Here is a 56,465-nt window from a genome sequence, read left to right as displayed (position 1 = left end):
TTACCGTCTTGCGACACATCTGGGGCTGGCCTTTGTTATCCTTGGGTTCATCACATGGTATGCTTTGTTGTTGGGACGTCCCGAGCGTGATCTGATGCAGGCCCGTCGCGCCAAAGAGGCCAAACCGTTTTCACTGGCCACCGGATTGATGCATTTTGCCTTTCTTCAGATCCTGCTTGGGGCTTTGGTTGCAGGGATTGATGCGGGGCGGTATTTTGTCGACTGGCCGTTGATGCAGGGCCAGTTTTTCCCACCCGATGCCTTTAATGAGACTCCGGCGTGGCGTAATTTCTTTGAAAACCCGGGGTTGGTTCAGTTTATGCATCGGATCAGCGGCTATCTTTTGGCGGTTTTTGGTGTGGTTGTGTGGCTAAAGGGGCGTAAATCATCCCATGCCAAGACACGGTTTGCCTTTAACGCGGTGATGGCGGTTTTGGCGATTCAAATCCTGTGGGGGATCATCACCGTTCTTTACGCCGCACCTGTTCATATTGCGCTTGTGCATCAGGCGCTTGCCGTGGTCCTCTGGGTTTTGATCCTGCGCGCGCGGTATCTGAGCGCCTATCCTATTGCCTCTCGTATTCAAGGAAACTGACATGACAGCTTTTGCAGATCTTATGGCGCATCAGCGCGAGACGCAGGCCCTTTCGCAAGTGATGGGACGTTTGGGATGGGATCAGGAAACCATGATGCCCCGAGGTGCGGTGCCGCAACGGGCCGAAGAAATGGCCGCTCTTGAAGGTGTGTTGCATGGCCGGCGTACCGATCCAAAGGTTGCGGAGTGGTTGGAGGCGATTGACCTTGCCACATTGGACGATGTTGGGCGTGCGCAGATTCGCCACATCCGGCGTGTTTATGACCGGACATCCAAGGTTCCGGCGGCTTTGGCGGCGCGCATTGTGCGTGTCACATCAGAGGCGCAGGGCATTTGGGCAGAGGCACGTGCGCAGGATGATTTTGCAGCGTTTGCGCCAACTCTGACCGAGGTTCTGGGGTTGAAACGTGAGGAAGGGCAGGCGCTTGCGGATAATGGCGATGTCTATGATGCAATGTTGCAGGATTACGAACCCGGCACCACTGGGGCGGAACTGGAGGCGATGTTCGGGGCGCTACGGCCCGAATTGACCAAGCTGCGGGCGGCGGTGCGCGCGGCCAAAGCCCCGCCCAAGCTGACCGGTACTTTCGATGAAGGGGCGCAGATGAAGCTGACCCGCCAATTGGCCCGCTGCTTTGGCTATGACATGAGCCATGGACGTGTGGACAAGGCGGTGCATCCGTTTTCATCCGGTTCGGGATTGGATGTGCGTATCACCACCCGCACCAGCGAAACCGATCCGTTCAACTGTTTTTATTCCACCATCCACGAGGTTGGACATGCCGCCTATGAGCAGGGCATCAGCCGCGACTATCTGCTGACGCCACTGGGCGGTGGCGTGTCGATGGGGGTGCATGAAAGCCAGAGCCGGATTTACGAAAACCAGATTGGCCGCAGCCGCGCCTTTACGGCGTTCTTGTTCACCCAGATGAAAGAAGCGTTTGGTGATTTTGGTGTGTCCGATGCCGACACCTTTTATAAGGTCGTCAACCGTGTATCTGACGGGTTTATCCGCACCGAAGCTGATGAATTGCAGTATAACTTGCATGTGTTGATGCGTTTCGATCTTGAGCGCGCTTTGGTTAGCCACGATTTGCAGGTCGCAGACCTTGAAGCGGCTTGGAATGATCGTTTCGAGGCGGATTTCGGTTATGCGGTCGATAAGGCATCCAATGGGGTGTTGCAGGATGTGCATTGGTCCGTCGGGCTGATCGGGTATTTTCCGACATATAGTTTGGGCAATGTCTATGCGGGCTGTTTGAATGAAACCATGCGGAAAGATCTGTCCGGTTTGGATGGCGATTTTGAACAAGGTGACACAAGCCGGGCCACAGGATGGTTGCGCGAGAATGTGCAGCAACATGGTGGATTGTTCGAACCGCGTGAAGTGATCGAAAAGGCCAGCGGTTTCGCCCCCAGTGAGGCACCTTTGATCCGCTATCTGACACAGAAGTTCGGCGATTTGTACGATCTTTAAAGCGTCCGGCCTTTGACCTGACGCATTTTGGAGCCCCAATGCCCTTGGGGTCTGACCGTAGAACGCGCAGCGTGGCAGGGTATTGGGAGGCCATGTTTAAGGCCGGGCGCTATAATGCCTCTGTCTGTTGCTTAGGCCGCAGCGCAGATTGATTTCAAACAGAAAAACGCGCCCTTGTGATGGGCGCGTTTCCAATTCTTTAACGCATTTCCTCAGATATTTGATCCACAAGGCATCCCTTAACCGGGGGGAACCTCTCGATCCAGGCCGCGTCAGGCCGACGCAGATTACTCTGCGTCGGAAATCGCTTCGTCTTCACTGCCCTGATCCGCGATCCAGGCGACGCTTACCACAACTTCGTTGCGCCCCGTGTCGAACACCTTGACCCCACCTGCGCTGCGTGAACGGAAGGAGATACCTTCGATCGGCACCCGGATGGATTGGCCTTTCGAGGTGGCCAGCATGATCTGGTCATCCAGTTCGACAGGGAAGCTGGCCACGATCTGGCCGCCACGCATGGCCTTGTCCATTGCGGTCACACCCAGACCACCACGGCCACGCACAGGGTAATCATGGCTTGAACTCAGCTTGCCCGAGCCTTGCGCGGTGATCGTCAGAAGCAGGTTTTCAGCCGCAGACATTTCCGCATAGCGTGCCTGATCAATGGTTGCGTTTGGATCAGATTCTTCATCGGTGCCCGTTTCGGCATCATCTGCAATCCCGGCCATTGCACGGCGCATTTTCAGATAGGCGGCGCGTTCATCGCTGGTGGCATCAAAGTGGCGGATGATCGACATGGAAACTACCTTGTCATCGCCGTTCAGTTTGATACCGCGCACTCCGACAGAGGCACGGGAGTTAAACACCCGTACATCCGTGGCCGGGAAACGAATGGCACGGCCAGAGTCGGTGACCAGCATCACATCATCATCATGCGAGGCGATGCGGGCGTTGATCAGTGTGGTTTCGGCGTGTTCGTCCTCGAACTTCATCGCGATCTTGCCGTTGCGCATGACATTGGTGAAATCCGACAGCTTGTTACGTCGGACCGTGCCCGCAGAAGTGGCAAAGACCACTTGCAGATCGTCCCATTCTTTTTCGTCGCGATCCACCGGCATGATGGCGGCAATCGACACACCGGTCGGGATGGGCAGGATGTTTACAATCGCCTTGCCCTTGGAGGTGCGACCGCCCGCTGGCAAACGCCAGGTCTTGAGCTTGTAGACCATGCCGTCGGTTGTGAAGAACAACAGCTGTGTATGAGTGTTGGCTACGAAAAGGGTGGTGACCACATCCTCTTCTTTGGTGGCCATGCCCGACACACCTTTACCGCCACGGCGCTGGCTGCGGAAATCAATCAACGGGGTGCGTTTGATGTAACCACCAGAGGTTACCGTCACGACCATGTCTTCGCGCGCGATCAGGTCTTCGTCGTCCATGTCACCGGACCAGTCGACAATCTCGGTGCGGCGTGGCACGGCGAACAGGTCTTTGCACTCTTGCAATTCGTTCGAGATGATCCCCATGATCCGCTCACGCGAGCCCAGAATTTCAAGGTATTCCTTGATCTTACGGGCCAGTTCTTCCAGCTCGTCCGTTACTTCTTTCACACCAATCTGGGTCAGGCGCTGCAAGCGCAGTTCCAGAATGGCGCGGGCCTGAATTTCGGACAGGTTATAGGTGCCGTCCTCGTTGGCTGTGTGGGTCGGATCGTCGATCAGCGCGATATAGGGCAGGATGTCCTGCGCAGGCCAGCGGCGGTCCATCAGTTTTTCACGGGCTTCGGCAGCATCTGCAGAGGCGCGGATGGTTGCGACCACCTCGTCAATATTGGTGACGGCAACAGCCAGACCGCAAAGGATGTGGCTGCGGTCGCGTGCCTTGCGCAGCAAGAAGGCGGTACGCCGTGCGACAACTTCTTCGCGGAAATCAAGGAAGCAGGTCAGGAACCGGCGCAAGGTCAGCGTTTCGGGGCGTCCACCGTTTAGCGCCAGCATGTTACAGCCGAAATAGGTTTGCATCGGCGTAAAGCGGAACAGTTGGTTCATCACCACTTCGGCGGTGGCGTCGCGTTTGAGTTCGACAACCACGCGCACGCCGTTGCGATCGGATTCATCTTGCACATGGGCAATGCCTTCGATCTTTTTGTCGCGCGCCGCCTCTGCGATGCGTTCGATCATCGTGGCCTTGTTTACCTGATAGGGAATCTCGTCGATGACGATGGCCCAGCGATCCTTACGGATTTCTTCCACTCGGGTCTTTGAACGGATGACAACTGAACCGCGCCCTTCAAGATAGGCTTTGCGTGCGCCGCCACGGCCCAGCATGATACCGCCTGTGGGGAAATCGGGTCCGGGAATATACTCGATCAGCTGTTCAGAAGTCAGATCGGGTTCGTCGATCAGCGCCAGACAGGCGTCGATCACTTCGCCAAGGTTATGCGGCGGGATGTTCGTGGCCATCCCAACCGCAATACCGCCCGCACCATTGACCAGCATATTGGGAAAGCGGGCGGGCAGGACGGTTGGTTCTTGCTGTTTGCCGTCATAGTTGTCCTGAAAATCGACGGTTTCCTTGTCGATATCGGCCAAAAGATAGGCGGCGGGTTTGTCCATGCGCACTTCGGTATAGCGCATTGCGGCGGCATTATCGCCGTCCATCGAGCCAAAGTTGCCCTGACCATCCAGCAACGGCAGTGACATCGAGAAATCCTGCGCCATGCGCACCAGAGCGTCATAAATCGCGCTGTCACCATGCGGATGATACTGACCCATCACGTCGCCAACCGGACGGGCAGACTTGCGATAGGATTTGTCGTGGGTGTTGCCGGTTTCGTGCATCGCAAAAAGGATACGCCGGTGAACCGGTTTCAGCCCATCACGCAGATCGGGAATCGCACGCGAAACGATGACTGACATGGCATAATCCAGATAGGATGTGCGCATCTCGTGCTCGATGGTAACTGACGGGCCGTCATAGACGTACTTTGCCGGCAGATTTTCATCATTGTTATCAGGCGTTTCTGGCGTGTCGTTCACGTTGGCTGCTCGGCTTTTTGTCAGGTCTATATATAGCGTCCAGATATAGCAGAGAGCGCAGATAAGGTGCAATCCCTGTGGCACCCCTGCACCGGTTTATCCTGTGGTGTGCCTCCAAGGTTTTGTTTTCATTGAAAAGTAAATGTTTTGTGCAAGGCTGGAGGTGCAGCAGCAAGAAAGGGAGGTCAAAATGACCCCATCAGAGACCGAGTTGATGCTTAAGGGCTATGGGCTGACCACGGCGGAATTCTTTTACCACTTGCCCGATTACACCCATGTCCTGAACAGCTATATATGGCAGGACTACGATCTGGCACCGGATCATCCGAAACTGTTCGAGTTTGTGGAGTTCTGGCAGAAGGAAATTGACGGGCCGTTGCATTCGGTACGTTTCAGCCATCGCAAAATGATCAGTGCCGGTGAGTGGCAAAATCAAGTTGGTGAATTCACCTTGCATTAGCGGGCATTCAAGTGCCGCAACGTCGGAGTGTTTTGTGCAAGCCTGATCCGAGCCGCTCGGGTTAGGCTATCCCAAATCCATGGGAGGGCAAAACATGCAGCGTATTCTGGTAGACCAGCAAAAGATCACCAAAGTGGCGAAAGACGAGGTCGCGGCGGCCGAACTTGAGCCAAACGAGGTGCGCTTGGCACTGGAAAGTTTCGCATTAACCGCCAACAACGTAACCTATGCCGCCTCAGGCTTTGCGATCGGGTACTGGCAGTTCTTTCCAAGTGATGTGGCAGGGCAGGGTATCGTGCCGGTCTGGGGCGTGGGCAAGGTTGTCGAAAGCCGCAGTGAGTCCCTTGCCGTGGGGACGCGGCTTTATGGGTTTTACCCGATGGCAGAGACCCTTGTGATCACGCCGGAAATGTCGGCGCGCGGCAATGTGGTGGATGTCACCGGCCATCGTGCGCAACTGCCTGCGGTCTACAACAGCTATGTGCCACTAGGCGAGACCACGCCCGCGCAGGATCATATCCGCGCAGTCTTGCAGCCGCTATTGGCAACCTCCTATTTGCTGTCCGACTGGCTAGAGGATAACGGCTATTTTGGTGCGAAACAGGTGATCATCGGCAGCGCCTCGTCCAAGACCGGTTTGGGGCTGTGCAAGTATCTGGCCGAGGCCAAAGATCGGAGTTTTCGCATTATCGGGCTAACCTCAGAGCGCAACCGCGCGTTTGTCGAGGGGCTGGGCGCTTGCGATCAGGTGCTGAGCTACGATGAAATTGCCGACCTAGATCACGTGCCATCGGTCTATGTGGACATGTCCGGCAATGCGGCGGTGAAAGTGCGTTTGCACAGACATCTGGCGGATGATCTGAAACATTCCGCGGCGGTCGGGATCAGCCATTGGGACGCATTCAATCCGTCGGTGGAGCTGGAAAGTGTAAAGCCGGAGTTCTTTTTCGCCCCAGCCCAGATTGCAAAACGGCGCAAGGAATGGGGCCCGGGAGAGATCGACCGGCGGATCACCGAAGCCTTCTTGCGGCTGGCGAATGAGGCATCAGACTGGCTGAGCCTAAAGATGCATGAGGGGATTGACGCCGCGCCCGAGGTTTACGCCGCTTTGGCACAGGGCACAGCAGACCCGCGTGAGGGTCATGTGATCCGTTTAATCAAGTAACTTCAGGCAGAACAGCTGGCCCCGCCCAACACACAGAATTTGGCGCAATGGGGATGATTGAGGGCGACGTCTTGCTCGGCCTCTTCCAAAGTCGTGCCCAGCTCAAAATCCGCGGAATAGGGCAGCAGGGTACAGGCCAGTACCGCGGGTTTTGCCGCCCCTTTGCGTTTCACAACCATCCGCGAAGAGGCACACATCACCGCATCGGGAGATTTGTCCAGAATTCCCCAGCAGGCCGTGGTGATCTCGGGCACTTCGACCGTCTCGTCCATCTCGGGGAAAAGCACGGTCATGGCGGGGTTCTGTGCGTCAATGTCCAACCTGTGTTCGGCGAAAAACGCTGCATAGCCTGCGCGGCTTTCGGTCTCGCTGTCGCCAAAGACAGACCGTCCGGCCACAGCCATCGTAAACCCGTTGTCGCGCAGCCACTTCATGCCGGTCAGGGTTTTTTCAAAGGCACCGGTGCCACGCTCTGCATCATGCAGTTCGGCGCGGTGGTGGTCTACGGAAATGCGCAGGGTCAACTTGCCGGGATAGGCCGCATTCAGCCGCAACAGCCCCGCCTGTACCGATTTACGCATCATCGGGCGCATGGCGTTGGTCAGGATCAAGACATTATAGCCACGCGCCAGCGACGCCTCGGTAATGTCGATCATATCGGGGTTCATAAACGGCTCGCCGCCGGTGAAGGCGATTTCGGACACTGGCCAGTTGCGGGCTGTGATCTGATCAAGGTAATCGCGCACCTCATCGGTGCGGATATAGACCAACGCGTCATTGCTGGGGCTTGATGCGATGTAACAATTTACACATTCGATGTTGCACAGGGTGCCGGTGTTGAACCAAAGCGTTTGTGGATTGCGCAATGCCACTGTGGCCCGGGTCTCGCCCTTGGCGGTCAGGGCAGGGTCTTGAAACTTACCGATATTGGCGGTCTCGGCTTTTACGTCCAGATCTTTCATGGCTGCTCCTCGTTGCGCAACTTTTCGTGTGAAATCACTTGTTTCACAGCTGTGCATGTTATCCACTGTGCTACGGTATCGGGGATGTGTTGAAAAGACCTGCGCCACAGGTACGCACGGCCTTGTGAACAGTGAAAATTTGAGTATGTTACCGCTAACAGTGGATTGTATGCATGAAAGACGGGGACAGAATGACCAAGCTTCACGACGGTGTGCCACATATGGTCTCACGGGTTATTCCGGTGGAGCCTTTTGATCTGGTGATCTTCGGCGGCACAGGTGATCTGGCGCGGCGCAAGATTTTGCCCGGGCTGTTCCGCCGGTTCATTGCTGGTCAGATGCCACCGGACGCGCGGATTATCGGGGCGGCCCGGACCGATATGGACAGCGACGGTTATCGCAAGGTGGTGTCGGATGCGATTGACGAGTTTGGCGGGATCGACACGCCACCAGCAGACAAGTTGCAGGCGTTTCTGGCGCGGCTTGACTATGTGACTATCGACGCCAAAGGCGAGGCGGGGTGGCCCGAGCTGCAAGAGCTGATGAAGGGCACGGGGCGCGTCGAAGCCTATTATTTCTCTGTCGCACCTTCGTTGTTCGGTGATCTGGCCGAACGGCTGCAACACTGGGGCATGGCAGATGAAGAGGCCCGTATCGTTGTCGAGAAACCTTTTGGCCGTGATCTGGCGACGGCGAAGGCGTTGAATGCCACGCTGGCACGTTATTTCAACGAAGATCAGATTTACCGCATTGATCACTATCTGGGCAAAGAGACGGTGCAGAACCTGATGGCGGTGCGGTTTGGCAATATGTTGTTCGAACCTCTGTGGAATGCGCAATACGTCGACCACATCCAGATTACTGTGGCTGAAACTGTTGGGGTCGGGGGCAGGGGCGAATACTATGACAAAGCCGGAGCCATGCGGGATATGGTTCAGAACCACCTGATGCAGCTCTTGTGCCTTATCGCGATGGAGCCGCCGGCGCGGTTTGATCCAGATGCGGTGCGCGACGAAAAGCTCAAGGTGATCCGCGCCCTTGACCCGGTCTTGCCTCATCACATCATGCGGGGGCAATATGTGGCGCAGCACGGCCATGAGGATGAACACCCCGATTACCGTGTGGCAGTCGGCGATCCGCGTTCAAAAACCGAGAGCTTTATTGCGTTGAAAACTCAGATCAGCAATTGGCGCTGGTCTGGCACACCTTTCTATCTGCGGACCGGCAAGCGCATGGCGGCGCGATCATCGGAAATTACCGTGGTATTCAAGGAAACGCCGCATTCGATCTTCGGGCCTGATGCCGGACAACACCGCAATGTGCTTTCGATCCGTTTGCAGCCCAATGAGGGCATCACATTGGGTGTAACGATCAAGGAACCCGGCCCCGGCGGGATGCGGTTGATCGACGTGCCGCTTGATATGACCTTTAGCGAGGCGCTGGATGATGATGCAGAACATGTTGACGCCTACGAGCGGCTGGTTATGGACGTGATCCGGGGCAATCAGACGCTTTTCATGCGGGGGGACGAGGTCGAGGCGGCATGGGCCTGGACCGACCCGATCATCCACGGTTGGGAAGCGCGCGGCGAAGTGCCTAAACCCTATGACAGCGGGTCTGACGGCACCACGGATTCACATGAATTGATGCGGCGCGATGGCCGCGAGTGGCGAAAGGTATCTCCATGAATTTTATCGAATATCCTGATCGTGAAATGTTGGCGATGTCGGTGGCAAATGTGCTGGCGGGCGAATTGCGCAAATCCCTTGCCGTGCAGGAAACGGTTTCATTCGCATTGCCGGGGGGCACCACACCGGGCCCGATTTTTGAGATGATGAGTGCGGTAGAGCTTGAGTGGGCGCGGGTCCATGTCATGCTGACAGATGAGCGCTGGGTGGAGGAGGGGAATTCGCATTCAAACGCCCGGCTGGTCAAAAACACATTGCTGACAGGGGGGGCATCTGCCGCCCGGTTCATCCCGTATTACCGTGACGGGCTTGCTGCGGCGGAGGGGGCCGCCGAGGTTGCCCCGACGCTGGCCGAAGAGTTGCCCCTGTCCTTGCTGCTGCTTGGCATGGGCACCGACATGCATACCGCATCCCTGTTTCCCGGTGCGCCGGGACTGCGCGACGCCATGGCAGGCGACGCGCCGCTGCTTTGTGCCATCGAACCGGCGGATCAGGACATGGTGCGGGTGACCTTGCCGTTGCATGTTCTGAAAGGGGCGCTGTCGACCCATCTGGTGATCTTTGGCGAAGACAAACGCGCCGCCGTTGAGCGCGCCCAAAGCCTGCCGCCCGAAGAGGCCCCGATTGGAGCGGTGTTGGCCAATGCCACCGTGCATTGGGCCGCCTGATGCAGATTTGGGATAAACTTCACACCCGCTTTGACTCGATTGGCACACGGCCCATTCTGGCCCTTTTCGAAGATGCCCAGCGCGCGCAGGCCTTTACGATCCGCACGCAGGACATGGCGTTTGACTATGCCAAGACCAACATTGATGCCGACACCCGTGCCGATTTGATCGGGTTGGCCGAAGCCTCTGAAGTGGCACAGAAACGGGACGCCATGTTTCGTGGCGAACGGATCAACCAGACCGAAGGGCGCGCGGTTCTGCATACGGCGCTGCGCAATCGGGATGACGGGCCGGTTGTTGTGGACGGTCAGGATGTGATGCCTGCAATTCGCGAAACCTTGGACAAAATGACTCGTTTCGCAGAGCAAATTCGCGACAGTGAAATTACGGATGTGGTGAACATCGGCATTGGCGGTTCCGATCTTGGTCCGGCCATGGCAGTGGCCGCTTTGGCCCCGTATCACGACGGGCCGCGCTGTCACTTTGTGTCTAATGTGGACGGGGCCCATATTGGCGATACCCTGCGGGGGCTTGATGCAAAAACCACCTTGGTGATTGTTGCCTCCAAGACCTTCACCACCATTGAAACCATGACCAATGCCCGCACCGCGCGGGCGTGGATGCTGGATCACGGTGGTGATCCCGCTACACAGTTCGCAGCCCTGAGTACGGCGCAAGACAAAACCGATGCCTTTGGCATCGACCCCGCACAGGTCTTCGGGTTCGAGGAATGGGTTGGCGGGCGCTATTCCGTCTGGGGGCCGATTGGCCTGTCGTTGATGATCGCCATCGGGCCAAGAGGGTTCAACGCCTTTCTGGACGGGGGCCATGCGATGGATGTGCATTTCCGTGCGGCCGAGCTGATTGACAACATGCCGGTGATGCTGGCGCTGGTGGGGATTTGGCACAATCAGATTTGTGGATATACCACCCGCGCGGTGCTGCCCTATGATGAGCGCCTGTCACTATTGCCCGATTACCTGCAACAGCTTGAGATGGAATCAAACGGCAAACGGGTCTTGATGGACGGGACAGATTCGCCCCGACACACTGGCCCTGTGGTCTGGGGCGCGGCAGGTACCAATGGGCAACATGCGTTTTACCAGTTGATCCATCAGGGTACTCGCGTGATCCCCTGTGATTTCATGGTTGCCGCCAATGGGCACGAGCCGGAACTGGCGCATCACCATCGCCTGCTGATTGCCAATTGTCTGGCCCAGTCCAAGGCGTTGATGCAGGGGCGTTCGCTGGCGCAAGCCCGCAAGGCGATGCAAGAGAAAGGTCTGCGGGGAGCGGAACTGGAACGGCAGGCGCAGCACCGTGTGTTTCCGGGCAACCGCCCGTCAACCACTTTGGTTTATGACCGGCTTGACCCTTACATATTGGGGCAGATCATCGCCCTTTATGAACATCGGGTGTTTGTCGAAGGGGTGATTTTGGGGATCAATTCCTTTGATCAATGGGGAGTTGAGCTGGGCAAGGAGCTTGCCACGTCGTTGCAGCCTTTGGTCGAAGGGGTAGAAAATCCCGAAAGCACAGATGGATCCACCGCGGCATTGGTGGATTACCTGATCAATCTGCGCGACAGATAATTACTGGCCGACGTGGTCTGATCAGACCTTGTGATCGTAGGTGACCCACATGGTGCGGGTGGCCAGTTTGTCATAAACACCGCGCCCGCGGTAATTGTCATCCGCGGTGATCCAGCGCACCACCGGCCAGCCGTTTTCGCGCGCCACATCTGCCACCGCTTTGATCAGCGCGTCAGCCGCCCCAGAGCCGCGGGCGTCCGGATCGACGAATAGATCATCCAGAAAGCAGTTTGTGCGTGCGCCCAGGCAACTGACGAAAGGCCGGTAATGGGTCAGACCCACGAGTTTTCCAGTCGCGTTCTCGGCGACAATTCCATTGCTGGTGTGATCTGCATCCATCAGCCAACCGAATACACGGTCGCGCATCTCTGCTGTCTGCTCAACTTTGTAAAATGTCGCGTAGCCTTGGTAGAGTTCATCCCATTGCGCGCGGTCTTTTAGGGCAAGGGCGCGGGTGGTGATCATGTCTTTATCTGTCGACATAGGTTATCCTTCCGGTGTGGCACCATCAACGGCGACAAAACGCGCGCGGATGGTTTCTGGGATTGCGAACCTTCCGGACCCGTCCGGCTGTAACAGGACAAGCACACATTCAAAGGTCGCCCTAAGCGTGCCACCTGACCAGATCTGCTGTGACAGCGTATAGGAGTTGGTACGAAATGCAGTGCAGCGGCAGGTCGCGACATAGTCTTCATCCATGCGCATTTCCTGCCGGTAGTGGATGTTGCCCGACCGGATTACGATACGGGGATTAACACCGCCCGCACCATAATTAGAAATGCCCCATTCTTGCGAATATCGCACCCGTAGGCGTTCGAACCACTCCAGATAAACCGTGTTGTTCACGTGGTTCAGAACATCTAGTTCGGAAAACCGGACGCGATCTGCCACAGCCAATGGCTGTACCGGGTCGATGCCGACAGCGGCCTGCTGGGCGGCGGTAAGCGGTGTTAGATAAAGTGACGTCATGTCACATGCTTAAAGTGGTTCAGCCTTGGCTTGCAAGAGGCGGACGCATTGTTCAAGTTGTCGCAAATTAATTCCTAGGGAGGAGACCCCAATGCTTGGCCAAATGATGACGCAGCCGTTGCTGATATCCAGCCTGATCGCCCATACCGAGCGCTACCATGCCCAAGCCGAAATCTACTCGGTCAATACCGGTGGTGGTGTCGAGGAAACCTCATGGGGACAAGTGGCCGAAAACGCGCGCAAACTGGCGTCGGCTCTGACCGGTTTGGGATTGGAGCCACAGGCACGGTGTGGCACCATCGCATGGAATAACCGGCGCCACCTAGAAGTCTATTACGGGGCATCCGGCGGCGGCTTTGTCTGTCACACGATCAACCCGCGTCTGTTCCCTGAACAGCTGGTTTATATCCTGAACCATGCCGAAGATAAGGTCTTGTTCATCGACAAAACCTTTGTGCCGCTGGTTGCCGCGATCCGCGACAAGCTTGAGCATCTGGAGCATATCGTCTTGTTGGAAGGGGCGGATGAAGAAGCCGCAGCTGCCCTGCCGGGGCTGAAGTTCTATGACGATCTGGTTGCGACTGGGGAAGCTGATTACACGTGGCCGGATCTGGATGAGAATACGGCCTCCAGCCTGTGTTACACATCTGGGACCACCGGCAATCCCAAGGGTGTGCTGTATTCACATCGTTCGACCGTTTTGCACTCCTTTGGGGTGAATGTGGCGGACAGTCTCGGCATTCGGGCAATGGATGTTGTCCTGCCCGTTGTGCCGATGTTCCACGTCAATGCATGGGGTATGCCCTATGCCTGCGCCATGAGCGGTGCGCGCATGGTGATGCCGGGGCCGGGGCTGGATGGTCCGTCGCTGGTGTCATTGATTGATACCTACAAGGTCAGTATCGCCCTTGGGGTGCCGACAATCTGGCAGGGTCTTCTGGGCGCGGCGAAAAGCTCTGGCAGCACGCTCGACAGTCTGACAAGCACGGTTGTAGGCGGGTCCGCCTGTCCGCCGTCGATGATCACATCTTTCCGCGAGGATTTTAACGTAGACACTGTACATGCCTGGGGCATGACAGAAATGTCGCCGCTGGGCACCGTGAACCGCCCCTTGTCCAAACACCTTGATCTGCCGCTGGAAGAACAGCATCTTCTGCGTGAAAATCAGGGGCGTCCGGTCTTTGGGGTTGAGCTGGAAATTCTCGATGACGAGGGCAAGCCGCTGCCGCATGATGGCAAGGCGCAGGGTGATCTGGTCACCCGGGGGCATTGGATCCTTGATGCCTATTTCCGCTCTACCACCGAAGAGACCCTGACCAACGGATGGTTTGACACCGGCGACGTGGCGACGATGGACCCTGACGGCTATGTCACGATCAAAGACCGTTCGAAAGATATCATCAAATCGGGGGGCGAATGGATCAGCTCGGTTGAGCTTGAAAACATTGCGATTTCCCACCCCATGCTGGCGGACGCCGCGGTGATCGGGGCGCGGCATGAGAAATGGGACGAACGGCCCATTCTGGTCGCAGTCAAGGCTGAAGGGCAGGACCCGTCAGAGGCGGAGGTGCTGAAAGTCTTCGAAGGCAAGATCGCAAGCTGGCAGGTGCCTGACCGGGCTGTTTTTGTTGACGCACTGCCGCGAAATGCCACGGGCAAGGTTTTGAAACGGAACCTGCGCGAAGAGTTCGGCGGGATTTTGATCAGCTGATGCTTGGGGTGGGGCGTTGCGCCCCGTTCCTTTGGCCGGTTGGTTGCTCGAAAGACACCCGCGTGCGTGAGGGGGATAAAGGCCGCTGTTGATGTCAGCGGCCTTTCTTTGTCAGGTACCTGGCCCGTGATATTGCGTGGAACGTTAATTGTATCGGTAGGCCCCTTAGGATCGGGTCGGTTGCGGGCTGATCAACAGCAGTAAACCGAACAAAACCATAGTTGTGCCTGATACCCGTTGAAACACGGGCAGCTTGTTCGCGGCGAAAGACGAGGCCAATTTGCCGAAAGTCGCATAGGCAAAGATCGCAACCGATTCCATCAGCAAAAATGCCAAGCTCAGCTGGGCGTAGCTCTGCCAATAGGCATCGACAAGGATGAACTGGGGAAAGAAGGCCGCAAAGATCAGGATGGCTTTGGGGTTGCTGACCGCGACAAGGGCTTCGGATGTGAATGCGCGCGTCAATGTGACACGAGTGGCGGGAAGCCGCGCGGTTTCCATGCGCTTTGCGCTGCGCCAGATCGAAACACCTAGCCAGATCAGATAGGCCGCGCCTGCCCACTTCACGATGCTGAACACGAAGGCCGAAGTCGTCAGGATGACGCCCAACCCCAAGGCGCTGAGACCAATCATCGGTATAAAGACGATCAACCTGCCCAGCGCCGCCGTCTGGGCAAACCCGATGCCAGATTTCGCACCATGGGTCATGGCAAGCAGGTTGTTCGGCCCGAATGCGAGGTTCAGGGCAAAGCAGGCAGGAATGAAGAAAAGCCAGTCGATCATTTTGTATTTCTCGGCATTCTGTTGCGGTCGTAAGTTGTAGAACAGAGTGTTGTGGTGATGGCGCGGAGTTTCAAGCCGGTCAGTGCAGAACAGGTGTGTAATTTATCCGATGCCTTCAGGTTGATCTTTTGCAATAGGCGGCAGCGGACGCAGCAGGGATGTGGCCGGAGCAGGGCGCGGGCACCTTACTGTGGCGAGAACAAGGAATCACCAGATCCGACTTGGGCGGAAACAGGAGGTTCGGCTCAATCTCTCGCCCAACCGGCTCGGAGAAGCAGCGGTTTGGCAAGAATCACAAGGGTTATATTGGTGGATATCGGCCATTAGTTTGGTGAAGTTTTCGGGCAATATCTGACCGCCATACTTTGGCCATTTTACGGCCAGCTTGGGAACACGAACCGGTCTGACTGGCATCATCCTTTGGTATGAAAGACCTACTCCGGTGGTCTGATAGGCGATCATTCCCACCCAAGTCGGATATCGGAACCCTGTGATGGCTGCCATTCGTTGAGGCACCCCGGGTCAATAGCGACCCTCCACAGGTCACTACCGACCACACACACGAAAAGAGAACGAACATGAAATTTGCACGTAAAACACTGACATCCGCACTGCGCAGCTTTTCTAAAGACGAAGACGGTGCCACCGCAATTGAATACGCCCTGATGGTTGCCCTTGTAGGGGCGGTGATCGTTGTCGGCGTTACCTCGCTTGGTACCTCGACGAATACCAAATTCAGCGATGTTGCGACCGTGATTGACGAAGCCGGCGACAGCTGATGTCAACTTGGTGCTTGCGCGCCCAAACGTGCAAGCACCCGCTTCCCTTTCATCAACCCTCCGCAAGACAGGCTTCCTGACATGACAGCTTTAAACCCATCCCAAAGTGCCCCCAATCCGGTGGCCGCCTATGTCTGCACCGATCAAGGAGCCGACATTGCGCGCAGCGTGGTGGAGGCAATGCAGGGTGATCCGTCGGTTTTGCATGGCGGCGGATTGGGCGGTGCTGCCCGGGTTTGCCGCAGCCCGACCTCTGATCGGCTAATATTGACCGAAATGGGCAATATGACTCTGGATGCGGCCTGCGAATGTGTCACGGAAATCCGCCAAACCGGTGCGCATGTGATTGTTCTGGGGGAGAAGGGTGATCTTGCGACCTACCGCGCGCTGCGCAGTGCCGGTGCCGAAGAATATTTTGCCTTTCCGGTCACCCCTGATGAAATTCTTGCTGCCAGCGACAAGATCGATGAACCAGCTCAGGCACCTGTTCAAGAGGCCCCCGCGGCGCAGGGGCAATTGATCGGTGTGACAGGGTGTAATGGTGGCGTTGGGGCCAGCCTGTTGGCCCAGAACCTCGCGTTTCATGCGGCATCGGCCAATGGCGGGGATGTAACCACCGCATTGATTGATGCTGATCTGCGGTTTGGATCTCAAGCAATTGATCTGGACCGCAAAGACACGCCCGGCTTGTTTGAAGCCTTGTCCGCGCCGGAACGCGTTGATGAAACCTTTCTCAGTGCCACCATGGAAAAGCTGAACGACCGGCTATCGCTTTTCTCCCAGCAGGCGCATATTTCACAAAATGTCGCGGCGCTAGAGGCTTCCGTTCCACCGTTGCTAGAGGCGCTAAAGACCCGGTTTCAATCGGTGATTGTTGATCTGCCGCGCACCACTTTGGTGGCGCAACCAGAATTTGCGCGCACCCTTGATACCTTGGTTCTGGTGATCCCTGCCGGATATGCCGGTGTCAATGTGGCCAGCCGGTTGATGTCTGTGCTGAAATCCGAGGCACCGGCCCTGAAAATCCTGCCGGTATTGTCACAGTGCCGTCAGGACGCCAAGCTGACAACCAAGGACATCAGCATCGGGATCGGCCGGGACGTGGTGGTCACATTGCCCGAAAGCGGCAAGTCCCTGAGCCGCGCCCACCGCGCGGCCAAACCCTTGATCGAACACCAACCCCGCGCGCCTTATGCCAAGGCCACGCGTACCCTGTGGACGCGGGCGAATGCCCCGTTAGAGACTGCGGCCGAAAAGACCGTTTCGAAATCGCAAATGGGGTTCTTTAAAAGGGCAACCGCATGACCGTGCATTTGCCCCAACCCTCGCTACGCGACGCTGTGGCGCTGGTGGTCGAGATTGCCCAGAAATTTGATGCTGATGGGCTGTCCTCTGAGGATCGCGCGAATGCTGCCGTTTCTTATGTCATCGAGCGCCAAAGGTTGCCTTGGCCGTTGGTCCTTCAACGCCAGATTTTGGCCGAAGCCATCAAGATGCTAAACATGGACGCGCCAGATATGGCAGGCGAGGTGGCACCGGATGCAGGACCAGAACCGTCTTTCGGCGGTAACTTTTCTGCGTCCCAGCCGGTTGCACCAGCCCCTCAGGTTGCCAAGCCTGAACCAATTGCACCTGTCGCCGTGCCCGGTGTGACCGATCAGCAGAACACTCAGCCGCCATCGGTAAAGATGCTGTCGCTGGCAAACGAAGTGGTGCGCGCGCTGTTGGAGTTCCTTGATTTCACGGAACTGGCGGCCAAGCCACGGGCCGAACAGGAAATTCTGATCTGTAAGGGAATTGAAGCGGTTTCGACCGAGCGCAAGCTGCACCTGAACGGGCGTGAGGTTGCGGAATTGGTGGCTGCTGTGCTGGCAGATATGTTGGGTCTTGGTCCGCTGGAGGCACTCTTGGCGGACGAAGAGGTCACTGACATCATGGTCAACGGGCCGGCCCAAATATTTGTTGAACGCGGTGGCAAGCTTGAACTGACCGATGTGCGTTTTCGCGACAATGAGCATGTGTTCACGGTGGCCAGCCGGATCGTTGCCGCAGTGGGGCGTCGCATTGATGAATCTCAGCCGATGGTAGATGCCCGTCTGGCTGACGGCAGTCGGGTGAACATCGCCGTGCCACCGCTGGCCATTGACGGACCTACCATCACCATTCGTAAATTCCCCTCGGCACCTGTCCGGTTGGAAAAACTGGTCGAAGGCGGCAGCCTGACCGCCCAAATGAGCCGGTTTCTGGCGCTAGCGGCCTATTTGCGGCTGAACATTCTTGTGTCTGGCGGCACAGGGTCGGGCAAGACCACTTTGATGAATGCCATGTCCGGCTTTATTCCCGAAGGGGAACGGATCGTCACCATTGAGGATGCTGCAGAGTTGCGATTCCAGCAAGAACATGTAGTGCGCTTCGAAACCCGTCCGCCCAATGTCGAAGGCACCGGTGAAGTCACGATGCGCACCTTGGTGCGCAACGCGCTGCGAATGCGCCCGGACCGTATAATTATTGGTGAAATTCGCGGTGACGAGGTACTTGACCTGCTTCAGGCGATGAACACCGGGCACGATGGCTCGATGAGTACCTTGCACGCAAACTCGCCCGCCGAAGCCTTGACGCGGGTTGAAAGCATGGCTGCGCTGGCAGGGTTTGCGCCGGGGGGTGGGGTTGTGCGCCGCCAGCTTGCTGATGCGGTGCATTTGATAGTGCAGGTATCGCGGATGCGGGACGGCAAGCGGCGGGTCACCTCGATTTCGGAACTGACCGGATTGTCAGGCGATGTGATCACCCTGCAAGAGCTGTTTTCGTTCCAGACCGATCCGGAAAGTACCCGTACCAAGGTCACCGGTAAACACGTTTATTCCGGCTACCGGCCTGGCTTTAGCGAGCGAGCGGCAGATTACGGCGTGGCAGACGAACTCGATTCAATTTTGGGGACCAAATAATGTCGACATTCACGATACTGCTGTTGGCCGGCTTTGCATTGAATGCGGGTCTTATCCTGCTGGGGTTTGTCCTTGCGGACCGACAGCGCCGGCGTCACATCGCACGTTTGCAACGCCAAAGGGATATTTTGTCCCTGCCGGTCTCGCGGCGCCTGAAAAACAGAAAACGCACCCTGGCCCAACCCAGTACCGCAACCGAGCGTTTCGTCGCGTTTTTTGAGCGCCAGCTAGATCAGACCAGCCTGCGCATCGGGGTGAATGAACTGCTGTTACAGGTTGGGATCGGCCTTTTGGGGGGGTACGCGCTGGCCGTCTTGGCGCTTGGCATTCATCCGCTGACGGCCTTGCCGGTTGCCGCTGTGCTGACCTTTGGTCTTTTGATGAGCATTCTGAACATTGCCCAAAATCGCTATAAGACGGCTTTTGCTGCCGATCTTCCCGAGGCATTGGACATTTTTGCCCGTGGTTTGCGGGCCGGGCGTCCGGTCACGGATTCCATGTCGATTGTGGTCGACAATTCCAAGGGGCCGATCCTGCATGAATTCAGCCGCTGCCATGACGAAGTGCGCATGGGCACCTCACTGCCGGAGTGCCTTGAACGGCTGAGTGCGCGTTTGCCTCTTGCCGAGGTGAATTTCTTTGCGGTCTCTACTGCCTTGCAGGCCGAGACCGGTGGCAATTTGATTGAAACCATCGAGAACCTCGCAACCCAGTTGCGCGAACGCCGCAAGCTGCGCAAAAAAGCGCGTGCGTTGTCGTCGGAAGCACGGGCAAGTGCTGTGATCCTTGCGGCCTTGCCATTTGCTGTAACCCTGTTGATTGCGGTATTGAACGGCACCTACCTTGAACCGCTCTATGCCGATCCGCGGGGCCGCATCATGTCCGCCACGGCATTGGGCAGTATTGCATTTGGCATCTTTGTCATGGTCCGCATGGGCAAGCTTGATGTCTGATTCAGCGCTGCATATCTTCTGGATGGCCTTTCTTGGACTGACCACCGCAATGCTTGCGCTTACGGTTCTGATGTATTCGGAACATCAACGCAGTTTGCGGGCGGCGCGATTGAAGCGGGCAAATGGATCAGAAAAGGCCCGCCGCGGCGGTGATGCTCCACAGGCTGCGGGTTTTGGCGGTGCGATCACAGGCAAGCTGCGGCATGTGGTTGTCCTGATTGGAGAACGCCTTGCTGTGGTGCTTGGCGGTGAGTCTCGCGAAACCGCTGCAAACCTGTCCTCGGCGGGGTTTCGCAGCCGCGATGCCCTGTTGATCTATGCATTTCTCAAGACGGTTCTGCCAATGGCGGCCCTGATCGGTGGCTTGATATGGTTGGTGGTGACACGGCCACTGGACCTGCAAATCATAATGCCAGCCGCCATAGTGATCGGTGCAGCGCTTGGTCTGTCCATGGGGGTGGATTTTGTGGTGAACAAGGCCCGCACAGCGCGGCTGGCCCGTATCCGGCTAAGTTTTCCAGATATGCTTGAATTGATCGTCATCACCTCTGAAGCGGGGCTTGGACCGCAGCCGGCCTTGCACCGCGTGGCCCAGGAAATGGCCGTGACACACCCCGAACTGGCGCAGGAAATGTTGCAGATGGTGTCTGAGATGGCGATGACAAGTGATGCGCGCGGTGCCTATGAGAAACTGAATACCCGCGCGCCGCTGCCGGAAATCGCGGTGTTTACCCAGACGCTGGACCAGTCCGACAGATATGGCACCCCCTTTGCCCGCGCAATGCGCACGCTGATCAATGAGCAGCGCAGCAACCGGCTGGTCGCGGTTGAGGAAAAGGCAGCGCGCTTGCCGGTCCTGATGACCATGCCGCTGATCTTTTGCATTATGCCGGCGGTGTTCGTGGTGCTGGTCGGCCCAGCGGCGCTCAGCGTTCTTGATAACATCCTATCCGGAGGCTGAAGTAGATCATGTTGACCCAAGCTTTTGCGTTACTTGACCGTTTTCGCCGGGATCAAACCGGCGCGGTGGCTGTTGAATTTGTGCTTCTGGCCCCTTTGGTCTTTGCCTTGCTGTTCGGGATTATCATCGTCGGCTATTACATTGGCGTCAGCCATTCGGTGTCCCAACTGGCAACCGGCGCGGCCCGAGCCTCGGTTGTAGGGCTGGACACACAAGAGCGTGAAACGCTGGCTTTGGGCTATCTGGAGGGGGCAAGTGTAAACTATCCGATGCTGAAACAGGATGCGCTGACCTCAGAGGCGGTTCTGGAAGAGGGCACGCCCCCCGGTGTGACCGTCACCGTGACGTATGAGGTCGACGGGTCGATCCTTGGTGTCGCCAATAGTTTGTTGGGGTTGAGCCTGAAAGACATCAAGGGGAGTGCCTATCTTGCTTACTAAATGGCGATTTGTGATCGGGTTTGCCCGAGACGAAAGCGGTGCGGTTGCTGTGGTTGTGTCGCTGCTGCTGACCGTCCTTTTGGGATGTGTCGCCCTTGGTGTGGATGTGGCTGCGCTCTATCGTGAAAATGCAAATCTTCAGGCGGATGCCGATCTGGCCGCGATGAGCGCTGTGCGCAATCCCGTGGTGGCGACATCGCGGGCGCAGTTGTCGCTGGGCAGGAACAAACGCGAAGCCGAGACCCTGGCCGGGTTGGAAACAGGGCGCTACCTGCGCAATCCAGAGATTGCGCGCGACCAAAGGTTTACCCCGCTTGCGGTTGGCAATCCTGCGGTCAACGCAGTCCGCGTCAAACTCAGGGATGAGGGGCCGCTTTATTTTGCGCGTATACTCTCGGAGGGCGATCATGTAGATTTGACCCGCAGTGCCATGGCCATCCGCACAGGTGCCGCCAGTTTTTCTCTGGACAGCAATATTGTCCGGTTGGGACGCCGTGATCTGAACGCGGCCCTGTCGCAGAGCCTTGGCAGCGAAATCTCCATTTCCGCTGGTGACCATGCAGCCCTTGCAGGCGCGTCGGTAAATATCGGTGATCTGCTCGCGCAGTTGGACCAGCTGGCCGGTGGTGCGTCGCGTAACCCTGCGGCCATCCTTGATGCGCAAACAACTGCGAACCATGTATTCACCGCTCTGCAGAGAGTCCTGCCGGCGGGGGCGGCTGGAAGTCTGGGCGCGTTGATGGGGGCGGGTGGGGTGACGGCGCTGGATGTCGAGGCTCTTGTTGGTGGCATTGACAGCGCCTTGGGGCTGACGGCCTTTGAATTTACTTCTGATATCAAGGTCAGTGCGCTGGACATCGTGAAAGCGGTCGCAAGCGTCAATCAGTATCAGCAGGAATTGGGCACCGATCTGGCGGTGACGGTGCCTGGTGTAACATCTGTTACGGCACGGCTTGCCGTCGGTGAACCGCCAGCGCGCTCCGGTTGGGTTGGGCTTGGCGAAAAGGGGGTGCAATTGCATCGGGCGGCGGTCCGGGTTCTGACCGAGGTAAGCGTAGATCCGAACCTGTTGGGGTCGCTGGGGGTGGGGATATCCGTCGCCAGTTTGAACTTGCCGGTCTATGCCGAAGTGGCTGGGTCGACCGCGACACTGGAGGAAATCAGCTGTGTTTCTTCCGAGCCAGAGGCGCTGGCGGCGCGGTTTTCAACGGCGTCCAAACCGATCAGCCCCGAAGACGGGACATCCATTGCGGCACTTTATCTGGGCAAGGTTGACGAGGAGGTGTTTACCGGCGGACCAATCAGCGCATCGGCACTGAAATTCGCTGATATTCTGGACCTTACTTTGCGGATTGATCTCCCGTTGCTGCCGGACATCGTGATTGGCGGCGTGACCATTCAGGCCCGGTCCCATGTTGCCGTCGGCCAGTCGCAGACCGAAATCATCCGCTATACTAACGCCGATGTGCGTAACAACCGGTTGGTACGTCATTTCGGGTCGGGTGAACTCTTGGGAACGGCCATTTCCACATTGCTGTCACCGGCGCATACCGAAATACGGGTGAAACCGGGACAAGAGGGGCTGATTTCCGGGGTTGCGGCCCCGTTGGTGGCGACTGCGTTGGCTGTCCTGCCAAATCGCTTGCTGGGCGCGTTGGCTGCGCCTTTGGACGGGGTTCTTGATACGGTGCTGGACACGGCGGGGCTGCGGCTGGGCGAGGGGGAGTTGACCTTGCAAGGACATCATTGTGAAGCGATCCGGCTGGTGCAATGATCGCGGCGCTGTCGTCCGCACAGTTTGGTGTAGGAAAGGCGTTGCAGGACGAGGGGTGTGTATCTTGGTCTGTCAGATTGGCATCTGCCCCTAGGAGCATGGATCCCGTTTTTTACGCCTGCATCGCGGTGTGTTCTGTGTCCTTGTTCCGGCCCACCAGCGGCAAAATCTGGCGTGTTGGAACCGCAACGGCCTTCTGGTGTTTTTCAGCATCGGTTTCATTTACCTGTGCGCAAATTTCGTCGGTAACAAACGCGATCAACTGATAGCGGGTCGTCATGCCGGATTTCTGATAGATGCTGCTGAGTTGGGATTTAACCGTGGCAATGGCACAGCCGCGCATTTCGGCAACTTCACTGTTGGAAAAGCCTTTTGCGACAAAAATTGCCACATCAGCCTCAGCTTGGGACAAGCCCCATTCAGGGGCGTAACGGGCGATAACACTTTCTTTGGCTGCGGGGGCCGCGATATCCGAGGTCGCCTGTCGTTGCTTTTGGCGCAGGCGTTTCTGATATCTTCCCAGCTGTTTAAAACCGATATAGGCCACAGCGCTGGTCAAGGCGAAGAACAGCGCGAATAAACCGACGACTGTCGCGATGTCGGTGCTGGTCCGGTCTAGAACAAATCCGACCAGAAGAAATGTTTTCAACGCAGCGATGCCAAAAACCATAGCGAACCCGGAAACCCAATACCGTAACACCAACATATCCTATCTACTGTTTTCACACTTCTACTTTTCCCATTTTAGTGGCCAATATGTCGAATTTGTGGCTTGCCTCCAACTAATTACACAATTCTTGGCTAAATGGTAAAATTTCGACCGGACAGCGACCTTGTGTGAATCGCAAGTAAACTCCGGATGCCTTTTTACCGTTCTTGGCGCGCTTTGATGGGCTGGGGCCTGATCTGTCAGGCGAGGGACTGTTCCGCAAAGGAGCGGTCGCATGGTCCGTTATCGCGAACTCGCAGTGGCGTGGCCGAGGGTTCTTGTCTGTTGACAAGACACGCGCTGTGCATATCATTCGTATGCAAACAGTTAAAGGCCCGCACCCGTGCCCTACCACCGCCCTACAGATTTGAAAGCTGCACTTTCACTGGCCTCACAGCCGGAGCTGGGCGTTATTGCGGGGGGGACTGATGTGTTTGCGACCTGGCAACATGGTCAGCCTCTTGGCAGCCTACTGGACTTGACAGGCATTCAAGGGCTTGCGGAGATAGAGGTATCAGACAGTGGCATCCGGATTGGTGCGGCGGTACGCTGGTCTGATATGATCAAAGCTGATTTGCCGCCGGCCTTTGATGGTTTGAAACAGGCCGCAGGGCAGGTTGGCAGTGTCCAGATCCAGAATACCGCAACCCTTGCCGGCAACCTGTGCAACGCCTCACCTGCGGCGGATGGTGTCCCGCCCTTACTGACCCTTGACGCATTGGTCGAGGTCGCCAGTGCCACGCAGGGCCGGCGACTGGTCCCGTTGGACGGGTTTATTCTGGGGGTCCGGCAAACCGCGTTGCAGCCCGGTGAAATTGTGACGGCGATTGTGATCCCTACGCCGCCCATCGGCGCCGGCTCTTGTTTTGAAAAACTAGGCAGCCGGGCCTATCTGGTGATCTCGATTGCCATGGTAAATGCGCTGGTCGTTACCGATACCGGGGGGCGGATCACTTTGGCGCGGATCGCTGTCGGTGCCTGTTCGCCAGTCGCCCAGCGCTTGCGCCGGCTTGAGGTGTCCTGCATCGGCAAAAGATGTTCAGAGATTGTTGTCACGGCGGATCATCTGGCGGGGCTGACCCCGATTGACGATGTGCGCGGATCGGCGGCCTATCGGCGGGATGCGGTGGCGGAGCTGTGTTTGCGCGCGTTGAAAGGGGCGGCAGGATGAGCGTATTTTCCTTTACTTTGAACGGGACGGCGGTCGAGGCTTCGCCAGCCACTGGGGAACGCCTGTCACAAACCCTGCGAGAAGCCCTTGGGGCGCGGGACGTCAAGATCGGGTGCAATGCCGGTGATTGCGGAGCTTGCACGGTTTTGCTGGACGGGCAGCCGGTTTGCGCCTGTCTGACTGCCACACAGCAAGTGATTGGAAAGAATGTTGAAACCCTTGCCGGACTGCACATCGCTGATCCGGTGGCGCATAGGTTGGCAGAGCAGTTTCAGGATCACGGGGCGGCGCAATGCGGGATTTGCACACCGGGGATGATGGTCGCCGCCGTTGCATTGTTGCGGGCTGATCCGCAGCCATCCGAGGAGGCCGTGAAAGATGCGCTTGGCGGGGTGTTGTGCCGCTGCACGGGCTATCGCAAGATCATCGACGCGGTGATGGGGCGTCCTGCGGTGTTGAGAGATGATGCAGGTATTGTGGGTGTTGTGGGTGACAGCATTCGCCGTCTGGACGGGGCGGATAAGGTTGCAGGGGTTGAACGGTTCAGTGATGATATCGCGCCGGTCGGAACGCTTGAGGTCTTGGTGATCCGCGCCCCCTTTGCGCGGGCCGGTTTTCAGTTTGGTGACCTTGAAGACTGGGCCGTTGCGACCGACGGGGTTGAGGCGGTGCTGACGGCACAGGATGTGCCGGGGCGCAATGTCTTTGGCGTTATCCCGCAGTTTGTCGACCAGCCGGTCTTTGCCGAAGCTGAAACCCGCTTTCGTGGCGAGGCGGTTGCCGCCGTGGTTGGCACGCCCGCTGCAATCAAGGCGCTTGCGCCGGATGACTTCCCCGTCACATGGATCGAACTGCCCGCTGCGACGGACATCCATACCGCCCAAGATGCGCAAACCAGCCCTCTGCATCGCGACCGCACTGGCAATGTCATGTGTGGTGGATTTGTGCAATGCGGTGATGCCAAGGCGGCGTTGGAGCGCGCGGAATTCGTGGTAGAGGGTCATTTTAACAGTGGCTTTGTCGAACACGCCTACATTGAACCCGAAGCTGGCTTTGCGCAGATGGTAGGGGACCGCGTGGAGATTTATGCCGGGACCCAGGCACCGGTGATGGACCGCGACAGTCTGGAGATTATTCTGGGGCTCGATGCCAGCAAGATCCGTATCGTGCCGACAGGCACCGGTGGCGGCTTTGGGTCCAAGCTTGATCTGTCGGTACAGCCCTATCTGGCACTGGCCGCGATGAAGGCCGGCAAACCGGTGCGCCTGACCTACAGCCGGACGGAATCGATGCAAAGCACGACCAAACGGCATCCTTCGGACATTCACTTGCGGATCGGGGCGAATGAATCCGGAAAAATCTGTGGTTTTGATTTTCACGGTGCGTTCGACACCGGTGCCTATGCCAGCTGGGGCCCGACGGTGGCCAACCGGGTGCCGGTACATGCCTCCGGCCCTTATCAGATTACCGATTACCGTGCTGAATCAACGGGCATCCACACCAACAACCCGCCCGCAGGTGCCTTTCGTGGGTTTGGCGTGCCGCAATCGGCCATCGCACAGGAAAGCCTGTTTGACGTCTTGGCTGAAAAGCTGGGGATGGACCCGCTGGAGTTCCGTATCCTGAATGCGCTGGAAAACGATACCCCCACGGTCTGCGGACAGGTCTTCGCCCAAGGGGTCGGCATTCGCAAATGCCTCGAAAGCCTGCGACCGGCTTGGAAGACGGCACGCGCCGCTGCTGCCGCGTTCAACGCAGGGTCGGACACGCGCAAACGGGGTGTTGGGATCGCGGCAGGCTGGTATGGCTGCGGCAATACCTCCTTGCCCAATCCGTCGACGATCAAATCGGGCATTATGCCAGATGGGACTGTGGTATTGCATCAGGGGGCGATGGATATCGGGCAGGGGGCTAATACAGTCATTGCCCAGATCTTTGCCACAGCCCTTGGTGTCGCCCCTGCCTCCCTGCGACTGATCGGGCCGGACACGGATGTTACGCCCGATGCGGGGAAAACATCGGCCTCGCGCCAGACCTATGTGTCAGGTGCCGCAGCGCGGCTGTCGGGGCTGGCATTGAGGGACCTTGTGTTGAAACGGATGAATGTATCGCAAGGGGCTGTTCTGTCTTTTGGTAACGGACAGGTGGTGGCGCAGGATGCGGGCAAAACCCACCAGATGGACCTTGCCGGCCTAGCGGCGGCGGCTGACGGGTTTGTTTTCCGCGCGGTGGAAACCTATGACCCGCCAACCAAACCTCTGGACGCCGATGGTCAGGGGGCCCCCTATGCGCAATTCGGATATGCGGCGCATTTGGTCGAGGTCGAAGTGGATACGAAACTGGGCACCGTTAAACCGCTAAACTTCACTGCCGCCCATGATGTCGGTCAGGCAATCAACCCCTTGTTGATCGAGGGGCAGGTGCAAGGCGGCATTGCGCAGGGGCTGGGCATGGCATTGATGGAAGAATACCTGCCCGGGCGCACAGAGAACCTGCATGACTACCTGATTCCGACCATTGGCGATATGCCGCCGGTCGAGACCATTATTATTGAAGAACCCGACGCGCATGGGCCCTACGGGGCTAAGGGATTGGGGGAGCATGTGCTGATCCCGACAGCACCTGCCATTCTGAACGCAATCTATGCGGCCACAGGTGCGCGGATAACGCAGGTGCCTGCAACTCCGGCCAGCGTATATGCGGCGATCAAAAAGGCGCAGCCATGAACCGACCCGAACGAAATAAACCCGAGAAAATCCGCTGTGATGCCTGTCCGGTCCTGTGTTTCATCGCCGATGGGAAATCCGGTGCCTGTGATCGCTATGCCAACCACGCAGGCGCATTGGTGCGGCTGGACCCGCTGACCATTGTCGAAACGGCAGATGCGCCGCTGGTGCCCTTTATGAAGGATAGCGCGCAATGGGACGGGGACATCGTTAAGGGCAACCGGCCCTTTGTCACTGCGGTTGGTGCCGGCACCACCTATCCCGATTACAAGCCGGCCCCGTTTATCGTCAGTCAGGACATCGACGGCGTGGATATGGTGACCGTCGTGACCGAAGGCATCTTCAGCTATTGCGGCGTTAAGGTGAAAATCGACACCGACCGTCACATCGGGGCAGAACGCGAAGTGGTTTATGCCGAGGGCGAGGCGATCGGCCATGTAACCACGTCTGAATACGGGTCCAAAATGCTGTCGCTGGGCGGTGTTGACCACCTGACCGGCGGCTCCAAAAAGGAAGGTCGCGTCACCTGTGCTGCGCTTTTGGCTCTGTGCAATCGCGAGGCCGTGACATTGCACATTGGTGAAGGCGACCACACGACAGAGGTGATCGTGCAGGCCGGTCAAGCCCCTGTGATCAATGGAGATACCGAACGATTGATGCGTGTTGGCTGTGGTTCGGCGACCATCGGGATGTTTGCCAAACAATGGCTGGATCATGTGGATGATGTGGTGGTGGTGGATGATCACATCACCGGTGTCTTGTCCGAACATGAGGCGGGCAAGCAGCTGGACCTGCCCGCAACAGGGATCAAGATCAAAGGCCGCCGATCCACCCCCGGGCGGTATTTTCAGGTGGCCGAACCCGGCACCGGCTGGGGCGGCACCGATATTGACGACCCGCTGACCATCCTCGGCCCGTTCAACCCCAAGGTGGCGCGCGCGGGGTTACGCCTGTTGATGGTGTCGACGACAGGCGAACAATTTGCCTATTTCGAACTGGACGACGATCTGGAGCCGCAGCCCCGTGCGTTGCCAGAGGCCCTGCGCAAATCCACAGATCTGATTGCGGAAAACTGCGAACCGTCGGTCTGTTCGGTCCTGTTCATGGGGGGGGCTGGTGGCAGCCTGCGCGCCGGGGTCACGGAAAACCCGGTGCGCCTGACACGTTCTGTCAAGGATGCGCTGACCAATGTGTCTTGTGGCGGGGCGAAACCCTATGTCTGGCCGGGCGGCGGGATCACGGTCATGGTAGATGTGTTGGACATGCCGGATGGGTCGTTTGGCTATGTTCCGACGCCGGCGTTGGTTGCCCCGATCGAATTCACCCTAAGGGCCTCTGATTACGCGGCATTGGGCGGCTATGTGGATCAGATCAAAACCGTCGCACAGATTGAAACCGCTTCGGCACGGCGGCTTAAGCGTGGCGTGCAGGGGCACGACCCGTTGATGGCAAAACACTATAGCTGGACTGAGAAGGATAAGGCGTGACGGGACCGGCGGCGCGCAGACTTGGCGAGCGGCTGCATTTGCAGCACGGCCCCATTGACCTGATTATCGGGGCGGATGGTGCGCGCGCGCGGGCCTTTGCCGCGGCGCGGGCACGGTTTGAAACTGTGCTTGAAGAGCTAATGGATGAAATCCACTTGTTGCGCGCCCCGATCGACACTGCAACGGCCACTCCCGCCGGCGAAATAGCGCAGCGGATGGTCGAGGCGGGAAGGGCCTGTGCGAACGGCGGTTTTGTCACCCCGATGGCAGGGGTGGCGGGGGCGGTTGCGGAAACCGTGCTGGAGGCCATGACCGATGCCTGTGTCCTGTCGCGGGCCTATGTGAATAATGGCGGGGATATTGCGCTGCAACTGACCCAAGGTACGGCATTCAAGATGGCCATGGCCGGCCATAACAACAGGCCACTGGGCCTTATCCACATCGCCTATGATGACCCGATCCGCGGCATCGCGACCAGCGGCAGGCATGGACGCAGCCTAAGCCGCGGTGTGGCGGACAGTGTTACCGTTCTCGCGGCCAGCGCCACACAGGCCGACGTTGCCGCCACCCTGATTGCCAATGCGGTGGATGTCGAAAATGACCCGGCAATTCGCCGACAACCGGCCTGTGATCTGGACGAGGGCTCTGATCTGGGCCGCCGCTTGGTTGTTACCGGATGCGGACCTTTGGGGGTGCGCGCCCTTGCAACCGCGCTTGACCATGGACAGACCCGCGCTCAAGAGTTTATCGCAGGCGGACAGATCACCGGTGCCTGTCTTTTCCTGCAAGGCCAGTCCCGTGTGACTGGCAACAGCCCCGTCACGCTTTCACAAGGAACACCTGAATATGCCTAAAGTCACGCTGCGCAAAACGGTTCTGTCCGTTGAGGAGATTTTTCACGAGGGCGGGCCGGTTGCGGATCAACCGTTGCGGCGCGGCGCGATCATGGCGGTGATCAAGAACCCTTTTGCCGGGGCCTATGTCGAAGATATCGCAGGGTTTCAGGAAGATCTGAAGCCGCTGGGGCTGGAAATGGCAATGAAATTGGCTGCTGCCTTGGGCGGTGCGGGTGACATCGAAGCCTATGGCAAGGGGTCTATTGTCGGTGCCGCTGGCGAGATTGAACACGGTGCGCTTTGGCATGCGCCGGGCGGTTATGCGATGCGCGAACTCTTGGGGGATGCCAAGGCCATTGTCCCGTCGACAAAGAAAGTCGGTGGCGTTGGCACCCGGCTGGATGTGCCATTGACCCATACCAATGCTTCCTATGTGCGCAGCCATTTTGACGCGATGGAAGTGGGGTGCAACGATGCGCCCAAGGCGGACGAGTTGGCGTTTATTCTGGTGATGAGTACCGGCGCGCGTATCCATAACCGGGCGGGCGGTTTGGCGGCAGCGGATATCAAGGGCGAGGATGGTTTGCGATGAAAGCGAAAATCAGGAAAATTGCGGTGAATGTCGAAGAGACCCATATCGAGATGGGCCGCGCCATTTCCCCACCTACCCGCAAGGCCGTGGCGGTTGCGGTGATCGAAAACCCCTTTGCAGGCTCTTATACAGAGGACCTGACGCCGTTGATGGACATCGGTGCGGAACTGGGTGAATTGCTGGGAAACCGCTGTGTCGCGGCATTGGGGATCACACCGCAAGCGGCAGAAAGTTACGGCAAATCCGCGATGGTTGGTGAAGCTGGCGAACTTGAACATGCGGCGGCCATTCTGCACCCGAAGCTGGGCGCACCGCTGCGTCAGGCGGTAGAGAAAGGCGCAGCACTGGTCGCGTCGTCCAAGAAAATGGGCAGCCCCGGACAGGTGCTTGATGTGCCTCTGGGCCACAAAGACGCCGCCTATGTGCGCAGTCATTTTGACGGTATCGAAGTACAGCTGAACGATGCCCCGCGCGCGGGTGAAATCATGGTTGCAGTCGCGGTGACAGACAGCGGGCGCCCCTTGCCCCGGGTTGGCGGGCTGACCCATGACGAGGTTGAAGGCAAGGATGGATTGCGGTGAACACAGTGCCGGTTGACTATGTACTGGATGACCAGATCGGTTTCCTGCTGCGTCTGGCAAGCCAGCGCCATTCGGGGATTTTTCAACGGAATGTGGTTGGCAAACTGACGCCAACACAATTCTCGACGTTGATCCGAATTTCCGAACAGGGCGAGGTGTCGCAAAACCGCCTTGGCCGGTTGGCTGCGATGGATGTGGCAACAATCAAAGGTGTGGTGGATCGGCTTAAGGCCAAGGGGTTGGTACAGGCCCATGCCGATCCCAAGGACAAGCGCCGCATTGCAATTTCACTGACCGCAACGGGACATCAGATCATGGATGATCTGAAACGCGCAGGTTTGGAGATCAGTGATCTGACGCTTGAACCACTGACCGAGGCCGAAAGCCAGACACTGGTGACCTTACTGAAAAAGATCAGCTAGACCACCTCCGGGAGACGTTGCGCCGGTGGCGTGTTGCGGCTGCGGGTCGAGGTGACCTTGCCGTCAATGATGGTCATGCCCACACCGGGCAGATTGCCTTGGCTGACGGATTCAAGCATCGATTTTCCCGGCGCGTGTTGCGCTTGATCCAGCAGCACGAAGTCGGCGCATTTGCCCGCTTCGATCAGCCCTGTGTCCAGCTCGCGCTGGCGGGCAGTGTTGCCGGTGCCAAAACAAAACGCCTGTTCCGCCGGGACGTTGCCAAAGGCGGACAGCATCGCAATCATGCGCAGGATGCCAAGCGGTTGCACCCCTGAACCGGCAGGCCCGTCAGTGCCTAGGATTACCTGATCCAGCTTGCCCAGTTCACGCGCCGCATTCAACGCCAGAACCGCGGAGCGTTCGTTGCCGTTATGTACAATTTCAAAGGCGGAGGAACAGCTTTCACATAGGCACAGGATTTGGTCGTCGGGCAGGGCCGAATGCCCGCCATTTATGTGGCCAATGACATCGGTACCGGTTTCCATCACCATATCGGCGTCAATCAATCCTGATCCGGGGATCGAGGGGCCGCCGGTGTGGATTGTGCTTTGCATCCCGTATTTGCGCGCCCATGTGACCATTTGCTGTGCGGTCTTGCCATCCTTAACCGTGCCAAGCCCCACTTCGCCCAGCAGTTTCACCCCGGCTTCGGAAAGGTCTTTGAAATCCTGCTCAACCATGCCTTGTTCGATCACCGGTGCGCCAGCGTGAACCTTGACCCCCGAAGGGCGGAAATTCTCGTACCAGCGCTGTGACGCTATGGCCATCGCCTTGAGGCCGACAATATCTTTGGGGCGGCCCGGCATGTGAACCTCACCGGCAGAGATAAGCGTGGTAACACCGCCGTGTAAGGTGCTGTCAATCCAGCTTAATTGTTGTTGGCGCGGGGTGTAGTCGCCAACCACCGGATGCACGTGACTGTCGATCAACCCAGGGGCCAATGTGACCCCCTTGGCATCGACGGTTGTTGTCGCACCTTCCGTGTCGAGGTCTTTTTGCGCGCCCCATTTGGTGATCTTGCCGTCAATTGCGATCAGGCAGTCACCGTCAAACACCGGCTCTTCCAGTTTGCCTGACAGGATCATGCCGATATTTTTGATGACCAGTTTCTCGCCGCCGGTAGTATCACTCATGATCAATCCTCCGTTTCGGTTTCAAACACCCAGATACTGCGTCAGCATCTGAGGATCGCGCTTTAGATCGGCAGCGGTGGCACGGTCCACCGATCTGCCGTTTTCGATGAACACCACACGGTCCGCAACCTGCAATACAGCATCGACCTTTTGTTCAACAAGAACAATGGCAAAGCCTTCGTTCTTCATCTTTAGGATCACATCGCGGATAAGGGCGATCATCGATGGCTGAAGCCCTTCGGTGGGTTCGTCCAACAGCAGGACCTTGGGCCGCAAACAGAGCGCCCGTGCCGTTGCAAGCATCTGTTGTTCGCCTCCTGACAATGTGCCCGCAGTCTGTTTCAGCCGCTCGCGCAGGCGCGGGAAAAGCTCCAGCACCCATTCTTTGGTGTCTTTGCCCATGCCGCGGGTCATCAGGCCAATTTCAATGTTCTGGTTCACAGTTAACTCAGGAAACAACCGACGGCCTTGCGGGATATATCCGATGCCACGGCGCGGGATCTCATGCGGGGGCAAGGAAGACATTTCTTCACCCTCAAGGGTGACGCTGCCCGATGTCACCGGTAAAATTCCCATCACCGTTTTCAATGTGGTGGTTTTTCCAGCACCGTTTCTCCCCAAAAGGCACAATATTTCAGAAGGTTGCACATCAAAGCTCACCCCGTGAAGAGTGATCGCATCGCCGTAAGCGGCGTGGATGTTTTTGACCTCAAGCATCGGTTTTCCCCAAGTAGGCGGCTTGCACCGCGGCATTGCTGCCAATGTCCTCGGGGGTGCCATTGGCCAGTACCATTCCTTGATCCAGCACCGTGATCCAGTCTGCCGCGCCCATGACCACTGTCATATTATGCTCAATCAGCAGAATTGTGGCGTCTCCGGCCAGTGATTTGATCAGCTCGATGAACCCGGTTACTTCGGCCTCGGCCAAGCCCTGTGTCGGTTCGTCCAGAATAAAAACGCGGGGTTCCTGCACAAGTCCCATGGCAATTTCCAGCAGCCGCTGATGGCCATAGCTCAGGTCGCCGGCGATCTGTTCTGCATGGACGGCGATGTCGACTTTTTCCAGCGCGCGCGTGATTTTGGTTTGCAGCAGCGCGGGGTCTTTACCGAACAGGCGGCGCGCGGCGATAGCGACGTTTTCATACACCGTAAGGCGCGGAAAGATCGAGGTGATCTGGAAGGTATAGGCGATGCCCAGCTGGATGCGCTCATGGGCGGGCAGGGTGCTGATGTCACGCCCTTCAAACAGAACCTGACCGCGGGTTGCCGGGGTGCGACCGCTGACCATGCCGACAAAGGTGGATTTGCCGGCACCATTGGGGCCGATTAGGGCGGTGATTTTTCCTCTGGGCAGGGCAAAGTCGATGTCAGCATTGGCGGTAATGCCGCCGTAGACTTTGGTCAGACCTTTGGTTTCAAGGATGTTCATGGCAGCCATGCAAAAACCCGTTTGCGCATTTCGCCCATTAACCCTTGTGGTGCGAACATGGTCAAAAGCACCAGCACTACACCGGCGACCAACATATAGGCCGTGGTTAAGGAACTTGAAAAATCAATAAGATAGAACATGAAAAACACCCCAAGAAGTGGGCCGATTGTGGTGCCAGCCCCACCCAGCAATACCCAAAGCAATGGGAAGATGGAGTATTGAACGGTGGCAAAGGTGGCCCCGACATAGCCGAACAGCATGGCGTAAGCCGCCCCGGCAACACCGGCAATCAGCCCGGAGAGGATCATCGCCTTGAGCTTGTGCGCGCCTGTGTCATAGCCCAGCATTCTGGCGCGTTCCTCATTTTCACGAATAGCGACGAGGGTTCTGCCGAAACGTGACCTGATGATGCGAGCCAAGGTCAGAAAACAGGCGGAGAACAGCAACAGGGCCGCGACATAGCGCGCGCCCTCGGATGTCAGGTCGACCCCCATGATCATGCGATCTGCTGATTGGATCACAAACCCTTCGTCGCCACGGGTGTAGGTGCCAAAATACAGCACCACAAGATAGGCTGTTTGGGCGAACATCAGTGTCACAATCATAAAAGCCACACCACTGGTGCGCAGCGCCAGAAAGCCGGTAACAGCGGCCAGTGCTGCGGCGCAGGCCATGCCGGTCAGAAAGGCAAGGGGCAGGGGCAACCCGCCCAGATTTACCGACAGTCCAAACCCGTACATGCCCGCGGCAAAAAACATTGCGTGCCCAAGGCTGAGCAGGCCGGTGTAGCCGAACAGGATATTGTACCCCATGGCATAGATGGCCAGCACCATAATCCGCGCCAGATTGCCAGAGTGATAGGGGGGCAGAACAAAGAACAACGCGACCAATGCCGCCAGAACCGACAGGTGCAGCGTGGCAGATTTTGCATTCAACGTCATGGCACGGACCTGCCAAACAGGCCCTGCGGACGCCAGACCAGAACCATAGCAACAAGAAAGGTTGCGATGATCTTGGCCAGGGTTGGCGAGAAAAATACCGAGATGATGCCGTCGCTCATACCGATAAGCAAAGCTGCCACAACTGTGCCGGGCAAGCTGCCCAAGCCGCCGATGATCACGACAATAAAGGACAAAAGCAGCGGGTCAGCCCCCATCAGATAATGTGCCTGTTGGATCGGCACGACAAGCACGGCACCAAGGGCGGCAAGTGCCGCGCCAAGGCCAAACACCATGGAATAGACCCTGCCAACGGGAATGCCAAAGGCCTGTGCGGTCTCGCTGTCTTGCTGGGTGGCGCGCATGATCAGGCCGATTTTTGTGCGGGTGATCAACAGCCAAAGTGCTATAAGGACAACAGCAGCGGCGGCAATCACAAATAGCTTGTAACTGGTCGTGCTTAGCCCCCAAGGCCAATACATCGCAAACCCGCTATCGCCAAATTCAAACCAAGGCAACGCCAGACGGTGGTTGAACGGCGGCGCAACGGGCCGGGCATCAGGGCCAAACGTCATCAGCGTGGTTTGCTGAATGATATAGAGCAGACCAATGGTGGCAACGATGGTGCGATCAGGGTCGTACTTCAGGTGTTTCAGGATCACACGGTCAGCGCTGGCTGCAATCGCCCCGACCAACAGCGGCGCGGCGACAAGGGCGGCCACAAACCCAACCGCAGGATGCCCCCCCAATAGCGATGTCACATACCACGCCAAAACCGCGCCCAGCATGTAAAACTCGCCATGTGCAACGTTTACCACGCGCATCACGCCAAAGACGATGCTAAGCCCCATAGAGGTCAGCACAAGCACCGAAGCGATGACCGCCCCTTCAAGAGAGGCGAGCATCAGATGAGGACCGAATTCCATTCTATCTTCTTGGTTTCAAGGGCTTAGAAGGATTGCGCGGTATAGTCGACTTCGTCTTCATACATGCCGTCCTCGATTGAGGCGGTATGTTCAACCGTCAAAGTGCCGTCGGTTACCTTGGAAATATGCTGTGATCCAAAGACCTGATGGGTCTTGCCGTTAAACAGTTTGGCACCCTGCGGATGGTCCAGCGAATGCGGCATGTCGGTCATCGCCTCGACTGCTTCGATCAATTTGGCGCGGTCTGCCGGTCCTTGGTAATCGGCGGTTTCCATCCCGGCCTTGATCACGTTCAGGGTTTCCCAGCATCCAAACATATGAGCATAGGTTGAAACATCTTTGGGATCACTCACAGAAGCCCCGCGGTCATCGACACCAACGGCTGCGCGGTAAGCTGTATCATATTCGGAGTTATCTTTCTGGGCGTGGCGCGGGTGGCCCTCCCAGAAATAGGTGCCCTCAAGGAACTCAAGGCCCGGGCTGTTGATATCCACGGCTTCAAGACTGTCGATAAAGCCGAAAATTTCAGGACGGCTTGGGCCAAAGAACTCGCCCAGCTCTTTAACAAATGTCAGCACCGCAGGGCCGACCATGACGTGATACACGACGTCGGTGTCACGCGGGATCTGCGGAAAATAGCGGGTGAACGAGGTTTCCGCCGGAGGCACCGCGATTTTGGCGACAACTTCGCCGCCCTGTGCCTCGATTGCCGCCGAAAAGAAATCGCGATGGTCATGGCCAAAGGCAAAGTCGGGAAAGATCATGGTGACTTTTTTGCCCAAATTATTGGCAACAAAGGGGGCCATTGACTGGACTTGGCTTTTTACATCGGTGATCCCTGGCTGAAGCGTATAGCGGTTTAACATGCCTGACGCGACATGGTGGCCTTCTGACACTACGAAATAGGGCAGCTTCAGTTCGCCAGCACGCGGGGCAGAACCGATGACTACATGGCTGAACAATGTGCCAAAGGCCACGTCGACCTCGTGCTGGTTGGCAAATTTTTCGATCACTTCCGCGCCGCGCTTGGGGTCGGTGCCATCATCCTCGATCACGATCTCGACGGGACGACCGTTAATGCCGCCCATGTCGTTAATCCGTTTTACGGCAGCTTGGGTTGTGGCGTCATACCAACGCCCATAGGCCGCGCCGATGCCAGTTGCATGTTTCTGAAAGCCGATTTTGATCGGAGCTGAACTTTGCGCCTGAGCAAAGCCAAGGCTGCCCGGTAATGCACCCGTGGCAAGCAGCGCGCCCGCACCCATGCCCTTGAGGGCGGTGCGACGGTTAAGACCGGTCTTTTTGGATGTTCCGTTAGACACAATATTTCTCCCTTGCAGCTGATGCGCGAAAACCCGCAACACCTGATTTATATTGTTCGCACACGAACGATCTGTCCAGTTATTTCTGACGGCTTATGCACCACGGGGCGTTGAGAGCAGCCAAAGTCCGAAAATTGTATACGCAATCATTAAGACGCTGAGGAGCAGTTGGATCAGGATCAAATCCCTGCGTGTATTGGCGATCCGGCCTGACAGATGATGTGTCATCGCTATAGAGATAATATGGGAAATGACAACAGCGCCGACATTCATCAACAGGATGGGTTTGACGCCCTCTGTGCTGTTCAGAAACCCGGTGGTGACGCGAAACCCACCCAGACCAAACAGGTTCCAGCCGCGGGCCAATGGGTCCGCCATCGTTGCCACAAGGTACTGAATTTGAACTAAAAATGAAACGAAATAATGCGCGAAATGATACCCCAGTGCAATGGGTAGAATGGTGATGGCGTAGGTGCGAAAGGCAATCGAGAATGGAACCTGTGCCAGCGTTCCGAAACGGCGGGCAAGGTATATTCCGCCCTGAACACAGGCGGCGTAAAGGCAGATGATGGCAATATTGGCTAGGATCAGACCAATGCCCGAGGTCCAGACCACAGCGGAACGTCCCGGAAAGGCCAGCGGGTTTATGCCGATCTGACCCAGCCACCAAAAGGTCTCGCGCAGGCCGTCAAAGCTGCCGGACACCAGAATTGCGAGGCAGAATAAGGCGCGTGCCATGTCCAGGGGAGCCAGAGAAAAGCTGGCCCATCCGGGTAAACCGACGCGCATTTCCTTGGCGCAATGCACGACGCGCAGCGAAGAAATCAGCCCAAACAGAACCGAAAAACACTCGACGTTTCGCGCCCAGATGGCGGGTCCGAACAACGCCATGCCGACAAAGGTGAACAGCCAATAAAGAAAAGCTATGGTGGCCAAGCGGTCAGGGTCGCTTGGTGCGATGTCGGCCAGCAGAAACACCTGAAACAGGATAAAGATACAAAGCGCCGGCCAGGCCCCAAGTCGGGCAGGGTAGGTTAACACTGGTGCATCCCTGCCAAACAACAAAGCACAGAGACCGGACCAAGGGTTCACCCAACGCCAGAGATCACCGGCCACGCCTTGCAATACAAACAGGCCAACCCACCACCCGGTCCAGATAACCTGTGGCAACAGATTGCTTTGTGGATCATTCGGGCCGTTTATCCCGACATAAAGCAGCGTGAAAAATAGCCCGGTTGCGAGGCCGGAAGTCACAAACGGCGCGCGCCCGAGGTCACAGGCTTTGCCGATCCGGAAACCACGATAGAGCCAAGCAAGGCCGCTTGACGGCACCAGACTGATCAGGATGATCGAGGCCAGAACCGCAAGAGTGCCGCCCAGTGTATAAAGTTCGGTCGGCAGCAAAAGCACCAGCGCCTGCTCTGCGGGATGGGCGAATGCGGGCAGCGGCAATATGACACCCAGCATACCCCACAAAAGGCGCTTTGATTTATGCAACATATCGCTAGCCTATAGGTGAAGTTTCAGGGGGAAAACACAATATGAAGCGTTTTGTGGTCATTTGTCTGCTCGGTTTGGTGGGTATTCTAGGCTATACCATGCGGGACGGTCCACGTGCCGATGTGTCGCTGGTTGGGGCCAAGGCCTATGCGATGGAGATGCGCCCGTCGATGTATATGGTGACGCTCACGGTTGAGAATGCCGGCGCGCCGGATGTGATCCTGTCGGCATCTTCGCCAGCGGCAGGCATGGTTTCGCTGGTGAATCCGCGCCATGCTGGTGGTGCTGTGGTGGTGCCGGGGCAAGCTGAGGGCATTCTGGCGATGGACGGTGCCCATGTGATGATGCACAGCACGGATTTTGCGCAAGGCAGTTTTATTCCGCTGACCCTGACGTTCAAGAACGCCGGCGAGGTGACCACACGTTTACAAAATGCCGGCATCAGTACCATGTCGCATGATGCTGACGAGGGCGTCACGGTGCAGCCGGTGCCATCGGTGCGTCTGCAAACGGTGGGCGAACCGAAGACCGCGGGTTTCGCGTTGCGCCTTGAAGTGACGGATTTTTCGTTTGTCCGTTTGGATGATAGCGCGGAAGATGAAACCGCGCATGTTGCAGGTCAAGGTCATGCGCATCTCTACCTGAATGGTCTCAAGCTGGGCCGGGTTTACGAGACCGAGTTTTCAGTCGGACAACTGCCAGCGGGCGATCATGTTCTGGAGGTTGGACTGAATACGAATGACCACCGTCCGTATCTGAATGCAGACGGCACACCTGTGGTTGCCCGGTTGTCCTTTACGCTAAGTAATTGAATTCACGTTCTATGATGAGATTTGGATAGCTACATATTTTACATAATACCGATTACAGGAACTCTAACATACACCGAAGCCCCTCTGACCTCTGGCTGGACAGCGGCGCCTTGGCAGGATTAACTGCGGTTAATCCAATTTGAGAGTATCCCATGTCGTCGATCCTGATTCTTAACGGTCCAAACCTTAATCTACTTGGGACACGCCAGCCCGAGGTCTACGGTGCGACGACACTGGCCGATATTGAAACACTGTGCTGTGAGACAGCCACAGCGATCGGATTCAGCACGGAATTCGCCCAGAGCAACCATGAAGGAATGCTGATAGATCAGATACATGCGGCGAAATCTTCACATGCTGGCATCATTCTGAATGCTGGTGCCTACACCCACACTTCAGTGGCATTAATGGATGCGATTGCTTCTGTTGAACTGCCGGTGGTTGAGGTTCATCTAAGTAATATCCACGCCAGAGAAGCGTTTCGCCACAAGTCCTATATTGCGCCTGTGGCGCTGGGACAGATTTGTGGTTTTGGCGCAACCGGTTATATTCTGGCTTTGCACGCACTTAAGGATCACCTGGCAAGGTCCTGATTATAAAGAAATTTATTTTCAGGAGTTGCAGGTCTTCATGATGCGATGTTTGGTTTCTTCCATGGCCAATGTATCGCTGACGACATTAAGATAATCCGTCAAGATATTGAATTAATGGAGTAAATCAAATTTTCAGATGTATTCTCTATCACTGCCGGAGATACGCCATTTTGCCCTGCGCCCGAGCATAAGAAAGGGCGGCGCAATATATATGCACCGCCCTTCAAAACTGTGTTGCTTTCGCTTAGCTTTGGCCGACTTTGGCAACCTCTGCCGCGAAATCTTCTTTCACAACTTCAATGCCTTCGCCTACTTCAAGACGCACGAAACCGGTGATGGTTGCGCCCGCTTCTGCTGCGGCTTCGGCAACAGTCACATCAGGGTTGATGACGAACTGCTGGTTCACCAATGTCACCTCTGACATGTATTTCTTCATGCGGCCAACAATCATCTTTTCGATGACGGCTTCTGGTTTGCCAGACTCGCGTGCGATGTCCATCTGGACCTGCTTTTCTTTTTCGACAACAGCCGGGTCAAGATCAGCTTCGGACAGGGACGCAGGGTTGGTCGCCGCGATGTGCATTGCGATCTGTTTGCCGAAGGCTTCGTCGCCGCCGGTCATTGCGACCAGAACGCCGATGTTGCCCATGCCCGGTGCCGCAGCGTTGTGCACATAGGATACAACCGTGTCGCCATCAATTGCGGACATGCGGCGGACCGACATGTTCTCGCCAATCACGGCAACTGCGTCTGTTACGGTCTGCTCAACAGACTTGCCGTCCATGTCAGCCGCTTTCAGCGCGTCGATGTCGCCCGCACCCAGCGCAACCTCGGCAATGCCGGCAACCATTTTCTGGAAGTCTGCGTTCTTGCCGACGAAATCGGTTTCAGAGTTCACTTCAACTGCAACACCGTGGCCGCCATTTACGTTAACAGCGACAAGACCTTCGGCTGCGGTGCGACCGGATTTCTTGGCCGCTTTGGCCAGACCTTTGGTGCGCAGCCAATCAACCGCTGCTTCCATGTCGCCATTGTTTTCGGTCAACGCCTTTTTGGCGTCCATCATGCCTGCGCCGGTGCTGTCGCGCAGTTCTTTCACCATAGATGCTGTAATCGCCATCTTTTGGTTCTCCTTTGGGATAAGAATGAATGGGGCAGATCACCCTGCCCCATAAATCGTGTCAGGCCTGAACCCTGGCTTACGCCGCAGGTGTCTCGGCAGCTGCGTCTTCAGCCAGCGCTTCTTCGACAGGTGCTTCTTCCATTGCGCCCAGATCAACACCAGCCGCGCCCAGTTGCGCGGACATGCCGTCGAGTGCCGCACGTGCGGCCAGATCGCAGTAGAGGCCGATGGCGCGTGCCGCGTCGTCGTTGCCTGGGATGATGTAGTCGATGCCGTCAGGCGAGCAGTTGGTGTCAACCACGGCCACAACCGGAATGCCCAGTTTGTTGGCTTCGGCCACAGCCAGCGCTTCTTTTTTCACGTCGATTACGAAGATCAGGTCGGGACGGCCGCCCATTTCGCGGATACCACCCAAAGAAGCCTGAAGCTTACCCTGGTCACGTTCCATGCCCAGACGCTCTTTCTTGGTCAGACCTTCAAAGCCGCGCTCGGACTGTTCGTCGATCGATTTCAAGCGGTTGATGGACTTGGACACGGTCTGCCAGTTGGTCAGTGTGCCGCCGAGCCAGCGGTGGTTCATGTAATACTGTGCGCATTTTTCTGCGGCATCGGCGATCGGCTGTGCGGCCTGACGCTTGGTGCCGACGAACAGGATCGAGCCGCCCTTGGCAACTGTGTCACGGATCAATTTCAATGCTTCGTCCAGCATTGGAACTGTCTGTGTCAGGTCCATGATGTGAATGCCGTTACGCGCGCCGTAAATGTACGGACCCATACGTGGGTTCCAGCGCTGCGTCTGGTGGCCAAAGTGTACGCCTGCTTCAAGCAGCTGACGCATGGAGAACTCAGGAAGAGCCATGTCGGTATACCTTTCCGGTTTAGCCTCATCGGGGGTATGATCCCATTTGGAACCAACCGGCGGACTTTACAGGATTTCTCCCTGCAACAGCCCAACCCCGACTGCGGGTTTAAGTGCCGCGTCCTTAAGGCAGAAACCACATGGGCACAAGGGCCAAATGGATGTCGGGCCGCCCTGCCCTTGAATTCAATAGACAGCCTGCAAAAGCTGGGACAAAGTGGCAGGAAAATCAATCCTCTGGGAGTCATAGAATGATCTACCGATTTGCTGCGGTTTTTGCCTGCGCGCTGGCCACGCCAGGTTTTGCGCAATCCGTTACACTGTCCCCCGCTGATCCACAGCCCACAGTGGATGATCTTTCACCCGGGCTGGCGGTTTCTTATGCTTACCCAAGGGACGTGCGCCTGTTGGAAGATGCCGCTGACGCCTTGGGGTCTGCGAAAAAGGGACCGCCAATCAAAGGGTTGTCCTATGTGGACACTAACGAAGGGGAGATGACCCTGACGTCAAAGAAGGCCACTAAAGTAGCCGCCGCGATCAGCGGGTTTATCCGCTTTGACATGGCCGGCACTTTTGAAGTCGAGTTGATCAGCAATGATGGGATCGCCGCCAGTATCGGCGGCCAGCAGATCGGGCTTTATGACGGGGTCCATGCCTGCGAACCCGCCGGCATTCAGGAGGTCGTGGTGCCAGAAGCCGCATGGTATCCGATTGAAATCACGTATTTCCAGCGTAAGGGCAGCGCCTGTCTCGAAATGGACTGGAATGTGGGCGGTCGCATGGGGCCAGTGCCCGACGCGGTGTTTGCCCATATCGAATAACGCGGGACATATGCGGGCTGGGGGTCAGCCGGCATCCACCCCCGACCTATGCCCCATGCGCACTGCGGTTTCGCAATCCAGCGCAAGGGCCTTGCGGTTTTGATAGTCGGTCACGGGCAGTGGCTGGTGATAGGTGACTTCGACCCAGCCTTGTCGCGCCGGCGCCAGAGTGACCAGCAGATGCGCGCCAAAGGAGGTATCCCCCCACCAGCCGTAAAACCGCGGATCGGCTCCTTTGGGCGGATGATAGGTTACGCTGACTGGTTGCACGGCGATTTCGCTTTTGATGTTGGGTGAAAGAAACGACTGGAACAGCGTGGTTTTGAACGGCAGTACCTGTAGCCCGTCGGTGCTGGTGCCCTCGGGGAAGAACAACAACTTGTGACCGGCCAATAATCTGTCTTCGAACAGTTGGGTTTGCGCCCTTGCCTGTGCGGGATCACGCACCACAAACACGGTGCCTGTGGCGCGGGCCAGCCAGCCGATCCCGGGCCAATTGGCCACTTCGGACTTGGATACAAAGTAGATCCGCTTGCTGGCGTTCAACACGAAGATATCCAGCCAAGATGTATGATTGGCAACAATTGCCCCCTGCCCTTTCATCGGCGCACCCGATACCTGCAAGCGCAATCCCAGCAGCCGCAGGGCATTGCGACAGACAAACTGTGTAATATGGGGTGTCATTGGCCGGTGCAGGCCAAAGAAGGGCCGTTCGACCAGTCGCAGCAAAAGCAGGACCAAAAGCCCGCCAAACACCAGCACGATCAGCGCAAGTGCCCGCACAATCACCCTGACCCAACCGGCTGGCGTGATGGCAGGAAGGGCTGGCGGCGTGTCACTTTCCCAACGTGTCGTCATTGCGATTTATGTCCGTAGATGCGGGCCTGCCTTTGCGACAGGCGGGCTGTGTCCATAATCAAACAGACATCAACCGTATTAAAAGCATGATCCACAAAGGCCCCCTCCCCAACGTATCCGCCAAGGCGCAGATAGGCCTTGATCAGGCTGGGTATCTGCAACATTGCGGCCTTGCGGTCCAAGGCGTTGGGCGCAATCAGGTTCATGTCCTGAAAATGTGGCTCAAGCGCCCGCACCCGCAGATCGGACGGGGCAAGGTGGCGGTGATGCAGCAGCGACAAAGGAGCGGCCAAAGCCTCTACATCTGTCCCCGGAAAACTCGCCACACCAAAGAGGATGTCGATCTTGTGCTGCGCCACATAGTGCGCCAATGCCGACCACAGGTGGTGCATCGCATCCCCGCCGCGATAATTTGGATGCAGGCAGGACCGCCCCAGCTCAAGCAAGCGGCGGTTTGAAATCAGCAACGGCCCAAGATCGTATTCGGTGGCACAATAGTGCCGCCCTGCCCGTGTGGCATGTTCTGGCCCCAACAAACGGTAAACACCAACGACCGCATCTGTGTGTTGGTCCACCAACAACAGGTGATCGCAAAATCCGTCCAGCGCGTCTTGCTCAAGTCCGGCCTGATGATCCACCATCGGACCTGTTCCGCCCAGCTCGCGGATAAATACATCATAACGCAACCGTTGGGCGGCGCGCAGATCATCGCAGGATTGCGCCAGCCTGACGTCGAATTTCGGAGAAAGCTGTTGATTCATTGGTCGATCATGCTTTGTCGTGGTGATTGTTCTGCACCAACCCTGCGACGCAAGCTGTGGCCATGATGCAGGTGGCACTTGCAATTGCTTCCTTTAGGTTGCATCATTTTGAAATCCACACGCCTAAATTCAGTGCTGTTAATCATTTGGAAACCAAGTTCAGTCATCAAAAACCGGCAATAACCCAATGCGAAAGCTGTCGATGACAATCTTGCCCTCGTCCCGAAAGTTCACTGTGACCTTGCCTGCGATGTTGCTTTGCACCTGTCCAACGCCCCATTCGGGGCGGTCCGGATGGCGCACCAACATGCCGGGCGTCATGATTGCGTTCAGGTCGTCCATATCCAGCCTTCCGGTCGGCGGTTTCGGGCTGCGTCGCAGGCCGCAGGCATGAATGATGTGAACACCACTCTGGCCGGGCTGATCGGCAGCCGTATCTGTCATGACCTCATATCCCCGATTGGCGCGATCAACAATGGTCTGGAACTGCTTGGTATGTCCGGCAATCCTGACGGTCCAGAAATTGGCTTGATCGGGGAAAGCGTTGGCAATGCAAGCGCCCGCATCCGGTTCTTTCGGGTGGCGTTCGGCGCGGCGGGGGATCAACTGGTTGGTGTGGCCGAGGTACAGTCAATCCTGCGTGATCTTTATGATGCAAGCCGGCTGACGCCCAACTGGACTGTTGAAACCCCGGTGCAGCGGGCTGAAGTCCGCCTGGTGTTTCTGGCGGTGATGTGCATGGAAACCGCAATGCCCTATGGTGGAAAAATCGACATCAGCTGCACAGAGGGGCGCTGGTCACTGGCCGGCACGGCAGACCGCGTCAATGTGAATGCCGACCTATGGGCGCTGCTTTCGGGGGCAGCGGCCCAAAATGATCTGCTGCCCTCGCATGTACAGTTTGCCCTTTTGCCCCTGATTGCACAGGATTGCGCGCGGCGCGTTACCTGTCAAACCGACGACACCACCATTCAAGTGGCATTTTAGGCCCGAACCGTTCCGTCCCCGGTCACCAGATATTTAAAGCTGGTCAGCTGCGCCGCGCCAACAGGCCCGCGCGCATGCATCTTTCCGGTCGCAATACCGATTTCAGCACCCATCCCGAATTCACCGCCATCGGCAAACTGGGTCGAGGCATTATGCATCAGAATTGCGGAATCCAAATGGTTCATAAAGGTTTGGGCGGTTGCCGCATCTTCGGTGATGATACAATCGGTGTGGTTAGAGCCATAGGTGCGAATATGATCAATCGCGTCCTCGACGCCGCTGACCGTCTTGGCCGCGATGATCATGTCAAGGTATTCACAGCCCCAGTCTTCCGCCGTCGCCGGGCGAACCCCGTCGATGTTTTGCAGCGCCGCATCGCCACGTACGTCGACACCCGCATCGACCAAAGCCCGCAGAATGCCTTGCCCAATGGTGTTTACGATCCCTTCATGGATCAGCAAACACTCGGCGGCACCGCAGATACCCGTGCGTCGCGTCTTGGCGTTCAGCACAATTTTAAGGGCTTTTTCAGGATCGGCCTGTTCGTCTATATAGATATGCACAATGCCTTCGAGATGCGCGAAAACCGGCACCCGGGCCTCGCGCTGGACCAATCCAACCAAGCCTTTGCCCCCGCGTGGCACAATCACATCAATAACATTGGTCATCTTGAGCATTTCGCTCACGGCAGCGCGGTCACGGGTGGGCACCAGTTGTACCGCATCTTCGGGCAGGTTCGCATCGCGCAGCCCCTGCTGCAAACAGGCATGAATGGCGCGTGACGAGTTAAAGCTTTCGGAACCACCCCGCAGGATCACGGCATTGCCCGCTTTCAGACACAGCGCCCCAGCATCTGCGGTCACATTGGGGCGGCTTTCATAGATTACCCCGATCACGCCCAATGGTGTGCGCACACGGCGGATGTTCAAACCCGAAGGTTGATCCCATTCCGAAATCACCTCGCCCACAGGATCGGTTTGCTCGGCAACGCTGCGCAGCCCGTCCACCATGGACTGAATGCGGCTTTCGTCCAGCATCAGGCGGTCCATCATCGCATCCGACAGACCTTTCTCACGGCCATACGCCAGATCATCGGCGTTGGCGTTCAGGATGGTGTCGCGGTTTTTCCACATATTTTCTGCCGCGCTGATCAAGGCGGCGTGTTTGCGTTCCGGCGAGGCGACGGCCACCTGTGCGGCTGCCGCTTTGGCACGTGCCCCGATGTCAGTCATCAGGTTTGAAATATTATCGATATTTTCCATATGCTTGTACTCGCCTCTTAAAGTTATTTGCGCAGCCTTGGATGTCAGAGCGCCATATCATCGCGGTGGATCAATGCGGCCCGTCCCGGGTACCCGAGAAGCGCTTCGATCCGGGCGCTTTGGTGGCCTTTGATCTGCGCCGCTTCATCTGATGCATAGCGGCTGAGGCCCGCACCGATGATCCGCCCGGCCGGATCAAGCAATGCAACACTGTCGCCACGATCAAAGGACCCGGAAACCGCCGTAATCCCCGCTGGCAACAAGGACTTGCCTTTGGTCAGGGCGGCAACCGCGCCTGCATCCAATGTCACTGCCCCGCGTGGCTTCATCGCCGCAATCCAGCGTTTGCGCGCCGCCTGCGGGTCGGTCTGGGCGGTGAACCACGTGGCATTTGCCCCGTCTTCCAGCGCGCGCAGGGGTCGCATCACCGACCCCTCGCTGATCGCCATGGCGCAGCCTGCTGCGGTTGCTGTTTTGGCGGCCAAGAGTTTGGTTTTCATACCGCCTTTGCTGAGCCCCGAACCGGCATCGCCGGCCATTTCTTCAATTTCGGAGGTGATTTTGTCGATCACCTCAAAGCGTTTTGCCGTCGGGTCGTCATTGGGGTTGGCACTGTAGAACCCGTCAACATCCGACAGCAGGATCAACTGATCCGCCCCGACGGTTACCGCAATTTGCGCGGCCAGCCGGTCGTTGTCGCCAAAACGGATTTCATCCGTGGCGATGGTGTCGTTTTCGTTCACAATCGGCACCACGCCAAACCCCAATAGGGTTTCCAAGGTGGCCCGGCTGTTCAGGTAGCGACGCCGATCAGCGGAATCTTCCAAGGTGACAAGAACTTGCGCCGTTTTGATGCCATGGGGCGCAAGCACCTCTTCATAGGCGCGGGCCAGCCGGATCTGGCCGACGGCGGCAGCGGCCTGTGACTGTTCCAGCGCCAGCGATGTGGCGGGCAATCCCAGAACACCCCGCCCCAAGGCGATAGAGCCGGAAGAGACCAGCACCACATCACAGCCCGCCCCTTTGAGCCATCGCACATCTTCCGCCAAAGCGTGCAGCCAGTCGGCCCGTAGGTCTCCGGTGGTTCTGTCCACCAGCAATGCCGAGCCAATTTTAACAACCAGCCGTTTTGCGGTGCTTAGGGTTGCCACGTTTCGGCCTCCGCCGCAGGTGCATGGCGCAGCTTGTCCTCGTCGATCTCGTTGCGCAGTGTGCGCAAGATTTCGGTGGTACCGATTTTGGCAACGCCGGACATCTGCATGACAGATCCGCCGGACGCTTGCTCCAGCTCTTTCAGCTTGGCAGCCAACTGCTCCGGATCCAGTGCATCAACCTTGTTCAACACGGTTACACGCGGCTTGAGTGCCAGATCACCGCCGTAGTGTTCCAGTTCTGTGATGATCGTCTGGTAATCTTCGGCAACAGTTTCAGACGTGCCGTCAACCAGATGCAACAGCACGGAACAGCGCTCGACGTGACCCAGAAACAGATCGCCAAGGCCGCGCCCTTCGGAGGCCCCTTCGATCAAACCCGGAATGTCGGCGACAACAAATTCAGTGTTATCAACACCGACCACGCCCAAGTTCGGGTGAAGTGTAGTGAAAGGATAATCCGCAATCTTGGGGCGCGCGTTTGACGTGGCTGCCAGAAACGTGGATTTGCCCGCATTCGGCAGCCCCAAAAGGCCAACGTCAGCGATCAATTTCAGCCGCAGCCAAAGGGTGCGCTCGACCCCGTCTTGACCTGGATTTGACCGGCGCGGTGCCTGATTGGTCGCGGATTTAAAGTGCAGGTTACCCCAGCCGCCATTTCCGCCCCGCGCCAGTTGCACGCGCTGGCCGACTTCGGTGATGTCGACAATCACGGTTTCCTGATCTTCATCCATGATCTCGGTGCCGACAGGGACCCGCAGCACGATGTCGTCGCCATCTTTGCCAGTGCGCTGCTTGCCCATGCCGGGCTGGCCGTTTTTGGCAAAGAAGTGCTGTTGATAGCGAAAATCGATCAAAGTGTTCAGACCGTCAACCGCTTCGGCCCAGACTGATCCACCGCCACCGCCGTCGCCGCCGTCAGGGCCGCCGTATTCAATATATTTTTCGCGCCGGAACGAGATACAGCCGCCGCCGCCCGCGCCGGAACGGATATATACTTTGCACAGGTCGAGGAATTTCATCGGTTTAGGCCTTTCGGGCGTGGCTACAGCTTGCGGCTGTAAGTCCAGGTGGGTACGGCAGCATCACGTGCCAGACAATAGATTTCCGCATCCCCCAGATAAACAAATCCGGCGTTGGTCATGACTTTGGCTGACGCGGGGTTGTCCTGAAATACGGTTGCGAACATGGTGTGGTTGCGCAGCGGATTGGCCTCGACCAGTGCGGTGACCGAGTCAGAAGCCAGATGGGTGTTCCAGAATGCCGGTGCGACCCAGAAACCGACCTCGGTTTGGTTGCGGTCCAGTCGCGACAGGGTGATCAACCCCATGACTTCGGCGCCGTTATCCTTGGTGCCATCCATCGCCCAGCAATCGAAATCGCGCGGCTCGCTCAGAGCGCGGGTGATAAAGGCGTCAATGGTGCCCGGGGGCAACGGATGGGGAATCGTTGACGTATTACGGGCCACGCGAACGTCGCCGGCGTATAGCTCGATCAACCCCAGATCCGAACGCTGCAAAGGGCGCAAGTCAAACCGGTCGGTCTGTATTATGGGTTGGCTTTCTTCAATCGGCTGTATCTTCATCGTCATGTTCCTCCTCCGAACAATACGAATAAAACAGAGGCGACGGTGAGGCCGGCCAATGTCCACATCAGATAGGGTTCTGCACGTGTTCCTGCAACAGTCTTGGCGATCCTGTCCCCCGCCAAAGTCCAGATCGGGTGCAAGACGATCTGACATCCCAGCAAGACGGCTGCGATGGTTGCTGTTGCTGTCAATGTCGAGGTATCTGGCCCGACAAAGGCTGTGAATCCGCCGACAATCATCGCCCAAGCCTTTGGATTCAGGGGATGCACAAGCAGCCCTGCGGCGAAACCGGGGACGTTATCGGTGCCGGCGGCGGCATCAAGGCGCAGGTTCGCAACCTTCCACGCCAGCCAGATGATATAGGCGGCAGAGATGTATTTCAGCGCCAGAAACAGCCCCGGCGCGGCCTCGGCCAGCTCCATCAGACCAAATCCGATAGGCCAGATGATCAGCTGTTTGCCCAGGGCGACGCCGGCGACAAAGGGCAAGGCGGCGCGAAACCCGAACCGCGCACCGGTGGCCAAGAGCGCCATGTTTGCAGGGCCCGGCGTGCCAACCTGAGAGGCGGCAAAGATAGCAAGGGGCAGGATCGCGATGCTCATGTTGACGCTGCCGCATGATACTGCGGGGCCAGCAGCCCCATGATGATATCGTCGTGCCATGTATTGCCAACACGTGCGGACTGTCGTTCACGGCCTTCGACAACAAAACCCACCTTTTTATAGGCGGCAATGGCGCGTTCGTTATATTCAATCACCCGCAAGGCAATCCGGTGCAGGTTCATTGCGCCAAAGGCGTGATAGGCCAGCAAATGCAAGACACGGGTGCCCAGCCCTTGCCCCAACAGATTGGGATCAAGAATGCCAAGCGCCAGCGAGGCGCGCCTGTCGCGGGTATCAACCGTGTGAAAGAACGCATCCCCTATCATTCGGTTTTCATGGTCGATCACCCAGCACAGCGGCGTGTTCATCCGCGACGTTACCCAGTTGTTTGCCATGACAGGCGTCATTGGCGCGCAATCGTCAGGATTGATGCCGAACATATGCTGGATTTCGGGCACCACGCCCAGGGCCAGCCGCGCCTCGGCATCTTCCAGCCGGGGTGACCGCAGGCGCAAATCGCCATCTGCCAGAATGGGCAGGTCAGTCTGTGTCATCGCACCACTCCTTTCCGGTTGGCGGGTGATTTCGGGCAATACAAATGAAAAAGGGACCGGTGTCTCCACCGATCCCTAAAAATTTTCAAACCTTACGGGTACGGCTTATTCTGCGGCTTCCGCCGTCGGGAGTACAGAAATAAACGTGCGGTTTTTCAGACCTTTGTGGAAGGTCACTGCACCGTCAACTGTCGCAAAGATCGTGTGATCCTTGCCCATGCCAACGCCGTCGGCTGGCCAGAACTTGGTGCCGCGCTGACGCACGATGATGTTGCCGGGGATGACAGCTTCGCCGCCATATTTCTTAACGCCAAGACGACGACCAGCTGAGTCGCGTCCGTTACGGGATGAGCCGCCTGCTTTTTTATGTGCCATTTGGTCTCTCCTTAACCTTTAGCCAGTTCTTTGGCCTGTGCGATCCAGTCTTCACGACCGACGCGACCTTTGAACGACAGTTTCTCTTCAATAGCTTCAACGTCCGCGTCTGTCCATGCGGCGATCTGTGCGAAGGTTGTGATACCTTCTGCGTTCAGCTTGCCCACGATAACCGGGCCAACGCCGGAGATTTCGGACAGATCATCGCCATCGGCTTTCGCAGCGGCCTTTTTAGGCGCAGCTTTCTTGGCAGCCTTTGGCGCGGCTTCTGCCTTCGGTGCAGCGGCCTTTTTGGCTTTTGCAGGCGTAGCAGCCTCGTCTGTGGCTTTGCCGGTGATTGCGGCAACCGCAGCGGCAGAAACGGAACCTGTACCAACAGCGGCCATCACTTTGGATTTGCCGGCACCGGTTTCAAGGATGTCACCGATTTTGACCAGTGTCAGCTTTTGACGGTGGCCCTTGGTGCGCTTGGAAGAGTGTTTACGACGACGCTTGACGAAGTTGATAACTTTCTCACCTTTGATCTGGTCGACAACTTCGGCCTGAACCGCAGCGTCTTCGATCAGCGGTGCGCCAACCTGCGGCTTGTCGCCGCCCAGCATCAGCACTTCGTTAAACTGGACTGTTTCACCGGCGTTTGCTGCAATACGTTCTACCCGGAGGATATCGCCCGAGGCTACTTTGTACTGCTTTCCGCCAGTCTTGATGACTGCGAACATCGTGTCTTCCTTCATATTCCCGCGTTCTGTGGTCCCCGTCTGGGAGTTTCGGACCGGATTTGACACCGTATCCACCTCGAACAGCGCGCCCTTGGGGCGTCATTAAAAATAGACCCGTCACAGGGATTCCTGTCGGGTTCGCGGCTTATCGGGGGATTGCGGGTTCAAGTCAAGCAGGTTTGGCGTGATCCGGCAGGGATTAGCGGTGATTTCCGCCTGTTCATTCGTTCCGGCCTCTCTGAACGTGCAGCGGTGTGGGAATTCCCGCTGTTCCGCTTCGTGCAATCTGTCGAAAAAAAACCAGCCAGTACAACCAGACACGACCTAGGGTCCTGAGCCTAAAGCTCCTGTGCGGTCATGTTCAATGCCACCGCCCGTCCCAAAGCATATGAGATATCCTCATAAGCCTTGCCGAACCCCTCAAACAGGGCGCGGTTCAATGCTTGACCAGCGTCTGTTTCACAAAACGTGATGTAGGCCTGCAAATCATCGTCATCCAACGGGTGATAGGCGAGCAGCAAAAAACCGAACAGCCATTCTGTGGTATCGCGCGTACTGGCCTCGATGTCCGTTGCGGCATCTGCCAGCATTTCCTCTTCGGTCATTTCAAGGGCACCGCCCTCGGCCAATCCACGCAGAAATTGGTAATTTGAGTTCAGCGCACTGGTGACATTGCGTGAGATCATGTCGCCCTGTTCGACATAACGGGTGATCAGTGCCAGACGTTTATCCATGCTGTCTTCGACCTCGGCAAAACGCGCGCGTGCCGCCGCTTCGACCTCAGGATCCTGTATCGCCCGCCGTGCAGCATTCTCCAGATCGACAATCCGGGTACCACGGCTGCCGGCGTAAAAGCGGATCACGTCCTCCAGCGCTTCTCCGGACAGTTCACGCTCAAGCTCGGCGCGCACCAGTTCCACCATCAGTGCCGGCGCATAAATCCGGTCAACCTGCTGCGCCCAGCCGGCACCGCCCTGCCCGTCCAGCATATCAAGGTTGATGTCCTGTGCCTGCACCTTACCCTCATCACTGAGGATCATTGCCGCTTCGTTCAGTTTCAGCACATCGACCAGAGCGGTCATCCGCGCATCAGCGGAAGCGGCCAACGCACCAAACACCCAAAGGGCAAAAGTCACAAGAACCGCGCGTCCAGCCCCGAAGAACGGCGACATCACAGGTCCTGACTGGGCTGCATGGCCGACAGGCGGGCGGCCACCGCCTCAAACCTGTTGGCCTGAATTTCGTATTGCACGGCGTTCATCAGGGCGTAGACTTTTTGCATACTCTCCTCGGATAAGGCGCGGGCATATTGTGCGACCTCATCATCCGAAAACGCCTGATAAGTATAGGCGGCATTGGCCAGCGCATTCGCCTTGATTGACCGGCGCATCTCGCCTTCCTGACTGCGCATTGCCTCGCGCAGATCAGGTTCATCCATCCGCAATTCGATCACCCCGGCACTGGCGGCAGCCATCAGAAACCTGATCTGAACCTCCTGAATGGCGCGGATCGAACTGTCCTCGACATCACTGGCTTGGTTCAATTCGCTGAGCAAGGTCACGCGGGGGGAACCGATGCGCACCAACCCATCAATGATCGAGGTGCCGCTTTCGGATTTCAGCCCGTCTTCCTCAACCATATGTGATGCATTTTCCGCCGCCACCAGCCGCCGTCCCAGATCTGACGCATAAAAGCCAGCAGCATGATCCAGCAAATCGTCGCTAAGAGTCTTTGACAGGATGTCCAGCGCCATGTCGTGCATCAATTCGGTTTCAAACACCTCGTCGACCAGACGGGACCATTCACTGCCAAAGTCATCGGCACTTAGTCCCAACATCTGCGGCGCTGACCCTGCCGATAGCCGGATACTCTCCAGCGCGACATCAAAGCCGGTCACTTCAAGGAATGCTTCCAACCGGCCACGATCAGCGGCCTGTGCGGTTTGGCTCTGAAAGGCCAAGGCCAAAGCGCAAAACATCGACAGGGCCAGCAGCGGCATACGCAAAATATGGGACATGAATGTTCCTTTCATTTGAACCCAGACTAGACGGCAATTTCGTCCGTTCCAAGCCGTCGCGGGCGGGAAACGATCACTTTCGCGTCGCTTGTCGGGGATGAGCCTTGGGGCAGGATCAATAGGTCTTGATCCTAAGTCAGCCGGCTTTTCAGCAAATCACCTGACTTTGCGAGGATCGGATAGCCGACCATTGAAAACGACGTGTTAATCTGTTTCAGGGCGCGCAGGGTTTCCTGATGGATATTGCTGGTCTCGATGCTCTCGACCCGTCCCTCGCGCAGCCGTTCCAGATGATGCCGTTGCAGCTTTTGCTCAACGCGGCGGACCTTTTCTTTCGCGGCCACCAGTTCACGTGCCTCGGCGGGGTTCTGGTTCAACATGACGTTCAAGGCCAGCTGCACATTGCCTTGCACACGATCGGCAAAATCCCCGATTTCCTGACGTCCTTTCGGTGAAAAGCTGACACCTTGGGCGTGCATACGCTGGGTCAGGTCCAACATCGTTCGGGTGATCGCGTCAGAGGCGGCATCAAGACTGGTTGAAATCGATGCAAGGTCCATCGACCGCCGGCTGAGTGCTTCGTCCAACCCCTGCTGGCCCAGCTTTGCCAGATACAGTTTGACCTCAAGGTGCATCTTTTTGATGATCCGATCCTGCTCCTCAATCGCCAGTGCCCCGGGTGCGTTCCAGTTGTCATACAGGGGTTCAACCGCAATCAACATTTTTTCGATCCGCTGTCCCATGTCCAGAAGTTCGCGCGCGGCACAGTCAAGCCCGCGGCCCGGGCGCGCAAGTGCGGCAGGGTCAAGGGCGCTGCCGGCGTCAAGGCTCAGCGAGGCGGTTGATTTATCCGGCATCATACCGGCAACAGCGCGGGTGAAATTGCTGACAAAGGGCAAGGCGAGAATGGCGATGATAAGGTTGAAAGCCAGATGCAGATTGATTGCCTGTCGCGCCGGACCGCCCCCCAGAAACCCCAATGCTTCCGGTTGAAAACTGACAATCAGGGCCGCGATCAAGGCTCCGCCGCCACGTAAGGCAAGGTTGCCGACAACCATGTGACGCGCATTGACCGGCGCAGACAGGGTCAGCACATAGGCGATGCAGGCCCCTCCGAGATTGGCCCCAAGGATCATTGCTGCCGCTGCCGATACGGGCAGGATGCCCTGACCGGCGAGGGTCACAAACAGCAAGACAGCCGCGACGCTTGAATGCACAATCCAGGCAAACCCTGCGCCGATCACAAAGGCGGTCAACAGGTCGCGGCCCAGATAGGCCATCACCACCTGTGTTCCCGGATTGGCCACCATCGGACCAGTCGCGGCGCGGATCATATCCAGTGACACAAAGATCAATGCCAGTCCGATCAGGATTCGCCCAACCTGACGCATGTTGTCATTGCCCGATCGCAAAAACATGGAAACCCCAAGCAATAACAGCAAGGGGATAAAGAAGGATTGGCGCACCAGCAACAATTGCGACACCAAAGCCGATCCCACATCCGCGCCCAGCAGGATGGCAAGGCCGGTGGCCGCCGTCAGCCCGCCTTTGGCAACGAAATTCGAGGCCAGAACGGCAACCGCCGTGGAACTTTGCAAAAAGACAGCGGCGACAAGCCCCGATCCCGCTGCAAGAAACCGATTATCCGCCGAATGTCTGAGCCATGTCCTGAGCTGGTTGGCAAAGCCACGTTCCACACCGGTGCGCACAAGACGCACTGCCCAGATCAGCAGGGCCGCAGCACCTGCAATGTTCAACAGGAACTCGATAAGATGTGGTTCGTTCAAATGTTCCAAGCCTTTTGTGTAATCAATGATACTAGAGAGCGATGACGTTGGTTTTCAAGGCTAATGGCGAAATGACCACCGGTTCAGGCCCGCTGTGTCGATCTTGCCTTTGCAGTCTTTTGTTGCATTTCGGTGAAAGCCCGGTTGCCGCCAAGGTCTCATGGCTGTGACGCCTCCGCGGCTTTTAGCACTCAAAGGGTGAAGATTTGCACCCCAGCCCAAATAGGGGCGCATGGTTCGGTTTACGGTACCACCGCCGTATCGCCCATTGCGTGCCGTCTTGATGCCCTATTCCTGCGGTATCTGGCTGGGGTGTTCTTTGAAAAGGGGTCGAAATGGCCAAGTTAGAGCCGGATAATGCCAGCCGATATCGGAAGATGTTTGACTTGCTGCGGCAGGGTGATCCTGCGGTACAGCCGCCGAATGCCTTTAGAAACGGGGCAGTTGCCGCGCGCTATCTTGAGCGGGAAGAGGCCGCTCTGTTTGTCGCGCGTGGCGTCGCGTCATTGAAAGGTGCGCGCGGGTCTGAGTGTGGTAATGCGCCAAAGGGCTCCGCATTTTCCTTGCGCAGATTTCGGACGTCCGATCATTGACTGGTGTTTCTCGGCCCTTGCGCTCACGTTCACACACCGCTGTGCGAGGCGGAGGGCGCGTTATGCGATCCCCCGATATGTGGGGGAAGTTATGCCAAATACCTCAACCTATGGGGCATTTTTGTTGCAAATCTACTTAAAAAACACAGGAAATAGCTTTGAAATCTGGACATGGCGGGCCAGAAAAGGCATGATTTTATGATAAATGAGCAGATAAAAAAGCGAGAAC

At 57.3% G+C, this 56,465-nt stretch carries 56 protein-coding genes (1 of these 56 cut by a window edge); 27 read left to right on the top strand and 29 right to left on the bottom strand.

From position 1 onward, the window contains the following. Together ctaA and HKX44_RS04880 are read left to right on the top strand one after the other, a co-directional pair. Window positions 1-595, top strand: the 3' portion of a protein-coding gene (gene ctaA, locus HKX44_RS04885) for a heme A synthase (protein ID WP_276150169.1). Its footprint begins 554 nt before the window's first position; the window shows 595 of its 1,149 coding nt (coding positions 555-1,149); the start codon falls outside the window, past its left edge; it ends in the stop codon at window positions 593-595. A 1-nt stretch (window position 596) separates the two neighbouring features. Continuing rightward, window positions 597-2,072 carry a carboxypeptidase M32 gene (locus HKX44_RS04880; protein WP_276150168.1) on the top strand — a complete coding sequence of 492 codons (1,476 nt, stop codon included), beginning with the start codon at window positions 597-599 and terminating at the stop codon, window positions 2,070-2,072. 287 nt (window positions 2,073-2,359) lie between these two features. Here HKX44_RS04880 and gyrA read toward each other — a convergent pair whose 3' ends face one another. Then, window positions 2,360-5,110, bottom strand: a complete 2,751-nt coding sequence (gene gyrA, locus HKX44_RS04875) for a DNA gyrase subunit A (protein ID WP_276150167.1) — start codon at window positions 5,108-5,110, stop codon at window positions 2,360-2,362. Between the two features lie 190 nt (window positions 5,111-5,300). Here gyrA and HKX44_RS04870 point away from each other — a divergent pair, with 190 nt between their 5' ends. Both HKX44_RS04870 and HKX44_RS04865 read left to right on the top strand, forming a co-directional pair. Beyond that, window positions 5,301-5,570, top strand: a complete 270-nt coding sequence (locus tag HKX44_RS04870; protein WP_276150166.1) for an usg protein — start codon at window positions 5,301-5,303, stop codon at window positions 5,568-5,570. Window positions 5,571-5,664: 94 nt separating this feature from the next. Beyond that, entirely contained in the window at window positions 5,665-6,735 is a 1,071-nt protein-coding gene (locus tag HKX44_RS04865; RefSeq protein ID WP_276150165.1) for a DUF2855 family protein, read from the top strand. A 2-nt stretch (window positions 6,736-6,737) separates the two neighbouring features. Here HKX44_RS04865 and HKX44_RS04860 read toward each other — a convergent pair whose 3' ends face one another. Next, window positions 6,738-7,697: a radical SAM protein gene (locus HKX44_RS04860; protein ID WP_276150164.1), complete on the bottom strand. Its 960-nt coding sequence runs from the start codon at window positions 7,695-7,697 to the stop codon at window positions 6,738-6,740. A gap of 221 nt (window positions 7,698-7,918) precedes the next feature. Here HKX44_RS04860 and zwf point away from each other — a divergent pair, with 221 nt between their 5' ends. The 3 genes from zwf to pgi are packed head-to-tail and all read left to right on the top strand — an operon-like array spanning window position 7,919 to window position 11,645. Beyond that, window positions 7,919-9,385 carry a glucose-6-phosphate dehydrogenase gene (gene zwf / locus HKX44_RS04855; RefSeq protein ID WP_276150803.1) on the top strand — a complete coding sequence of 489 codons (1,467 nt, stop codon included), beginning with the start codon at window positions 7,919-7,921 and terminating at the stop codon, window positions 9,383-9,385. Continuing rightward, on the top strand, window positions 9,382-10,053 hold the full coding sequence (gene pgl, locus HKX44_RS04850) for a 6-phosphogluconolactonase (protein ID WP_276150163.1): 672 nt from the start codon (window positions 9,382-9,384) through the stop codon (window positions 10,051-10,053). Before zwf ends, pgl begins: the two co-directional genes overlap by 4 nt. Then, a complete protein-coding gene (gene pgi / locus HKX44_RS04845; RefSeq protein ID WP_276150162.1) occupies window positions 10,053-11,645 on the top strand; it encodes a glucose-6-phosphate isomerase in 1,593 nt (530 codons plus the stop codon). The genes pgl and pgi overlap by 1 nt, the downstream gene beginning before the upstream one ends. Before the next feature lie 21 nt (window positions 11,646-11,666). Here pgi and HKX44_RS04840 read toward each other — a convergent pair whose 3' ends face one another. Next, window positions 11,667-12,128: a GNAT family N-acetyltransferase gene (locus HKX44_RS04840; RefSeq protein WP_276150161.1), complete on the bottom strand. Its 462-nt coding sequence runs from the start codon at window positions 12,126-12,128 to the stop codon at window positions 11,667-11,669. A 3-nt stretch (window positions 12,129-12,131) separates the two neighbouring features. Further along, a complete protein-coding gene (locus HKX44_RS04835) occupies window positions 12,132-12,614 on the bottom strand; it encodes a thioesterase family protein (RefSeq protein ID WP_276150160.1) in 483 nt (160 codons plus the stop codon). A 91-nt stretch (window positions 12,615-12,705) separates the two neighbouring features. Between HKX44_RS04835 and HKX44_RS04830 the strand changes: the two genes are divergently transcribed. Next, on the top strand, window positions 12,706-14,325 hold the full coding sequence (locus HKX44_RS04830) for a long-chain-fatty-acid--CoA ligase (RefSeq protein ID WP_276150159.1): 1,620 nt from the start codon (window positions 12,706-12,708) through the stop codon (window positions 14,323-14,325). Between the two features lie 165 nt (window positions 14,326-14,490). Here the strand turns inward: HKX44_RS04830 and HKX44_RS04825 are convergent, their stop codons facing one another. Then, window positions 14,491-15,108, bottom strand: a complete 618-nt coding sequence (locus tag HKX44_RS04825) for a LysE family translocator (RefSeq protein ID WP_276150158.1) — start codon at window positions 15,106-15,108, stop codon at window positions 14,491-14,493. Between the two features lie 578 nt (window positions 15,109-15,686). On the opposite strand from HKX44_RS04825, the gene HKX44_RS04820 reads away from it, so the two are divergent. The 7 genes from HKX44_RS04820 (at window position 15,687) to HKX44_RS04790 (ending at window position 22,960) form a co-directional block, all read left to right on the top strand. Continuing rightward, the gene (locus tag HKX44_RS04820) at window positions 15,687-15,887 is read left to right on the top strand and encodes a Flp family type IVb pilin (RefSeq protein WP_276150157.1); all 201 of its coding nucleotides are present in this window, start codon (window positions 15,687-15,689) and stop codon (window positions 15,885-15,887) included. An 81-nt stretch (window positions 15,888-15,968) separates the two neighbouring features. Beyond that, window positions 15,969-17,192, top strand: coding sequence for a hypothetical protein (locus HKX44_RS04815; protein ID WP_276150156.1), 1,224 nt, complete (start codon window positions 15,969-15,971; stop codon window positions 17,190-17,192). After that, a complete protein-coding gene (locus tag HKX44_RS04810) occupies window positions 17,189-18,832 on the top strand; it encodes a CpaF family protein (RefSeq protein WP_276150155.1) in 1,644 nt (547 codons plus the stop codon). Before HKX44_RS04815 ends, HKX44_RS04810 begins: the two co-directional genes overlap by 4 nt. After that, a complete protein-coding gene (locus HKX44_RS04805; protein ID WP_276150154.1) occupies window positions 18,832-19,785 on the top strand; it encodes a type II secretion system F family protein in 954 nt (317 codons plus the stop codon). Before HKX44_RS04810 ends, HKX44_RS04805 begins: the two co-directional genes overlap by 1 nt. Next, window positions 19,778-20,746 carry a type II secretion system F family protein gene (locus HKX44_RS04800; protein ID WP_276150153.1) on the top strand — a complete coding sequence of 323 codons (969 nt, stop codon included), beginning with the start codon at window positions 19,778-19,780 and terminating at the stop codon, window positions 20,744-20,746. The genes HKX44_RS04805 and HKX44_RS04800 overlap by 8 nt, the downstream gene beginning before the upstream one ends. 8 nt (window positions 20,747-20,754) lie before the next feature. Continuing rightward, window positions 20,755-21,186, top strand: coding sequence for a TadE/TadG family type IV pilus assembly protein (locus tag HKX44_RS04795; RefSeq protein WP_276150152.1), 432 nt, complete (start codon window positions 20,755-20,757; stop codon window positions 21,184-21,186). Beyond that, window positions 21,176-22,960: a TadG family pilus assembly protein gene (locus HKX44_RS04790; RefSeq protein ID WP_276150151.1), complete on the top strand. Its 1,785-nt coding sequence runs from the start codon at window positions 21,176-21,178 to the stop codon at window positions 22,958-22,960. Before HKX44_RS04795 ends, HKX44_RS04790 begins: the two co-directional genes overlap by 11 nt. Window positions 22,961-23,072: 112 nt before the next feature. On the opposite strand, the gene HKX44_RS04785 is transcribed toward HKX44_RS04790, so the two are convergent. Continuing rightward, complete coding sequence (locus HKX44_RS04785; RefSeq protein ID WP_276150150.1) at window positions 23,073-23,660, bottom strand: helix-turn-helix transcriptional regulator; 588 nt, start codon at window positions 23,658-23,660, stop codon at window positions 23,073-23,075. A gap of 352 nt (window positions 23,661-24,012) precedes the next feature. Here HKX44_RS04785 and HKX44_RS04780 point away from each other — a divergent pair, with 352 nt between their 5' ends. From HKX44_RS04780 to HKX44_RS04750, 7 genes are read left to right on the top strand one after another with little or no spacing between them, the layout of a single operon-like run. After that, entirely contained in the window at window positions 24,013-24,840 is an 828-nt protein-coding gene (locus HKX44_RS04780) for an FAD binding domain-containing protein (RefSeq protein ID WP_276150149.1), read from the top strand. Beyond that, a complete protein-coding gene (locus tag HKX44_RS04775; protein ID WP_276150148.1) occupies window positions 24,837-27,566 on the top strand; it encodes a molybdopterin cofactor-binding domain-containing protein in 2,730 nt (909 codons plus the stop codon). Before HKX44_RS04780 ends, HKX44_RS04775 begins: the two co-directional genes overlap by 4 nt. Further along, window positions 27,563-29,053 carry a 6-hydroxynicotinate reductase gene (locus tag HKX44_RS04770; RefSeq protein ID WP_276150147.1) on the top strand — a complete coding sequence of 497 codons (1,491 nt, stop codon included), beginning with the start codon at window positions 27,563-27,565 and terminating at the stop codon, window positions 29,051-29,053. The genes HKX44_RS04775 and HKX44_RS04770 overlap by 4 nt, the downstream gene beginning before the upstream one ends. Further along, window positions 29,050-29,907, top strand: coding sequence for a UPF0280 family protein (locus HKX44_RS04765; protein WP_276150146.1), 858 nt, complete (start codon window positions 29,050-29,052; stop codon window positions 29,905-29,907). Before HKX44_RS04770 ends, HKX44_RS04765 begins: the two co-directional genes overlap by 4 nt. Beyond that, window positions 29,900-30,481 carry an amino acid synthesis family protein gene (locus tag HKX44_RS04760; protein ID WP_276150145.1) on the top strand — a complete coding sequence of 194 codons (582 nt, stop codon included), beginning with the start codon at window positions 29,900-29,902 and terminating at the stop codon, window positions 30,479-30,481. Before HKX44_RS04765 ends, HKX44_RS04760 begins: the two co-directional genes overlap by 8 nt. Beyond that, window positions 30,478-31,062, top strand: a complete 585-nt coding sequence (locus HKX44_RS04755) for an amino acid synthesis family protein (protein ID WP_276150144.1) — start codon at window positions 30,478-30,480, stop codon at window positions 31,060-31,062. Before HKX44_RS04760 ends, HKX44_RS04755 begins: the two co-directional genes overlap by 4 nt. Beyond that, window positions 31,059-31,484, top strand: a complete 426-nt coding sequence (locus HKX44_RS04750) for a MarR family winged helix-turn-helix transcriptional regulator (protein WP_276150143.1) — start codon at window positions 31,059-31,061, stop codon at window positions 31,482-31,484. The genes HKX44_RS04755 and HKX44_RS04750 overlap by 4 nt, the downstream gene beginning before the upstream one ends. Here HKX44_RS04750 and HKX44_RS04745 read toward each other — a convergent pair. The 7 genes from HKX44_RS04745 to HKX44_RS04715 all read right to left on the bottom strand — a co-directional run bounded on the left by HKX44_RS04745 (window position 31,481) and on the right by HKX44_RS04715 (window position 38,774). After that, complete coding sequence (locus HKX44_RS04745; protein ID WP_276150142.1) at window positions 31,481-32,659, bottom strand: amidohydrolase family protein; 1,179 nt, start codon at window positions 32,657-32,659, stop codon at window positions 31,481-31,483. The genes HKX44_RS04750 and HKX44_RS04745 overlap by 4 nt on opposite strands. Before the next feature lie 21 nt (window positions 32,660-32,680). After that, entirely contained in the window at window positions 32,681-33,376 is a 696-nt protein-coding gene (locus HKX44_RS04740; protein WP_276150141.1) for an ABC transporter ATP-binding protein, read from the bottom strand. Continuing rightward, window positions 33,369-34,088 carry an ABC transporter ATP-binding protein gene (locus HKX44_RS04735; RefSeq protein ID WP_276150802.1) on the bottom strand — a complete coding sequence of 240 codons (720 nt, stop codon included), beginning with the start codon at window positions 34,086-34,088 and terminating at the stop codon, window positions 33,369-33,371. Before HKX44_RS04735 ends, HKX44_RS04740 begins: the two co-directional genes overlap by 8 nt. Next, window positions 34,085-35,029, bottom strand: a complete 945-nt coding sequence (locus HKX44_RS04730) for a branched-chain amino acid ABC transporter permease (protein ID WP_276150140.1) — start codon at window positions 35,027-35,029, stop codon at window positions 34,085-34,087. Before HKX44_RS04730 ends, HKX44_RS04735 begins: the two co-directional genes overlap by 4 nt. Further along, a complete protein-coding gene (locus HKX44_RS04725; protein ID WP_276150139.1) occupies window positions 35,026-35,952 on the bottom strand; it encodes a branched-chain amino acid ABC transporter permease in 927 nt (308 codons plus the stop codon). Before HKX44_RS04725 ends, HKX44_RS04730 begins: the two co-directional genes overlap by 4 nt. A gap of 23 nt (window positions 35,953-35,975) precedes the next feature. Further along, window positions 35,976-37,217 carry an ABC transporter substrate-binding protein gene (locus HKX44_RS04720; protein WP_276150801.1) on the bottom strand — a complete coding sequence of 414 codons (1,242 nt, stop codon included), beginning with the start codon at window positions 37,215-37,217 and terminating at the stop codon, window positions 35,976-35,978. A gap of 150 nt (window positions 37,218-37,367) precedes the next feature. After that, window positions 37,368-38,774 carry a hypothetical protein gene (locus tag HKX44_RS04715; RefSeq protein ID WP_276153130.1) on the bottom strand — a complete coding sequence of 469 codons (1,407 nt, stop codon included), beginning with the start codon at window positions 38,772-38,774 and terminating at the stop codon, window positions 37,368-37,370. A gap of 41 nt (window positions 38,775-38,815) precedes the next feature. On the opposite strand from HKX44_RS04715, the gene HKX44_RS04710 reads away from it, so the two are divergent. Then, window positions 38,816-39,586: a copper chaperone PCu(A)C gene (locus HKX44_RS04710; RefSeq protein ID WP_276150137.1), complete on the top strand. Its 771-nt coding sequence runs from the start codon at window positions 38,816-38,818 to the stop codon at window positions 39,584-39,586. A gap of 152 nt (window positions 39,587-39,738) precedes the next feature. After that, a complete protein-coding gene (gene aroQ, locus HKX44_RS04705; RefSeq protein ID WP_276150136.1) occupies window positions 39,739-40,179 on the top strand; it encodes a type II 3-dehydroquinate dehydratase in 441 nt (146 codons plus the stop codon). Between the two features lie 244 nt (window positions 40,180-40,423). Here the strand turns inward: aroQ and tsf are convergent, their stop codons facing one another. Then, window positions 40,424-41,299 carry a translation elongation factor Ts gene (tsf, locus tag HKX44_RS04700; protein ID WP_276150135.1) on the bottom strand — a complete coding sequence of 292 codons (876 nt, stop codon included), beginning with the start codon at window positions 41,297-41,299 and terminating at the stop codon, window positions 40,424-40,426. 79 nt (window positions 41,300-41,378) lie between these two features. After that, on the bottom strand, window positions 41,379-42,161 hold the full coding sequence (gene rpsB, locus HKX44_RS04695; RefSeq protein ID WP_276150134.1) for a 30S ribosomal protein S2: 783 nt from the start codon (window positions 42,159-42,161) through the stop codon (window positions 41,379-41,381). A 251-nt stretch (window positions 42,162-42,412) separates the two neighbouring features. Here rpsB and HKX44_RS04690 point away from each other — a divergent pair, with 251 nt between their 5' ends. Continuing rightward, entirely contained in the window at window positions 42,413-42,982 is a 570-nt protein-coding gene (locus tag HKX44_RS04690) for a PA14 domain-containing protein (protein ID WP_276150133.1), read from the top strand. Window positions 42,983-43,006: 24 nt separating this feature from the next. Here the strand turns inward: HKX44_RS04690 and HKX44_RS04685 are convergent, their stop codons facing one another. The 3 genes from HKX44_RS04685 to HKX44_RS04675 all read right to left on the bottom strand — a co-directional run bounded on the left by HKX44_RS04685 (window position 43,007) and on the right by HKX44_RS04675 (window position 44,943). Continuing rightward, window positions 43,007-43,840: a lysophospholipid acyltransferase family protein gene (locus HKX44_RS04685; RefSeq protein ID WP_276150132.1), complete on the bottom strand. Its 834-nt coding sequence runs from the start codon at window positions 43,838-43,840 to the stop codon at window positions 43,007-43,009. Then, entirely contained in the window at window positions 43,837-44,601 is a 765-nt protein-coding gene (locus tag HKX44_RS04680) for a GNAT family N-acyltransferase (protein ID WP_276150131.1), read from the bottom strand. Before HKX44_RS04680 ends, HKX44_RS04685 begins: the two co-directional genes overlap by 4 nt. 159 nt (window positions 44,602-44,760) lie before the next feature. Then, the gene (locus HKX44_RS04675) at window positions 44,761-44,943 is read right to left on the bottom strand and encodes a DUF3553 domain-containing protein (protein WP_276150130.1); all 183 of its coding nucleotides are present in this window, start codon (window positions 44,941-44,943) and stop codon (window positions 44,761-44,763) included. Window positions 44,944-44,991: 48 nt separating this feature from the next. Here HKX44_RS04675 and HKX44_RS04670 point away from each other — a divergent pair, with 48 nt between their 5' ends. After that, entirely contained in the window at window positions 44,992-45,588 is a 597-nt protein-coding gene (locus HKX44_RS04670) for a histidine phosphotransferase family protein (RefSeq protein ID WP_276150129.1), read from the top strand. Here HKX44_RS04670 and HKX44_RS04665 read toward each other — a convergent pair. The 11 genes from HKX44_RS04665 to HKX44_RS04615 all read right to left on the bottom strand — a co-directional run bounded on the left by HKX44_RS04665 (window position 45,585) and on the right by HKX44_RS04615 (window position 55,643). After that, complete coding sequence (locus HKX44_RS04665; RefSeq protein WP_276150128.1) at window positions 45,585-46,850, bottom strand: glutamate-5-semialdehyde dehydrogenase; 1,266 nt, start codon at window positions 46,848-46,850, stop codon at window positions 45,585-45,587. The genes HKX44_RS04670 and HKX44_RS04665 overlap by 4 nt on opposite strands. Window positions 46,851-46,894: 44 nt before the next feature. Further along, window positions 46,895-48,001, bottom strand: coding sequence for a glutamate 5-kinase (proB, locus tag HKX44_RS04660; RefSeq protein ID WP_276150127.1), 1,107 nt, complete (start codon window positions 47,999-48,001; stop codon window positions 46,895-46,897). Then, entirely contained in the window at window positions 47,989-49,023 is a 1,035-nt protein-coding gene (gene obgE, locus HKX44_RS04655; RefSeq protein ID WP_276150126.1) for a GTPase ObgE, read from the bottom strand. The genes proB and obgE overlap by 13 nt, the downstream gene beginning before the upstream one ends. Before the next feature lie 23 nt (window positions 49,024-49,046). Next, on the bottom strand, window positions 49,047-49,586 hold the full coding sequence (locus tag HKX44_RS04650) for a GNAT family N-acetyltransferase (RefSeq protein WP_276150800.1): 540 nt from the start codon (window positions 49,584-49,586) through the stop codon (window positions 49,047-49,049). 2 nt (window positions 49,587-49,588) lie between these two features. After that, window positions 49,589-50,191: a LysE family translocator gene (locus HKX44_RS04645; RefSeq protein WP_276150125.1), complete on the bottom strand. Its 603-nt coding sequence runs from the start codon at window positions 50,189-50,191 to the stop codon at window positions 49,589-49,591. Continuing rightward, window positions 50,188-50,745: a GNAT family protein gene (locus HKX44_RS04640; protein ID WP_276150124.1), complete on the bottom strand. Its 558-nt coding sequence runs from the start codon at window positions 50,743-50,745 to the stop codon at window positions 50,188-50,190. The genes HKX44_RS04645 and HKX44_RS04640 overlap by 4 nt, the downstream gene beginning before the upstream one ends. 105 nt (window positions 50,746-50,850) lie before the next feature. Continuing rightward, window positions 50,851-51,120 (bottom strand): 50S ribosomal protein L27, encoded by a 270-nt coding sequence (gene rpmA / locus HKX44_RS04635; protein WP_276150123.1) that lies wholly within the window; start codon window positions 51,118-51,120, stop codon window positions 50,851-50,853. A gap of 11 nt (window positions 51,121-51,131) precedes the next feature. Next, window positions 51,132-51,839: a 50S ribosomal protein L21 gene (locus HKX44_RS04630; RefSeq protein WP_276150122.1), complete on the bottom strand. Its 708-nt coding sequence runs from the start codon at window positions 51,837-51,839 to the stop codon at window positions 51,132-51,134. Window positions 51,840-52,177: 338 nt separating this feature from the next. Next, window positions 52,178-53,011, bottom strand: coding sequence for a DUF2059 domain-containing protein (locus HKX44_RS04625; protein ID WP_276150121.1), 834 nt, complete (start codon window positions 53,009-53,011; stop codon window positions 52,178-52,180). Next, the gene (locus tag HKX44_RS04620) at window positions 53,011-53,856 is read right to left on the bottom strand and encodes a DUF2059 domain-containing protein (RefSeq protein ID WP_276150120.1); all 846 of its coding nucleotides are present in this window, start codon (window positions 53,854-53,856) and stop codon (window positions 53,011-53,013) included. The genes HKX44_RS04625 and HKX44_RS04620 overlap by 1 nt, the downstream gene beginning before the upstream one ends. A 131-nt stretch (window positions 53,857-53,987) precedes the next feature. Continuing rightward, a complete protein-coding gene (locus HKX44_RS04615) occupies window positions 53,988-55,643 on the bottom strand; it encodes a Na/Pi cotransporter family protein (protein ID WP_276150799.1) in 1,656 nt (551 codons plus the stop codon). Window positions 55,644-55,978: 335 nt separating this feature from the next. Here HKX44_RS04615 and HKX44_RS04610 point away from each other — a divergent pair, with 335 nt between their 5' ends. Beyond that, window positions 55,979-56,236: a hypothetical protein gene (locus tag HKX44_RS04610; RefSeq protein ID WP_276150119.1), complete on the top strand. Its 258-nt coding sequence runs from the start codon at window positions 55,979-55,981 to the stop codon at window positions 56,234-56,236. Window positions 56,237-56,465: the final 229 nt, after the last annotated feature.

It is taken from the genome of Sulfitobacter sp. M05 (genome assembly GCF_029285175.1).
GTDB lineage: Bacteria > Pseudomonadota > Alphaproteobacteria > Rhodobacterales > Rhodobacteraceae > Sulfitobacter.
Note: the sequence above shows the minus strand (reverse complement) of the source record. Positions and strands in the feature narration are given on the sequence as shown.

What these genes read in the sequence shown, in the direction of transcription:
- HKX44_RS04680 (WP_276150131.1), bottom strand. Translation starts at nt 44,601, where the DNA reads ATGAATCAACAGCTTTCTCCGAAATTCGACGTCAGGCTGGCGCAATCC.
- HKX44_RS04860 (WP_276150164.1), bottom strand. Translation starts at nt 7,697, where the DNA reads ATGAAAGATCTGGACGTAAAAGCCGAGACCGCCAATATCGGTAAGTTT.
- HKX44_RS04715 (WP_276153130.1), bottom strand. Translation starts at nt 38,774, where the DNA reads ATGTTGCATAAATCAAAGCGCCTTTTGTGGGGTATGCTGGGTGTCATA.
- HKX44_RS04835 (WP_276150160.1), bottom strand. Translation starts at nt 12,614, where the DNA reads ATGACGTCACTTTATCTAACACCGCTTACCGCCGCCCAGCAGGCCGCT.
- pgl (WP_276150163.1), top strand. Translation starts at nt 9,382, where the DNA reads ATGAATTTTATCGAATATCCTGATCGTGAAATGTTGGCGATGTCGGTG.
- HKX44_RS04815 (WP_276150156.1), top strand. Translation starts at nt 15,969, where the DNA reads ATGACAGCTTTAAACCCATCCCAAAGTGCCCCCAATCCGGTGGCCGCC.
- HKX44_RS04770 (WP_276150147.1), top strand. Translation starts at nt 27,563, where the DNA reads ATGAACCGACCCGAACGAAATAAACCCGAGAAAATCCGCTGTGATGCC.
- rpmA (WP_276150123.1), bottom strand. Translation starts at nt 51,120, where the DNA reads ATGGCACATAAAAAAGCAGGCGGCTCATCCCGTAACGGACGCGACTCA.
- HKX44_RS04730 (WP_276150140.1), bottom strand. Translation starts at nt 35,029, where the DNA reads ATGACGTTGAATGCAAAATCTGCCACGCTGCACCTGTCGGTTCTGGCG.
- HKX44_RS04740 (WP_276150141.1), bottom strand. Translation starts at nt 33,376, where the DNA reads ATGCTTGAGGTCAAAAACATCCACGCCGCTTACGGCGATGCGATCACT.
- HKX44_RS04645 (WP_276150125.1), bottom strand. Translation starts at nt 50,191, where the DNA reads ATGAGCATCGCGATCCTGCCCCTTGCTATCTTTGCCGCCTCTCAGGTT.
- HKX44_RS04805 (WP_276150154.1), top strand. Translation starts at nt 18,832, where the DNA reads ATGTCGACATTCACGATACTGCTGTTGGCCGGCTTTGCATTGAATGCG.
- HKX44_RS04720 (WP_276150801.1), bottom strand. Translation starts at nt 37,217, where the DNA reads ATGGGTGCGGGCGCGCTGCTTGCCACGGGTGCATTACCGGGCAGCCTT.
- HKX44_RS04710 (WP_276150137.1), top strand. Translation starts at nt 38,816, where the DNA reads ATGAAGCGTTTTGTGGTCATTTGTCTGCTCGGTTTGGTGGGTATTCTA.
- HKX44_RS04685 (WP_276150132.1), bottom strand. Translation starts at nt 43,840, where the DNA reads ATGACGACACGTTGGGAAAGTGACACGCCGCCAGCCCTTCCTGCCATC.
- HKX44_RS04820 (WP_276150157.1), top strand. Translation starts at nt 15,687, where the DNA reads ATGAAATTTGCACGTAAAACACTGACATCCGCACTGCGCAGCTTTTCT.
- HKX44_RS04675 (WP_276150130.1), bottom strand. Translation starts at nt 44,943, where the DNA reads ATGGACGACCTGAACGCAATCATGACGCCCGGCATGTTGGTGCGCCAT.
- tsf (WP_276150135.1), bottom strand. Translation starts at nt 41,299, where the DNA reads ATGGCGATTACAGCATCTATGGTGAAAGAACTGCGCGACAGCACCGGC.
- HKX44_RS04670 (WP_276150129.1), top strand. Translation starts at nt 44,992, where the DNA reads ATGAATGATGTGAACACCACTCTGGCCGGGCTGATCGGCAGCCGTATC.
- obgE (WP_276150126.1), bottom strand. Translation starts at nt 49,023, where the DNA reads ATGAAATTCCTCGACCTGTGCAAAGTATATATCCGTTCCGGCGCGGGC.
- zwf (WP_276150803.1), top strand. Translation starts at nt 7,919, where the DNA reads ATGGTCTCACGGGTTATTCCGGTGGAGCCTTTTGATCTGGTGATCTTC.
- HKX44_RS04745 (WP_276150142.1), bottom strand. Translation starts at nt 32,659, where the DNA reads ATGAGTGATACTACCGGCGGCGAGAAACTGGTCATCAAAAATATCGGC.
- HKX44_RS04625 (WP_276150121.1), bottom strand. Translation starts at nt 53,011, where the DNA reads ATGTCGCCGTTCTTCGGGGCTGGACGCGCGGTTCTTGTGACTTTTGCC.
- HKX44_RS04755 (WP_276150144.1), top strand. Translation starts at nt 30,478, where the DNA reads ATGAAAGCGAAAATCAGGAAAATTGCGGTGAATGTCGAAGAGACCCAT.
- HKX44_RS04775 (WP_276150148.1), top strand. Translation starts at nt 24,837, where the DNA reads ATGAGCGTATTTTCCTTTACTTTGAACGGGACGGCGGTCGAGGCTTCG.
- HKX44_RS04830 (WP_276150159.1), top strand. Translation starts at nt 12,706, where the DNA reads ATGCTTGGCCAAATGATGACGCAGCCGTTGCTGATATCCAGCCTGATC.
- HKX44_RS04840 (WP_276150161.1), bottom strand. Translation starts at nt 12,128, where the DNA reads ATGTCGACAGATAAAGACATGATCACCACCCGCGCCCTTGCCCTAAAA.
- HKX44_RS04870 (WP_276150166.1), top strand. Translation starts at nt 5,301, where the DNA reads ATGACCCCATCAGAGACCGAGTTGATGCTTAAGGGCTATGGGCTGACC.
- rpsB (WP_276150134.1), bottom strand. Translation starts at nt 42,161, where the DNA reads ATGGCTCTTCCTGAGTTCTCCATGCGTCAGCTGCTTGAAGCAGGCGTA.
- HKX44_RS04810 (WP_276150155.1), top strand. Translation starts at nt 17,189, where the DNA reads ATGACCGTGCATTTGCCCCAACCCTCGCTACGCGACGCTGTGGCGCTG.
- HKX44_RS04610 (WP_276150119.1), top strand. Translation starts at nt 55,979, where the DNA reads ATGGCCAAGTTAGAGCCGGATAATGCCAGCCGATATCGGAAGATGTTT.
- HKX44_RS04795 (WP_276150152.1), top strand. Translation starts at nt 20,755, where the DNA reads ATGTTGACCCAAGCTTTTGCGTTACTTGACCGTTTTCGCCGGGATCAA.
- HKX44_RS04800 (WP_276150153.1), top strand. Translation starts at nt 19,778, where the DNA reads ATGTCTGATTCAGCGCTGCATATCTTCTGGATGGCCTTTCTTGGACTG.
- HKX44_RS04760 (WP_276150145.1), top strand. Translation starts at nt 29,900, where the DNA reads ATGCCTAAAGTCACGCTGCGCAAAACGGTTCTGTCCGTTGAGGAGATT.
- pgi (WP_276150162.1), top strand. Translation starts at nt 10,053, where the DNA reads ATGCAGATTTGGGATAAACTTCACACCCGCTTTGACTCGATTGGCACA.
- HKX44_RS04690 (WP_276150133.1), top strand. Translation starts at nt 42,413, where the DNA reads ATGATCTACCGATTTGCTGCGGTTTTTGCCTGCGCGCTGGCCACGCCA.
- HKX44_RS04665 (WP_276150128.1), bottom strand. Translation starts at nt 46,850, where the DNA reads ATGGAAAATATCGATAATATTTCAAACCTGATGACTGACATCGGGGCA.
- HKX44_RS04620 (WP_276150120.1), bottom strand. Translation starts at nt 53,856, where the DNA reads ATGTCCCATATTTTGCGTATGCCGCTGCTGGCCCTGTCGATGTTTTGC.
- HKX44_RS04825 (WP_276150158.1), bottom strand. Translation starts at nt 15,108, where the DNA reads ATGATCGACTGGCTTTTCTTCATTCCTGCCTGCTTTGCCCTGAACCTC.
- HKX44_RS04650 (WP_276150800.1), bottom strand. Translation starts at nt 49,586, where the DNA reads ATGAAGATACAGCCGATTGAAGAAAGCCAACCCATAATACAGACCGAC.
- HKX44_RS04725 (WP_276150139.1), bottom strand. Translation starts at nt 35,952, where the DNA reads ATGGAATTCGGTCCTCATCTGATGCTCGCCTCTCTTGAAGGGGCGGTC.
- HKX44_RS04640 (WP_276150124.1), bottom strand. Translation starts at nt 50,745, where the DNA reads ATGACACAGACTGACCTGCCCATTCTGGCAGATGGCGATTTGCGCCTG.
- HKX44_RS04880 (WP_276150168.1), top strand. Translation starts at nt 597, where the DNA reads ATGACAGCTTTTGCAGATCTTATGGCGCATCAGCGCGAGACGCAGGCC.
- HKX44_RS04630 (WP_276150122.1), bottom strand. Translation starts at nt 51,839, where the DNA reads ATGTTCGCAGTCATCAAGACTGGCGGAAAGCAGTACAAAGTAGCCTCG.
- HKX44_RS04865 (WP_276150165.1), top strand. Translation starts at nt 5,665, where the DNA reads ATGCAGCGTATTCTGGTAGACCAGCAAAAGATCACCAAAGTGGCGAAA.
- HKX44_RS04735 (WP_276150802.1), bottom strand. Translation starts at nt 34,088, where the DNA reads ATGAACATCCTTGAAACCAAAGGTCTGACCAAAGTCTACGGCGGCATT.
- aroQ (WP_276150136.1), top strand. Translation starts at nt 39,739, where the DNA reads ATGTCGTCGATCCTGATTCTTAACGGTCCAAACCTTAATCTACTTGGG.